At 63.1% G+C, this 55,722-nt stretch carries 56 protein-coding genes and 6 tRNA genes (2 of these 62 running past the window's edge); 48 read left to right on the top strand and 14 right to left on the bottom strand.

The genetic code is table 11. The annotated features are described in order from the left end of the window. Positions 1-1,063: the 5' portion of a sigma-54-dependent Fis family transcriptional regulator gene (locus VE092_RS14300; protein WP_324877795.1), read on the bottom strand. 941 nt of this gene lie to the left of the window's left edge; the window shows 1,063 of its 2,004 coding nt (coding positions 1-1,063); its start codon is at positions 1,061-1,063; the stop codon falls past the left edge of the window. 208 nt (positions 1,064-1,271) lie between these two features. On the opposite strand from VE092_RS14300, the gene VE092_RS14305 reads away from it, so the two are divergent. Together VE092_RS14305 and VE092_RS14310 are read left to right on the top strand one after the other, a co-directional pair. Further along, positions 1,272-2,579 (top strand): PA0069 family radical SAM protein, encoded by a 1,308-nt coding sequence (locus VE092_RS14305; protein ID WP_324877797.1) that lies wholly within the window; start codon positions 1,272-1,274, stop codon positions 2,577-2,579. A gap of 65 nt (positions 2,580-2,644) precedes the next feature. Continuing rightward, positions 2,645-3,955 (top strand): leucine-rich repeat-containing protein kinase family protein, encoded by a 1,311-nt coding sequence (locus VE092_RS14310; RefSeq protein ID WP_324877799.1) that lies wholly within the window; start codon positions 2,645-2,647, stop codon positions 3,953-3,955. Here the strand turns inward: VE092_RS14310 and VE092_RS14315 are convergent. From VE092_RS14315 to trxB, 3 genes are all read right to left on the bottom strand, one after another. After that, a complete protein-coding gene (locus VE092_RS14315) occupies positions 3,952-4,605 on the bottom strand; it encodes a Smr/MutS family protein (protein WP_324877801.1) in 654 nt (217 codons plus the stop codon). The genes VE092_RS14310 and VE092_RS14315 overlap by 4 nt on opposite strands. 85 nt (positions 4,606-4,690) lie before the next feature. Then, the gene (locus VE092_RS14320) at positions 4,691-5,005 is read right to left on the bottom strand and encodes an I78 family peptidase inhibitor (RefSeq protein ID WP_324877804.1); all 315 of its coding nucleotides are present in this window, start codon (positions 5,003-5,005) and stop codon (positions 4,691-4,693) included. A 143-nt stretch (positions 5,006-5,148) separates the two neighbouring features. Then, positions 5,149-6,102 (bottom strand): thioredoxin-disulfide reductase, encoded by a 954-nt coding sequence (trxB, locus tag VE092_RS14325; protein WP_324877806.1) that lies wholly within the window; start codon positions 6,100-6,102, stop codon positions 5,149-5,151. Positions 6,103-6,481: 379 nt separating this feature from the next. Between trxB and VE092_RS14330 the strand changes: the two genes are divergently transcribed. Beyond that, positions 6,482-8,821, top strand: coding sequence for a DNA translocase FtsK (locus tag VE092_RS14330; RefSeq protein WP_324877808.1), 2,340 nt, complete (start codon positions 6,482-6,484; stop codon positions 8,819-8,821). 110 nt (positions 8,822-8,931) lie between these two features. Next, positions 8,932-9,651, top strand: coding sequence for an outer membrane lipoprotein chaperone LolA (gene lolA / locus VE092_RS14335; RefSeq protein WP_324877810.1), 720 nt, complete (start codon positions 8,932-8,934; stop codon positions 9,649-9,651). A gap of 71 nt (positions 9,652-9,722) precedes the next feature. Here the strand turns inward: lolA and fdxA are convergent, their stop codons facing one another. Beyond that, the gene (gene fdxA, locus VE092_RS14340; protein WP_324877812.1) at positions 9,723-10,061 is read right to left on the bottom strand and encodes a ferredoxin FdxA; all 339 of its coding nucleotides are present in this window, start codon (positions 10,059-10,061) and stop codon (positions 9,723-9,725) included. Between the two features lie 231 nt (positions 10,062-10,292). Here fdxA and VE092_RS14345 point away from each other — a divergent pair, with 231 nt between their 5' ends. After that, positions 10,293-11,597 carry a replication-associated recombination protein A gene (locus VE092_RS14345; protein WP_324877814.1) on the top strand — a complete coding sequence of 435 codons (1,305 nt, stop codon included), beginning with the start codon at positions 10,293-10,295 and terminating at the stop codon, positions 11,595-11,597. Between the two features lie 21 nt (positions 11,598-11,618). Here VE092_RS14345 and VE092_RS14350 read toward each other — a convergent pair whose 3' ends face one another. After that, positions 11,619-12,257, bottom strand: coding sequence for an alanyl-tRNA editing protein (locus VE092_RS14350; protein ID WP_324877816.1), 639 nt, complete (start codon positions 12,255-12,257; stop codon positions 11,619-11,621). A gap of 95 nt (positions 12,258-12,352) precedes the next feature. Between VE092_RS14350 and VE092_RS14355 the strand changes: the two genes are divergently transcribed. Further along, positions 12,353-13,297, top strand: a complete 945-nt coding sequence (locus tag VE092_RS14355) for a LysR family transcriptional regulator (RefSeq protein WP_241813793.1) — start codon at positions 12,353-12,355, stop codon at positions 13,295-13,297. 38 nt (positions 13,298-13,335) lie between these two features. Here the strand turns inward: VE092_RS14355 and VE092_RS14360 are convergent, their stop codons facing one another. After that, on the bottom strand, positions 13,336-13,959 hold the full coding sequence (locus VE092_RS14360) for a hypothetical protein (protein WP_006463520.1): 624 nt from the start codon (positions 13,957-13,959) through the stop codon (positions 13,336-13,338). A 174-nt stretch (positions 13,960-14,133) separates the two neighbouring features. Between VE092_RS14360 and serS the strand changes: the two genes are divergently transcribed. Next, positions 14,134-15,435 (top strand): serine--tRNA ligase, encoded by a 1,302-nt coding sequence (serS, locus tag VE092_RS14365; protein ID WP_006463519.1) that lies wholly within the window; start codon positions 14,134-14,136, stop codon positions 15,433-15,435. 103 nt (positions 15,436-15,538) lie between these two features. On the opposite strand, the gene VE092_RS14370 is transcribed toward serS, so the two are convergent. Next, complete coding sequence (locus VE092_RS14370) at positions 15,539-17,419, bottom strand: GGDEF domain-containing protein (RefSeq protein WP_324877822.1); 1,881 nt, start codon at positions 17,417-17,419, stop codon at positions 15,539-15,541. A 262-nt stretch (positions 17,420-17,681) separates the two neighbouring features. On the opposite strand from VE092_RS14370, the gene VE092_RS14375 reads away from it, so the two are divergent. After that, positions 17,682-17,771, top strand: a tRNA-Ser gene (locus VE092_RS14375). Between the two features lie 356 nt (positions 17,772-18,127). Beyond that, on the top strand, positions 18,128-19,873 hold the full coding sequence (locus VE092_RS14380) for a GGDEF domain-containing protein (protein ID WP_324877824.1): 1,746 nt from the start codon (positions 18,128-18,130) through the stop codon (positions 19,871-19,873). A gap of 8 nt (positions 19,874-19,881) precedes the next feature. Here the strand turns inward: VE092_RS14380 and VE092_RS14385 are convergent, their stop codons facing one another. Both VE092_RS14385 and VE092_RS14390 read right to left on the bottom strand, forming a co-directional pair. After that, the gene (locus VE092_RS14385) at positions 19,882-20,904 is read right to left on the bottom strand and encodes a LacI family DNA-binding transcriptional regulator (RefSeq protein ID WP_324877826.1); all 1,023 of its coding nucleotides are present in this window, start codon (positions 20,902-20,904) and stop codon (positions 19,882-19,884) included. 113 nt (positions 20,905-21,017) lie between these two features. Continuing rightward, a complete protein-coding gene (locus tag VE092_RS14390) occupies positions 21,018-21,443 on the bottom strand; it encodes a MarR family winged helix-turn-helix transcriptional regulator (RefSeq protein WP_324877828.1) in 426 nt (141 codons plus the stop codon). 168 nt (positions 21,444-21,611) lie between these two features. Between VE092_RS14390 and VE092_RS14395 the strand changes: the two genes are divergently transcribed. The 3 genes from VE092_RS14395 (at position 21,612) to VE092_RS14405 (ending at position 23,596) form a co-directional block, all read left to right on the top strand. Further along, the gene (locus VE092_RS14395; RefSeq protein ID WP_324877831.1) at positions 21,612-22,808 is read left to right on the top strand and encodes an HPP family protein; all 1,197 of its coding nucleotides are present in this window, start codon (positions 21,612-21,614) and stop codon (positions 22,806-22,808) included. Positions 22,809-22,885: 77 nt separating this feature from the next. Then, a complete protein-coding gene (locus VE092_RS14400) occupies positions 22,886-23,011 on the top strand; it encodes a hypothetical protein (protein ID WP_324877833.1) in 126 nt (41 codons plus the stop codon). A 366-nt stretch (positions 23,012-23,377) separates the two neighbouring features. After that, complete coding sequence (locus VE092_RS14405) at positions 23,378-23,596, top strand: DUF1289 domain-containing protein (protein ID WP_324877835.1); 219 nt, start codon at positions 23,378-23,380, stop codon at positions 23,594-23,596. Here the strand turns inward: VE092_RS14405 and VE092_RS14410 are convergent. Then, on the bottom strand, positions 23,590-24,231 hold the full coding sequence (locus tag VE092_RS14410) for a Maf family nucleotide pyrophosphatase (RefSeq protein ID WP_324877837.1): 642 nt from the start codon (positions 24,229-24,231) through the stop codon (positions 23,590-23,592). The genes VE092_RS14405 and VE092_RS14410 overlap by 7 nt on opposite strands. A gap of 159 nt (positions 24,232-24,390) precedes the next feature. On the opposite strand from VE092_RS14410, the gene VE092_RS14415 reads away from it, so the two are divergent. Then, a complete protein-coding gene (locus VE092_RS14415; protein ID WP_324877840.1) occupies positions 24,391-24,921 on the top strand; it encodes a YceD family protein in 531 nt (176 codons plus the stop codon). A 113-nt stretch (positions 24,922-25,034) separates the two neighbouring features. Beyond that, positions 25,035-25,217 (top strand): 50S ribosomal protein L32, encoded by a 183-nt coding sequence (rpmF, locus tag VE092_RS14420; RefSeq protein WP_006463510.1) that lies wholly within the window; start codon positions 25,035-25,037, stop codon positions 25,215-25,217. 6 nt (positions 25,218-25,223) lie between these two features. Here the strand turns inward: rpmF and VE092_RS14425 are convergent, their stop codons facing one another. Continuing rightward, positions 25,224-25,475, bottom strand: coding sequence for a hypothetical protein (locus VE092_RS14425; protein ID WP_324877842.1), 252 nt, complete (start codon positions 25,473-25,475; stop codon positions 25,224-25,226). On the opposite strand from VE092_RS14425, the gene plsX reads away from it, so the two are divergent. The 31 genes from plsX to VE092_RS14580 all read left to right on the top strand — a co-directional run bounded on the left by plsX (position 25,447) and on the right by VE092_RS14580 (position 51,529). Then, positions 25,447-26,547, top strand: a complete 1,101-nt coding sequence (gene plsX / locus VE092_RS14430) for a phosphate acyltransferase PlsX (protein WP_324877844.1) — start codon at positions 25,447-25,449, stop codon at positions 26,545-26,547. The two genes, VE092_RS14425 and plsX, sit on opposite strands and share 29 nt — an antisense overlap. A gap of 17 nt (positions 26,548-26,564) precedes the next feature. Continuing rightward, positions 26,565-27,551 (top strand): beta-ketoacyl-ACP synthase III, encoded by a 987-nt coding sequence (locus tag VE092_RS14435; RefSeq protein WP_324877846.1) that lies wholly within the window; start codon positions 26,565-26,567, stop codon positions 27,549-27,551. 73 nt (positions 27,552-27,624) lie between these two features. Further along, on the top strand, positions 27,625-28,557 hold the full coding sequence (gene fabD / locus VE092_RS14440; protein ID WP_324877848.1) for an ACP S-malonyltransferase: 933 nt from the start codon (positions 27,625-27,627) through the stop codon (positions 28,555-28,557). Further along, on the top strand, positions 28,554-29,309 hold the full coding sequence (fabG, locus tag VE092_RS14445; protein ID WP_324877850.1) for a 3-oxoacyl-ACP reductase FabG: 756 nt from the start codon (positions 28,554-28,556) through the stop codon (positions 29,307-29,309). The genes fabD and fabG overlap by 4 nt, the downstream gene beginning before the upstream one ends. A 163-nt stretch (positions 29,310-29,472) precedes the next feature. Continuing rightward, complete coding sequence (gene acpP, locus VE092_RS14450) at positions 29,473-29,712, top strand: acyl carrier protein (protein WP_006463505.1); 240 nt, start codon at positions 29,473-29,475, stop codon at positions 29,710-29,712. Between the two features lie 33 nt (positions 29,713-29,745). Continuing rightward, positions 29,746-30,987, top strand: coding sequence for a beta-ketoacyl-ACP synthase II (fabF, locus tag VE092_RS14455; protein ID WP_324877853.1), 1,242 nt, complete (start codon positions 29,746-29,748; stop codon positions 30,985-30,987). Positions 30,988-31,056: 69 nt separating this feature from the next. After that, positions 31,057-31,554, top strand: a complete 498-nt coding sequence (locus VE092_RS14460) for a protein YgfX (RefSeq protein ID WP_324877855.1) — start codon at positions 31,057-31,059, stop codon at positions 31,552-31,554. A 91-nt stretch (positions 31,555-31,645) separates the two neighbouring features. After that, complete coding sequence (gene rpoE, locus VE092_RS14465) at positions 31,646-32,248, top strand: RNA polymerase sigma factor RpoE (RefSeq protein WP_006463502.1); 603 nt, start codon at positions 31,646-31,648, stop codon at positions 32,246-32,248. 77 nt (positions 32,249-32,325) lie between these two features. Beyond that, positions 32,326-33,015 carry a sigma-E factor negative regulatory protein gene (locus tag VE092_RS14470; RefSeq protein ID WP_324877858.1) on the top strand — a complete coding sequence of 230 codons (690 nt, stop codon included), beginning with the start codon at positions 32,326-32,328 and terminating at the stop codon, positions 33,013-33,015. A 1-nt stretch (position 33,016) separates the two neighbouring features. Further along, a complete protein-coding gene (locus VE092_RS14475; protein ID WP_414653495.1) occupies positions 33,017-34,051 on the top strand; it encodes a MucB/RseB C-terminal domain-containing protein in 1,035 nt (344 codons plus the stop codon). A gap of 16 nt (positions 34,052-34,067) precedes the next feature. After that, positions 34,068-35,546 (top strand): DegQ family serine endoprotease, encoded by a 1,479-nt coding sequence (locus VE092_RS14480; protein ID WP_324877862.1) that lies wholly within the window; start codon positions 34,068-34,070, stop codon positions 35,544-35,546. A 109-nt stretch (positions 35,547-35,655) separates the two neighbouring features. Beyond that, positions 35,656-35,946 carry a glutaredoxin family protein gene (locus VE092_RS14485; protein ID WP_324877864.1) on the top strand — a complete coding sequence of 97 codons (291 nt, stop codon included), beginning with the start codon at positions 35,656-35,658 and terminating at the stop codon, positions 35,944-35,946. Between the two features lie 246 nt (positions 35,947-36,192). Next, positions 36,193-37,986, top strand: a complete 1,794-nt coding sequence (lepA, locus tag VE092_RS14490; protein ID WP_324877866.1) for a translation elongation factor 4 — start codon at positions 36,193-36,195, stop codon at positions 37,984-37,986. 1 nt (position 37,987) lies between these two features. Then, positions 37,988-38,902, top strand: coding sequence for a signal peptidase I (gene lepB, locus VE092_RS14495; protein ID WP_324877868.1), 915 nt, complete (start codon positions 37,988-37,990; stop codon positions 38,900-38,902). Between the two features lie 201 nt (positions 38,903-39,103). Further along, positions 39,104-40,066, top strand: coding sequence for a ribonuclease III (gene rnc, locus VE092_RS14500; RefSeq protein ID WP_324877870.1), 963 nt, complete (start codon positions 39,104-39,106; stop codon positions 40,064-40,066). Further along, positions 40,063-40,992, top strand: a complete 930-nt coding sequence (gene era, locus VE092_RS14505) for a GTPase Era (protein ID WP_324877872.1) — start codon at positions 40,063-40,065, stop codon at positions 40,990-40,992. Before rnc ends, era begins: the two co-directional genes overlap by 4 nt. 103 nt (positions 40,993-41,095) lie before the next feature. Beyond that, on the top strand, positions 41,096-41,956 hold the full coding sequence (gene recO / locus VE092_RS14510; protein ID WP_324877874.1) for a DNA repair protein RecO: 861 nt from the start codon (positions 41,096-41,098) through the stop codon (positions 41,954-41,956). A gap of 135 nt (positions 41,957-42,091) precedes the next feature. Further along, the gene (gene pdxJ, locus VE092_RS14515; protein ID WP_324877876.1) at positions 42,092-42,865 is read left to right on the top strand and encodes a pyridoxine 5'-phosphate synthase; all 774 of its coding nucleotides are present in this window, start codon (positions 42,092-42,094) and stop codon (positions 42,863-42,865) included. A gap of 10 nt (positions 42,866-42,875) precedes the next feature. Continuing rightward, complete coding sequence (acpS, locus tag VE092_RS14520) at positions 42,876-43,268, top strand: holo-ACP synthase (protein WP_324877878.1); 393 nt, start codon at positions 42,876-42,878, stop codon at positions 43,266-43,268. Then, positions 43,265-44,293 carry a beta-N-acetylhexosaminidase gene (gene nagZ, locus VE092_RS14525; protein WP_324877880.1) on the top strand — a complete coding sequence of 343 codons (1,029 nt, stop codon included), beginning with the start codon at positions 43,265-43,267 and terminating at the stop codon, positions 44,291-44,293. Before acpS ends, nagZ begins: the two co-directional genes overlap by 4 nt. 15 nt (positions 44,294-44,308) lie before the next feature. Then, on the top strand, positions 44,309-46,174 hold the full coding sequence (uvrC, locus tag VE092_RS14530) for an excinuclease ABC subunit UvrC (protein ID WP_324877882.1): 1,866 nt from the start codon (positions 44,309-44,311) through the stop codon (positions 46,172-46,174). Positions 46,175-46,298: 124 nt separating this feature from the next. Then, positions 46,299-46,898, top strand: coding sequence for a CDP-diacylglycerol--glycerol-3-phosphate 3-phosphatidyltransferase (gene pgsA / locus VE092_RS14535; RefSeq protein WP_324877884.1), 600 nt, complete (start codon positions 46,299-46,301; stop codon positions 46,896-46,898). 70 nt (positions 46,899-46,968) lie between these two features. Continuing rightward, positions 46,969-47,044 (top strand) — tRNA-Gly (locus VE092_RS14540). Positions 47,045-47,195: 151 nt separating this feature from the next. Then, positions 47,196-47,269 (top strand) — tRNA-Cys (locus VE092_RS14545). Between the two features lie 11 nt (positions 47,270-47,280). Beyond that, positions 47,281-47,356 (top strand) — tRNA-Gly (locus VE092_RS14550). Positions 47,357-47,408: 52 nt separating this feature from the next. Next, a tRNA-Gly gene (locus tag VE092_RS14555) sits at positions 47,409-47,484 on the top strand. 52 nt (positions 47,485-47,536) lie between these two features. Continuing rightward, a tRNA-Gly gene (locus VE092_RS14560) sits at positions 47,537-47,612 on the top strand. A gap of 302 nt (positions 47,613-47,914) precedes the next feature. Next, a complete protein-coding gene (locus tag VE092_RS14565) occupies positions 47,915-48,889 on the top strand; it encodes a chemotaxis protein (protein WP_324877886.1) in 975 nt (324 codons plus the stop codon). Positions 48,890-49,048: 159 nt separating this feature from the next. Further along, positions 49,049-50,083: a nicotinate-nucleotide--dimethylbenzimidazole phosphoribosyltransferase gene (cobT, locus tag VE092_RS14570; RefSeq protein WP_324877888.1), complete on the top strand. Its 1,035-nt coding sequence runs from the start codon at positions 49,049-49,051 to the stop codon at positions 50,081-50,083. Beyond that, the gene (locus tag VE092_RS14575) at positions 50,076-50,909 is read left to right on the top strand and encodes an adenosylcobinamide-GDP ribazoletransferase (RefSeq protein ID WP_324877892.1); all 834 of its coding nucleotides are present in this window, start codon (positions 50,076-50,078) and stop codon (positions 50,907-50,909) included. The genes cobT and VE092_RS14575 overlap by 8 nt, the downstream gene beginning before the upstream one ends. 2 nt (positions 50,910-50,911) lie before the next feature. After that, a complete protein-coding gene (locus tag VE092_RS14580) occupies positions 50,912-51,529 on the top strand; it encodes a histidine phosphatase family protein (protein WP_324877894.1) in 618 nt (205 codons plus the stop codon). A 46-nt stretch (positions 51,530-51,575) separates the two neighbouring features. Here the strand turns inward: VE092_RS14580 and VE092_RS14585 are convergent, their stop codons facing one another. Together VE092_RS14585 and VE092_RS14590 are read right to left on the bottom strand one after the other, a co-directional pair. Continuing rightward, complete coding sequence (locus VE092_RS14585; protein ID WP_324877896.1) at positions 51,576-52,229, bottom strand: response regulator transcription factor; 654 nt, start codon at positions 52,227-52,229, stop codon at positions 51,576-51,578. Next, entirely contained in the window at positions 52,222-53,622 is a 1,401-nt protein-coding gene (locus tag VE092_RS14590; RefSeq protein WP_324877898.1) for a cache domain-containing protein, read from the bottom strand. The genes VE092_RS14585 and VE092_RS14590 overlap by 8 nt, the downstream gene beginning before the upstream one ends. A gap of 285 nt (positions 53,623-53,907) precedes the next feature. Between VE092_RS14590 and VE092_RS14595 the strand changes: the two genes are divergently transcribed. The 3 genes in view from VE092_RS14595 to VE092_RS14605 are tightly spaced (each overlapping or abutting the next) and all read left to right on the top strand, a layout consistent with a single transcriptional unit that may run on beyond the window. After that, positions 53,908-54,291, top strand: coding sequence for a response regulator transcription factor (locus VE092_RS14595; protein WP_324877901.1), 384 nt, complete (start codon positions 53,908-53,910; stop codon positions 54,289-54,291). Further along, positions 54,288-54,911: a chemotaxis protein CheX gene (locus VE092_RS14600; RefSeq protein ID WP_324877903.1), complete on the top strand. Its 624-nt coding sequence runs from the start codon at positions 54,288-54,290 to the stop codon at positions 54,909-54,911. The genes VE092_RS14595 and VE092_RS14600 overlap by 4 nt, the downstream gene beginning before the upstream one ends. Then, positions 54,908-55,722, top strand: partial view of a GGDEF domain-containing protein gene (locus VE092_RS14605; protein ID WP_324877905.1) — the 5' portion only. 148 nt of this gene lie beyond the right edge of the window; the window shows 815 of its 963 coding nt (coding positions 1-815); its start codon is at positions 54,908-54,910; its stop codon lies beyond the right edge, outside the window. The genes VE092_RS14600 and VE092_RS14605 overlap by 4 nt, the downstream gene beginning before the upstream one ends.

The raw sequence follows: 55,722 nt of genomic DNA on the forward strand, positions 1-55,722 counted from the left end.
CGGTATCGAGCGCGTCCAGTCCGGGATGCGCCTGGCCGCTGCGGGCGTGGCGCTCCGGCGCGGTGGGAATGGCGGCCGGTGATGGTAGCCGTCCGGGAAGATCGATCACCGCCTCGCGGGCGGCCTGGAAATGCTGGTCGTGCAGCCGCAACTCGGCGCGACCGTGGATGCGGATGCCATTGTGCAGGCATAGCTCCAGCAGGCCGGGCGCAGCCTTGCGGTGATGCTCGAACAGCCGCGACAAGGGTTCCCCGAAGAGCGACGCGAACGTATGTGATTGCAGCGCCGCCAGCGTCAGCCCGAGCTGGAACTGCGCGCTGCGGTTAGCCGCCAGGAAGCGTCCGCCTGGCGTGAAGCTGACGATGCCCTCGACCAGCGTCCCGACGAATTCGGCGCGGCTGTGAAAGTGCAGGGTGATGCAATCCGGGAAGCTGCCGGCCAGCAGGTGGTTTTCTATCATCTGCGCCGACATGCGTACCAGGGCCATGGTGTGCTTGTGGAAGCTGCCGCATTCGCCCGAGACGTCCAGCACCCCCAGGACCTTGCCGCGATGGTCGAAGATGGGGGCCGCCGAACAGGTCAGGAAGCGATTGGCGTCCAGATAATGCTGCTGGGCGTGCACCGTAGTCGGCTTTTGCTCATGCAGGGCGGTGCCGATGGCATTGGTACCGCGCAACTGCTCCGACCAGCGCCCGCCGGGCCCCAGCGCCACGCGGTCGGCCTTGGCCAGGAAATCGCGGTCGCCCAACGTGTGAATGATGGTGCCTTCGGCGTCCGACAGGATCACCATGCTGTGGGTATTGCGGATCTGGTCGTATAAGGTTTCCATGACCGGGCGCGCGTGGCCGGTGAGGGCCTGGCTGGCTTCCAGCGTCTGGGCCAGCTCGGCGCGCGAGAGCTGCGCCAGATCGGGCTGCTGGCTGCGGCTGATGCCGTAGGACGAACTGCGCTGGTGCGAGCGCGCGATGGCCTGCAGGTCCAGTCCGCCTTCACCGCTGGCCTGCACCAGCGAAGTCGCGCCCAGCAGTGTGCCGGCGCCGGGCCGGTTTGCCTGGTATTGCATGCTTGTCTCCTTGGATCTCGGCGATCCTCATGCCCCTGTTCTTCTGCCTTTCCCGGTTGTATTTCTTATGTTTCGGGAAGCCTGGGGTGAACAAGCATACCCGATTAATGCGCCAGCGGGATAAATTGAAACAGGGTTTGCAGCCGGCCGGAAGTGTGGGCAGAATACTGTTTATATATACAGTATTGTTCAGCTAAAGCAGCTAGATATGGCTTCCTTCCCCAAATTCCCCCAGGGCATCGCCCGGCCGTTTCCTGATCAGCCAGCGCCTTCGCCCTCGGCCGACGACGATGCGACCATCACACCGGCTACTTTCATCCATCGCCAACAGCTGGCCCAAAAGGGTCGGGGTGCGGTCACCAACCTGCGCGGGCGCTACGAATCGGTGAACCGCGAGGAGTTCGATGATGGCTGGCAGCCTCTGCAATTTGCCGGTGGCGGTCCAACGACCGGTGAAGAGGTCGTTGGCACAGAACAGGCCAATACCACCGATCCTGGCGATCAGGACGCCGAACCGCCGCGCCTGAAGACCATCGTCACGGAAGAGACGGCCAAGTCCATCATCAGCCGTAATGCCTCGCCCGACCTGCCGTTCTCGCTATCCCTGAATCCTTATCGGGGCTGCGAGCACGGCTGCATCTACTGTTTTGCCCGACCCTCGCACAGCTACCTGGGCCTCTCGCCGGGGCTGGATTTCGAAAGCCGGCTGGTGGCCAAGACCAATGCCCCGGAGCTATTGCTGCGCGAGCTGGTCCGGCCGTCCTACCAGCCTGACACCATCACGGTGGGCATCAATACCGACGCCTACCAGCCCATCGAGCGCGAGCGCCAGTTGACCCGCCGCATCCTGCAGATCCTGCACGATTGCGAAAACCCGGTGGCCCTGATCACCAAGTCGTCCCTGATCGAGCGTGACATCGACCTGCTGGCGGCGATGGCAGCCAAGCGCCAGGCCATTGCCGCCGTCACCATCACCACGCTGGATCCGGCCATCGCCCGCACCCTGGAACCCCGGGCGGCCAGTCCGGCGCGGCGCCTGCGGGTGATCCGTACGCTCGCCGAGGCGGGTATTCCAGTGAGCGTATCGATTGCGCCGGTGATTCCCTTCGTCACCGAGCCGGACCTGGAGCGGGTCATGGAAGCGGCCGTGGAAGCCGGTGCCGGCCAGGCCGGCTATATCGTGCTGCGCCTGCCATGGGAAGTCAGCCCCTTGTTCAGGCAGTGGCTGCAGGCGCACTTCCCGGACCGGGCGGCGCGGGTGATGAACCGCATCCAGGACATGCGGGGCGGCAAGGATTACGACGCCGATTTCGCCACCCGCATGCGCGGCACCGGTGTCTGGGCCGAGCTCCTGCAACAGCGCTTCGACAAGGCCAGCCGCCGACTGGGCATCGACCATCGCAACCGCGCCTTCGCCACGCTGGATGCCAGCCGTTTCCGGCGGCCGCTGCTGGTGCCGGCGGCCCGGGGCGGGCGGGGCAAGCAGGGCGAGGATGATCAGCTTGATCTGTTCTGAACTGAAGTCTTGGGAAGGGGCTTGGCTGGTACACTGCGCGCTTTGATCGAATCAGGCCTTTTTGCATGCATACCCTGGAACAATTGCGCAGTGGCGCGCTGACTGGTGTGACAAGACTTTCGCTGTCTTGCGGCCTGCGTGAATTCCCGCCGGAGATTTTCACCCTGGCCGATACGCTGGAAATCCTCGATCTGAGCGGTAACCAGCTCAGCGCCTTGCCGCACGACCTGCCACGCCTGACGCGGCTGCGCATCGTCTTCTGTTCCGACAATCTGTTCACCGAATTGCCGGCTGTCCTTGGCCGTTGCCCGTCGCTGGAGATGATCGGTTTCAAGGCCAACCAGATTGCGGAGGTGCCGGCCGACTCCCTGCCGCCCTCGTTGCGCTGGCTGGTGCTGACCGACAATCGCATCGAAGCACTGCCGGCCAGCATCGGCCGTTGCCGGCCCCTGCAAAAGCTGATGCTGGCCGGTAACCGCCTGCGCGCCTTGCCGCCGGAACTGGCGGCCTGCCGCAATCTGGAACTGCTGCGCCTGGCCGCCAATGCGCTGGAAGAATTCCCGCACTGGCTGTTGACCTTGCCGCGACTGAGCTGGCTGGCCATGGCCGGTAACCCCTGGTGCGCGCCGGTGGAAGAATGGGCCGATGGCCTGGCGCAGGTGGCGGACATCGCCTGGGACGATCTGCAGCTGCAGGACAAGCTGGGCGAGGGCGCCTCCGGGGTGATCCATGCCGCCCGCTGGCACGTGGCCGGTACGGCACAGCCGGTGGCGGTCAAGCTCTTCAAGGGTGCCGTCACCAGCGATGGCCTGCCGGAACGCGAAATGGCCGCCTGCATCATGGCAGGCCGGCATCGCGGGCTGATCCCGGTGCTGGGCCGCCTGCAGGGCCATCCACAGGCCATGGCAGGGCTGGTGATGCCGCTGATCGATCCGGACTATGCCAACCTGGCCGGGCCGCCCAGCCTGCAGTCCTGCACCCGCGATGTGTATCCCGAAGCGATGACGTTGCCGTGGTCGCAGGCGCTGGCGATTGCGCGCGATATCGCTTCGGCGGCGGCGCACCTGCATGCCCAGGGCATCGTCCATGGCGACCTGTATGCCCACAACATCCTGCATCGCTCCGGTGCGGCACTGCTGGGCGACTTCGGTGCGGCCTGGTTCTACGATACCGCCCAGCCCCACGCCTGGGGTGTGCAGGCCATGGAGGTGCGGGCTTACGGTTGTCTGCTGGAAGAGTTGCTGGCGCACAGCCAGCCGGCCGATGAAAGCGGACGGGCGGTGCTGGCCGGATTGCGGCAGGCCTGCCTGTCGGCGGATGTGGCTTCGCGGCCGCATTTTGAGGCCATCGTGGCCATGCTCGACGAACTTGCCTAGCTGCGCTCGCTGGACTTGAGCAGCACCACCAGCGCACCGGCCCCGCCATCGGCGGCGCGGGCCTGGCAGAAGGCCATCACTTCATCTTTTTGCGCGAGCCAGTTGCGTACCTTGTGCTTGAGCACGGGCTCCTTGTTGACCGAACCCAGTCCCTTGCCGTGGATGACGCGCACGCAGCGCAGGCCGCGCCGGCGTGACTGGCGCAGGAATTCGCCCAGCGCTTCACGCGCCTGGTCGCGGCGATAACCGTGCAGGTCGAGCTGGGCCTGGATCACCCAGTTGCCGCGCCGCAGCTTGCCGAGCACATCGGCGCCCACGCCAGGGCGGGCGAAACTGAGGTTCTCGTCGCTGTCCATCAGGGTTTCGATGGTGAATTCGTCGGAGAGCGACTCCAGCAGCGCCGCCTGTTCATCGGCGATGTGCTGGCGTGGAATGGGCAAGGGGGGATCGGGCAGGTGAAGGGTCTTGTCGACCACCCGCTGATGCAGCGGCGCCACCTGGCCGATGCTGTGGCGGAACAGATTGGCCTCCTCGCGGGCGGCCGCTTCCTGACGCTGGCGCTCGGCCAAGGCCAGCGCGCGCGCTTTTTCCTGTTCCTGCAGATCGCGGCGCAATCCCTTGAGCGCCGAGAAGTCCTTCATTGTCGCCATGACAGCACCCAACCCTGTAGCCTACGTTTCCCTGAGTTGGCAACTTTAGCAGAAGTGCAGTCGCCCTTCAGCGCGATCGCAGGCCTCAGCCGCAGGCGACCTTGATGATGACCTTGCCGGGATCGATGTAGAGGTTGAGGCGGCGCGGATTGAAGTCCATGGTGGCCGCGTCGTCCGGCTTGAGCACGCGCACCTCGGTGGCGCCCGATTCAGCCTGCGCCTGGCGTTCCAGGTAGCCGCTCAGGTTCTCGCCGATGAGGTGATCGGCGCGCGAGGCATCGCACTGGCCGGGGCCGGCAGCGGCATCGGCGCTTTCGCGCGAGGCACTGCAGGCAGCCAGTACGGCGCCCAGAGTCAGCGAGGCAAACACGGTAGTGACGGCAGCAGAAGAGCGTGGCACGGTGCTTTCCTTGTTAGAGAGAGGGAAGGGTGCTTTGTTGTAATTAGATTAACGTTAATGTAAACAAAAAACGCCGGGACGAATACTCGTCACCGGCGTTTTGATGCCTCGTCGCGCTACGAGTTCTCGCAGCGCAGCATTTTTTATTCCAGCCCTTCCAGGTAGCGCTGGGCATCCAGTGCCGCCATGCAACCCGTTCCCGCGCTGGTGATGGCCTGGCGGTAGATGTGGTCCTGCACGTCGCCGGCGGCGAACACGCCTTCGATGCTGGTTGCCGTGGCGAAACCCTCGGTCCCGGTGCGGGTCTTGAGGTAGCCGTTCTGCATCTCGAGCTGGCCCTCGAAGATGCCGGTATTGGGTTTGTGGCCGATGGCGATGAACAGGCCGTGGACCGGGATCTCGGTGATGGTACCGTCCTGGGTGGACTTGATCTTGATACCGGTCACTCCGCTGTCATCGCCGACCACTTCGTCCAGGGTGGAATGCCACTGGATGGCGATCTTGCCCTCGGTGACCTTGTGCAGCAGGCGGTCGATCAGGATGGGCTCGGCGCGGAACTTGTCGCGACGGTGGATGATGGTGACCTTGCTGGCGATGTTGGAGAGGTACAGCGCCTCTTCCACGGCTGTATTGCCACCGCCGACCACGGCCACTTCACGGCCACGGTAGAAGAAGCCGTCGCAGGTGGCGCAGGCCGACACACCACGGCCCATGAAGGCTTGTTCCGAGGGCAGGCCGAGATACTGGGCCGAGGCGCCGGTGGCGATGATCAGGGCGTCCGCGGTGTATTCACCGTTGTCGCCGATCAGGCGGAAAGGGCGTTCGGACAGCTTGGTGGTATGGATGTGATCGAAAATGATCTCGGTATTGAAGCGTTCGGCGTGCTGCAGCAGGCGCTGCATCAGTTCTGGACCCTGCACACCCAGCGGATCACCAGGCCAGTTCTCGACATCGGTGGTGGTCATCAACTGGCCGCCCTGTTCCACGCCGGTGATCAGCACCGGGTTCAGGTTGGCGCGCGCGGCATAGACGGCGGCGCTGTAACCGGCAGGGCCGGAGCCGAGAATCAGGACCTTGGCATGTTTGGGCGTGCTCATAAGCTACTCATCAAATGTTGTGGGATCGCCTCTACAGCTTGCGGCGACTCCCGGGATTTCAATTCCCGGCCTGCCGGGGCGGGCGGGGTAGGCAAGGGGATCAGGTTGCCGACGCGGAAGTTTGCGGATTGCCGCGCTGCAAAACGGGTAAGATTATAGTCCAAGCCCTCGTCCGGGCTCATGGAATTACGCTATGCAGGCGATAGGTCCTCCCGGTGCAGTTCCGTGAGCGGAACAAAAAGAAGTGCAGCAGTGCAACACCAGAACGATAGCGGCAAATGCCGGTCAGTGCAGCGTCAGCGGCGCTGCCCCGCGCAAATCCGCGAAGCGCCAATTCAATGCCGTTACAATGACGGCTGGTTTTTTTTGCACGGAAGTTATGTCGAAGACGAGTCAAGCCCACATCCGCAATACCAAGGCGCCGGCGCCCCCCATGCCCAGTCGCCTGGTGCGGTTGCTATCGGAGGCACGCTGGCTGGCGCTGGCAGCCTTGCTGGTCTACCTGGTACTGATCCTGCTGACCTATTCCAAGACCGACCCCGGCTGGTCGGTGGCCAGCTCGGTGCCGCGCGTGGGCAACTGGGGCGGCCGGGTGGGCGCCTGGATGGCCGACCTGATGCTCTACATCTTCGGCCTGTCGGCCTGGTGGTGGTGCGTACTGGTAGCCCGTTCGGTATGGACCGGCTATCGCCGCCTGTCCAACCGCTTCCTGGTGGCCCAGCCGGTGGAGCCGGAACACCAGCAGGAACCGCTGATCCGCGCCGTCGGCTTCGTCTTCATGCTCACCGGCAGCATGGGCATCGAATTCACCCGCATGCACCGCTTCGCGCCCAAGCTGCCGCATTCTTCCGGAGGCGTGCTGGGCGAGATGATCGGCGCCGGCATGCAGCCGACCTTCGGCTTCACCGGTTCGACACTGCTGCTGTTGCTGCTGTTCGGGCTGGGGTTCTCGCTGCTGTTCCAGGTGTCCTGGCTGGCGGCGGTAGAGCGCATCGGTGGCCTGATTGAGGACGGCCTGTTCTGGGTGCGCGATTTCTTCGCCGCCCGCGCCGATCGTCGCGCTGGTCAGGAAGCCGCCGTCAAGCGCGAGGAAACAGTGGTCCAGGAACGCGCCAAGATCGTCGAGGCACCGCCGATCCGCATCGAACCGCAGATCGTGGAAGTGCAGAAGTCGGACCGCGTGCAGAAGGAAAAACAGACCAGCCTGTTCGACGACCTCAACAGCGAACTGCCGCCGCTGTCGCTGCTGGATGAAGCGCCGCCATCGCAGCAGACGGTGTCGGTAGAGACCCTGGAATTCACCAGCCGGCTGATCGAGAAGAAGCTTTCCGACTTTGGCGTCGAGGTCAAGGTGGTGGCTGCCTATCCCGGCCCGGTGATCACCCGCTACGAGATCGAACCGGCCACCGGCGTCAAGGGCAGCCAGATCGTCAACCTGGCGCGCGACCTGGCGCGCTCGCTGTCGCTGACCTCGATCCGCGTGGTGGAAGTCATCCAGGGCAAGAATTACATGGGCCTGGAGTTGCCCAACCCCAAGCGCCAGATCGTGCGCCTGACCGAAATCCTCGGCTCCAAGGTCTATAACGACAGTTCTTCCAGCCTCACCGTGGCACTGGGCAAGGACATCGCCGGCAACCCGGTGGTGGCCGACCTGGCCAAGATGCCCCACCTGCTGGTGGCCGGTACCACCGGTTCGGGCAAGTCGGTGGGCATCAACGCCACCATCCTGTCGCTGCTATACAAGTCCTCGCCGCGCCAGGTGCGCCTGATCCTGATCGATCCCAAGATGCTGGAATTGTCGATCTACGAAGGCATCCCGCACCTCTTGGCGCCCGTGGTGACCGACATGCGCCAGGCCGGCCACGCCCTGAACTGGGCGGTGGAAGAGATGGAGCGCCGCTACAAGAAGATGTCCAAGCTGGGCGTGCGCAACCTGGCTGGCTACAACCAGAAGATCGCGGACGCCGACAAGCGCGGCGAGAAGATCCCCAACCCCTTCAGCCTCACCCCGGATGCACCGGAACCGCTGGAGCAGCTGGAAACCATCGTCATCATCATCGACGAACTGGCCGACCTGATGATGGTGGTGGGCAAGAAGGTGGAAGAACTGATCGCCCGCATCGCCCAGAAGGCGCGCGCGGCCGGCATCCACCTGATTCTGGCGACCCAGCGGCCGTCGGTGGATGTGATCACCGGCCTGATCAAGGCCAACGTGCCGACCCGCATCGCCTTCCAGGTGTCGTCCAAGATCGATTCCCGCACCATCCTCGACCAGATGGGCGCCGAGACCCTGCTGGGCATGGGTGACATGCTCTACAACCCGCCTGGCACCGGCCTGCCGGTGCGGGTGCACGGCGCCTTTGTCTCTGATGATGAAGTGCACCGGGTGGTGGAACACCTGAAATCCCAGGGGGAACCGAATTACATCGAGGGCATCCTAGAGGGAGGCGTGCTGGAAGACGCCGACGGCGGTGGCAGCGGTGCTGCAGCCGGCGCCGGTGGCGGCGAAGGCGACGAGATGTACGACCAGGCCGTGGCCGTGGTCCTCAAGCATCGCCGGGCCTCGATCTCGCTGGTGCAGCGTCATCTGCGCATCGGCTACAACCGCGCCGCGCGCCTGTTGGAGCAGATGGAGCAGAGCGGACTGGTCTCCACCATGCAATCCAACGGCAACCGTGAAATCCTGGTGCCGGCGGGTGCCGCCGATGCAGCCGAATAGGAAGCCCGCATCGGCATCGTCGCGGACGTCTCCCACCACGCCCTGAAGGCCGCCCACTTTCGCGCCGGCCGCCACCTCCGGGTGGATCAATCAAGAAGGAATCGAACAACATGGACAATTCCAGAACCGCTTTGCGCTCGCGTCCCGCGCAAGCCCGCACCCTCAACCTCAAGCTGCGCCGCATGGTCATGGCTGCCGGCCTCTCGGCACTGGCCGTGGCCGGTGCCATCGCCATCACCGCGCTCACGCCGGGCCGTGCTTCGGCCGCCGCGCTGGACCAGTTCAAGCAATTCGTCAGCAGCACGCAATCGGCCAAGGGCAGCTTCACCCAGCGCATGGTGCGCAACGAGAATGGCACCTCCAAGGTGGTCAACACCTCCAGCGGCAGCTTCGTGTTTTCGCGCCCGGGCAGGTTCATCTGGACCTACCAGAAACCCTATGAGCAGGTGATCCAGGCCGATGGAGAAAAACTCTTCATCTACGACAAGGACCTGAACCAGGTCACCACCAAGAAGCTGGGCAATGCGCTGGGTTCTTCCCCGGCCGCGATCCTCTTCGGCAGCAACGACCTGGAAAAGAACTTCACCTTGAAGGAGGCCGGCAACAAGGATGGCCTGGAATGGCTGCAGGCCACCCCCAAGAGCCGTGACACCACCTTCGACAACATCGGTATCGGCCTGAAGAACGGCACCCCGGTGGCGATGGAATTGCATGATTCCTTCGGCCAGGTGTCGGTGCTGACTTTCGACAGCTTCGAGAAGAACCCCTCGCTGAAGGGCAACAGCTTCAATTTCGTCGTCCCCAAGGGCGCGGACGTGTTCGACAACTGATCCCGCCCCGCTCCAAAGCAACAGCCCCGCAAGCGCGCGCCTGCGGGGCTGTTTGATTTGAAGAGGGCAGATCAGGCCGGCGGCATCTGCAGCAGCGGCAGCTTGTCGGCCCGGTCCTTCCATTGCGCATGATCCGGCAGGGGCGCCTTGGCCTGGGTGATGGGCTTCCAGCCGGCTTGCCTGGACAGCTTGGCGTTGAGGTCCTCGAAGTGCGCCAGCGCCGCCGGCAGGTCAGTGGCGTTGTAGATGGCCCCGACCGGGCATTCCGGTACGCACATGGAACAATCGATGCAGCCGTCCGGATCGATGACCAGGAAGTTTGGCCCCTCCATGAAACAGTCCATGGGGCAGACGCTGACGCAATCGGTGTACTTGCACTGGATACAGGAATCGGTGACGACGAAGGGCATGGTGGGGCGGGCAGGGCGTTGAATGAGCAGGCGGCATTGTAACGTCTGCGCCGATTGCCTGCTGCCGCCCTCATCGGGCGGTGCTGCGTTAGACTACGGCCTTTGGCGAATGCGCCTTGCAATCCGGCGCCACGCCCGCATCCTGAAAGAACATGAAACCGATTTTCGAGACCGCCCCGATGCGCTCGCCATCGCCGGACCATGCAACCAGTCTGGCCGGGGAGCACCCCCATGGCTGACCTGTTTGCACAAGAACCCGCTGCGCCGCTGGCCGAAGCCCTGCGTCCCAGGACGCTGGACGAGGTCATCGGCCAATCGCACCTGCTGGGCGAAGGCAAGCCCCTGCGCCTGGCCTTCCAGTCGGGCAAGCCGCATTCCATGATCTTCTGGGGGCCGCCGGGGGTGGGCAAGACCACGCTGGCGCGCCTGACGGCAACCGCCTTCCAGTGCGAATTCATCGCCTTGTCGGCGGTGTTCTCGGGGGTCAAGGATATCCGCGCGGCGATGGAACAGGCCGAGCAGAACCTGGCCATGGGCAAGCACACCATCCTGTTCGTGGATGAAATCCATCGCTTCAACAAGTCGCAGCAGGATGCGCTGCTACCCTACGCCGAGAGCGGTCTGGTGACCTTCATCGGCGCCACCACCGAGAATCCCTCCTTCGAGGTCAACTCAGCGCTGCTGTCGCGGGCGCAGGTGTATGTGCTCAAGTCCCTGAGTGACGACGAACTGCGGCTCCTGCTCAAGCGCGCCCAGGAAAAGGCGCTGGGAGAACTGCACTTCGACGAGCAGGCCACCGACACCATCATCGGCTACGCCGACGGCGATGCACGTCGCTTCCTGAACCTGTTGGAGCAGACGGAAACCGCTGCCCGCACCACCGGCACGGTGCTGGTGACGGCCGATTTCCTGCAAAATGCGCTGACCCTGAACAGCCGCCGTTTCGACAAGGGCGGCGACAATTTCTATGACCAGATTTCAGCCCTGCACAAGTCGGTGCGCGGTTCCCACCCGGACGCGGCGCTGTACTGGCTGACCCGCATGCTGGACGGCGGCGCTGATCCACGCTACCTGTCACGGCGCATCGTGCGCATGGCCTGGGAGGATATCGGCCTGGCCGACCCCCGTGCCATGCAGATCGCCAACGACGCCGCGCTGACCTATGAGCGGCTGGGGAGTCCCGAAGGCGAGCTGGCGCTGGGCCAGGCGGTGATCTACCTGGCCGTGGCGGCCAAGAGCAATGCCGGCTACAACGCCTACAACGCCGCCCGCGCCTTTGTGAAGCAGGACAAGAGCCGCGAGGTGCCGGTGCACCTGCGCAATGCGCCGACCAAGCTGATGAAGGAACTGGGCTACGGACATGAATACCGTTATGCCCATGACGAACCCAATGCCTATGCGGCGGGGGAGACCTATCTGCCGGATGGCATCGATGAGCCGGGCTGGTATCAGCCGGTGCCGCGTGGGCTGGAGATCAAGATCGGCGAGAAGCTGGCGACCCTGCGCAAGTGGGATGAGGAAGCCGGTAACGACTGAGTGCGGCAGTAGAAGACGGCCTTAGATCACCACATCGTAGCGGATCGAGGCCTCCCCCTTTTTCACTCGTACCGACTGGATGGCGATCCTGCCGATCTCGCCCAGTGACGCCACATGCGTGCCGCCGCAGGGATAGGCGGGCAGGGCCCCGAAACCGACCTGGCGGCGTCCACCTTCGCTGGCGAGCGCGCAGGCCAGGTCGTCGGCAATGAGGGCATTGCAGCGGCGTTCGATGTCTGCCGCTTCCAGTTCCTGCACGCCGGCGTCGGGGGCGCTGACGCCGACGACACGACCTTCCCCTGGCCAGTGGTGAGCCTTGGTGGCGCGCCATCCCAGTTGTGCCATCACATAGCCGATCACATGCCCACCGGAATGCAGGCGCGCATGCAGCTGCCGTGGCTGGGGATCTACCTTGGCGCGGATCGGGCCGGCTGCAACGGCCGCGCTGGTGTAATGGATGATCTCGTCGCCTTCGCTCACGACCTTCGTTACCTCGACTGCGCCCAGCCAGCCGACATCGCTGGGCTGGCCGCCACCTTGCGGATGAAACGGCGTGGCCGCCAGATGGACCGCGTAGCGACCATCTTCCAGGGGAGTGCAGCTCAACACTTCGGTATCGGCTTCCAGCGCTGGCTGGGTCAGGTAGAGGCGGTCGGTCACAGCTGGCCTTTCGGTCGATCAGGGAGAGGGATGGGAATTGTATCGTCCGGATGAAGTTGCGATAATCCATTACCTAAGCAAATAATCTTTGCTCCATGAGCACAAATCAGAGCATCGCCCTGCTCAACGAAATGGCCGTCTTTGCCAAGGTGGTGGAGACGGGCAGTTTCTCGGAAGCGGCGCGCCAGCTGGGCGCGACGCCCTCGGCTGTCAGCCGGGCCATTGCACGCCTGGAAAAGGCACTCGGCACGCAGTTGCTGCAACGAACCACCCGCAAGCTGCGGCTGAGCGAGAGCGGGCGTGACATCCACCAGCGTTGCCGGGAAATGCTGGACGCCGCGCAATCGGTGCTGGCCGCCTCCGGTGGCTTTGATGCCGCGCCGCAGGGGCAGGTCCGGGTGAGCGTGCCCAAGGCGGTCGGGCATTACCTGGTGCATCCGCATGTGCCGGATTTCCTTGCCGCCCATCCCAGGGTGGACGTCCTGTTGAGGCTGGAAGACCGCTACATGGATCTGATCGATGAGGAGGTGGATCTGGCCATCCGCATCACAGACCAGCCGCCGCCGGGCCTGATGGGGCGCAGGTTGACGCGCATCGAGCACCTGCTGTGCGCCACGCCGGAGTATCTGGCGCAGCACGGCACGCCTCAGCATCCACAAGGACTCAAGACACATTCCTGCATCTACCTCGGTGAGGCGCCCGGGGACGCGCGCTGGCGCTTCCGCCGGCAGGGCGAACGGGTCACGGTCGAGGTGCGGGGGCGCTATGCGGCCAACCATACCGGCGTGCGACTGGATGCAGTGCTGCGCCATCTTGGTATCGGCAGCCTGCCGTATTTCGTCGCCCGGGAGGCGCTGGCGCAGGGGCGTATCGTCCAGGTCCTGCCGCAATGGAGTTTCAGGACGCACTATTGCGGCGATCTGTGGGCGCTCTATCCGGCGACCCGCCATCTGCCGCCCCGGCTGGGGGCTTTCGTCAACTTCCTGGCAGAACGGCTGGCCCGGGAGCCAACCATGGCCGATACCGGCGGACCAGGCTGATCCGTGCCGGCCAGGCCTGATGTCTCAGGCTTCAGCGATCAGGCCGCCGCCCGGTGCCAGACATGGAAGCTGCCTTCCATGGCGGACATGGCGGCGATCACGGTTTCGTAGTTCTTGTCGTTGTCATAGCCGGGCAGGCGTTGCTTCATCGCTTCCATCAGCTCTTCCAGGCCATCGGCGTCGTTGGGGACCAGCACGCCCTTGATACCCTCGGCGGTCTGGCCGGCGATGATCCATTGCGGCTGGGGCAGGCTGTCGTCGCTGATGCGGATGGTGACGTCGTCGATAGCGCTCCAGGCGATGCCTTCGCGCTTGGCGCCACGCACCATGGTACGGATTTCCTGATCGTCGAATTCCACGCTGATCTTGCGCGCCTGCTGTGCCGCCAGGCGGCCGCTGGACAATTCGGCCGCGCCCGGGGCCTGCACCTTCCAGTCGGTCTTGCGCACCTTGGGCGGGATGAAGCGGTTCTTGATCTGCTGCCCGAAGGCGAAGGCGGCGCCGAAGGAAAGGCCGGCGATCAGTCCGTAGAACAGGCTGGCGTCATTGGACATGTAGTGGATGCCGGCCCACAGCCCCACGGCGAAGGCGGCCACCAGGCCCAGCAGGGAAAACAGGACGGGAACATCGCGCTGCGGGCGCGGGTCGGGCTGGTCGGACATGGGCGGGGGGCTCTCTGGATGACGGGAATGGGCCGAATGGTAACCCGCAAGGCCGGTGGCCGCTACCACGGCCGCAGCATTTTCTTGAGAGGGAAGGGGGCTGGAACCCCGTGACGGGCGCGCGACTTGGTACAATCGCGGTTTCCTGCTTCAAACCTATCGTATTTTCTCCCCATGATCGACATCCAACTCCTCCGTAAAGACATCGAGAACGTTGCGGCCCGCCTGGCAGCCCGCAAGTTCGTCCTGGACGTGGCCGGCTTCAACGCGCTGGAAGCTGAACGCAAGCAGATCCAGACCCGCACCGAAGAACTGCAGGGCAAGCGCAACACCCTGTCCAAGCAGATCGGCATGCTCAAGGGCCGTGGCGAGGATGCCTCCGCGGTGATGGCTGAGGTCAATGGCATCGGCGACGAGCTCAAGTCGTCGGCGGCGCGGCTGGAAGAAGTGCAGCACCAGATGAACCTGTTCCTGCAGGCGGTTCCCAACCTGCCGCACGAGTCGGTGCCGGCTGGCAATGACGAAAGCGGCAATGTGGAATTGCGCAAGGTCGGCACGCCGCGCCAGTTCGACTTCGAGATCAAGGATCACGTCGATGTCGGCGCCCCGCTGGGCCTGGATTTCGATACCGCCACCAAGCTCACCGGTTCGCGCTTTGCCGTGCTCAAGGGTGGCATTGCCCGCCTGCACCGCGCGCTGGCGCAGTTCATGCTCAACACCCATACCATGGAGCACGGCTATACCGAGTGCTATACCCCCTACATCGTCAATGCCGACAGCCTGCGCGGCACCGGCCAGTTGCCCAAGTTCGAGGCCGACCTGTTCGCCGCCAAGAAGGGGGGCCAGGAAGGCGAGGCCGAGAATGCCGCGCTGTACCTGATCCCCACGGCCGAAGTGCCGTTGACCAACTTCGTACGCGACGAGATCGTGGCCGGCGATGCGCTGCCGATGAAGTTCACGGCGCACTCGCCTTGCTTCCGTTCGGAAGCCGGCTCCTATGGCCGCGACACCCGCGGCATGATCCGCCAGCACCAGTTCGACAAGGTGGAAATGGTGCAGATCGTCCACCCCGAGAAGTCCTACGAAGCCCTGGACGAGATGCTGGGGCACGCCGAGACCATCCTCAAGAAGCTCGGCCTGCCGTACCGCGTCATCACCCTGTGTACCGGTGACATGGGCTTTGGCGCGGCCAAGACCTATGACATCGAGGTCTGGCTGCCGGCGCAGAACACCTATCGCGAAATCTCGTCGGTCTCCAACTGCGAAGCCTTCCAGGCGCGTCGCATGCAGGCGCGCTTCCGCAATGCCCAGGGCAAGCCGGAACTGCTGCATACCTTGAACGGTTCCGGCCTGGCCGTGGGACGTACCCTGGTGGCCGTGCTGGAAAACTACCAGCAGGCCGATGGCAGCGTGGATATCCCGGAGGTCTTGCAGCCTTACATGGGCGGCGTGAGCAAGCTGGTGCCGGGCGCCTGATCCGCCTTACCACTGCAGGACGCACGAACGGCCGCCTCGTTTGATGAGGCGGCCGTTTTTTTATCGGTGCGGGGACGAGAAAACGTTTTCCTGAGCGTGCCGGCTAGCCGTCCTTCATGGCCCAGGAGAAGGTGGCCGGGATGCGGCGCTCGATGAAGAGACTGTTGCCCTGGATCTTCTTGGCCTGTTTCTTGGCGCGGGTGGCGGCCGAGGCGATCTGGTGGGGTGACGAGTATTGCGAAGGCTCGATCTTCACCGCGCCCAGCGATAGCGAGACCAGCGGGTGGAACACCCGGTTGCCCTGGCGATCTTCGGTATAGTAGCCGCCACGTGCCACGTCTTCGTCGTAGTAGAAGGCGCGGGTCTCGGCTTCGTAGTTGTCGAGGATGACGCGGCAGCGCTTTTCCCAGTCTTCGCTCTGGAACATGATCAGGAAATCGTCGCCGCCGATGTGGCCGATGAAGTCCAGGGCAGGATCGCAGGCCTGCTGCAGTACGCGGCCGGTAGCCTGGATCATGTCGTCGCCCTTGCGATAGCCATAGACATCGTTGAAGGGCTTGAACTGGTCCAGGTCACAGTAGCAGATGCAGAATTCGACGCCGCTTTGCAGCAGGTATTCGATGTGGTCGTTGATGGGGACGTTGCCCGGCAACTGCGTGAGCGGATTGGCGTGACGGGCGGCGTCGATCTGCATCTGCGTGATTTCGCGCAGCAGGTCGTGGCCGGTGCCCAGGCCCACATACTGGCCACGGTCGGTGATGATGAAGCCATTGGAGAGGTGGTGCGTCTCGGCCTGCACCAGCAGGTTGGAGAGATCTTGCAGACTGGTGTCCTGCTCGGTCAGCAGGGGATTGGGGTCCATGAAGAAGGCGCAGGACTTCTTGCCGTACAGCTCGCGCCCGTACAGGCGGGCGAAGCGTTCCACCATGCTGTAGCGGTTGATCAGGCCGATCGGCAAGCCGTTGCTGACCACCGGCAGGGCCTGCAGCTGCGGGTCGTTGACGAACATGTCGTAGGCCGCATCGTTGGTGACTTCCGGGCTGACGTATTGCGTCTCGCGCAGCAGCTTGGCGACGGTGGCGCTGCGCTTGCCGGGGCCGTACTTGTTGGCATGGAGCGGTACCTTGTCGCGGCGCAGGGTCTTGCTCACATCATCCGAGATCGAGACCGGCGGCTCCGGCAGCGGGCGCGAGATGTGGTAGCCCTGGCCGCAGGCGATGCCCAGATCGCGGATGGTCAGCAGCTCGGCCTGCGATTCGATGCCTTCGGCGATGACGATGGAGCCGGATTTCTCGGCGATCTCCTGGATCGAGCGCACGAACTGCAGCTTCATCGGATCATGGTTGATGCCCTGCACGAAGTGCATGTCGATTTTGACGTATTCCGGCTGCAGTTCCGACCACAGGCGCAGGCTGGAGAAGCCTTCGCCGAGGTCGTCGATGGCGATCTGGAAGCCCATGTCGCGGTAGTGCATGGCGGCATTGCGCAGCAGGGCGTAGTCGTAGGTAGGTTCGTTCTCGGTCAGTTCGATGATGATGCGCTGCGGATTCACGCCCAGCTTTTCCAGGTAGCGCAGGGTTTCGCCCTGGATCGCCTCGGGCTGCATCAGCGCCCCGGGGGAGACATTGAGGAACAGGTTGCCCGGCAGGCCGAGTTGCGCAAAGCGGGTCAGCACGATGTGCCGGCACAGGTATTCCATCTGCACCGACAGGTTGTGCGCGCGCGCCACCTTGAACAGTGCCAGGGGCGAGTGCAGGGGGGTGTTGGACGGCCCCCGGATCAGTCCTTCATAGCCCAGGATTTCGCCATTGCGCATGCGCACGATGGGCTGGAACAGGGCGGACAGCTTGCGCTGGGCGATGATCTCGTGCAGCAGCGAGAGCATCGGGTCCTCGGCGTCGCGCAGGGCGGCGCCGGAGGCGCGGGCAAGCAGATCGACGACTTCTGCGCCGAGCGGGAAGGTAGCGTTGGAGAGGGGCGCCATCTGGCTGATCCGGGTCTGAAAGTCGAAAGAACGGCAAATAGTTAACGGATGCTAGAAGTGATTTATGACAAGATGATGATAAGAAATACAGTCGTGGCGGTTTGCAGATGAAGAAAGCTTCTTTCACCACGTCGCGGTCGGCACAACGGAACGAAAGGCTAATTTTTTTAAGGTTTTTTTAAAAAAACATTCCACTATGAAAATAGTTCTGATATAGTCGCTGTCTTTGCTGCACCACGCAGTGAAACGACCGAAGTTAACCGGAGAGGTGGCAGAGTGGTCGAATGTACCTGACTCGAAATCAGGCGTACGGTTTCCCGTACCGTGGGTTCGAATCCCACCCTCTCCGCCAGTTGGCTTGATGTTGTAGAAGTTGTAGAGATAAGGCTCTGAATTTTTCAGGGCCTTATTTTTTTGTCTGTCGTGCGCGCTGCTTCCGGTGTTGCGACTGCACAGACCGGACGGTCCATCGTCGCCGGCTGCCTTGTCACGCCGTCGCTCCGTTCATCTCAGGCATCGGCTGCCATGCGCTCACGAGGGGGAAGCGCATGCCGCGCCGGCTTTCTCCCGGTGTATGGGAGGATGCATCCACTTCCGTGGCCATACTGTGGCTGCCAGCCGCTTTTTTTCATCCCTGCTCGCGATGTCGTCGTACCTTCACCAGGTCGGCCTTGTTATAGTCGTCAATGCCTTCGTAGCGAGCTCATCATGTCCTTGAATCGTCTGTTCCGGCTCATCTCCATTGCCTTGCTGATGCTGTTTCTGGCGTTTGCGGTCGCACTGGTCTGGACGGAGTGGAATACCTATCGCAGTGGTGCCAACAGCGTACCGGCCTTGCGCAATCTGCGGCTGGCGCTGCTGGCCATGGAAAAGGTCTCGGCGGAGCGTGGCCCGGCTAATGCCTTCATGGCGGCGTCGCCGCAACAGGCCGAGGCCACGATGCGGCAACTGGCCGTTGCCCGGCAGCAGAGCGATGCCGCCCTGACCAGCCTGCATGCTGCGCTGGAGGCCGACCCCCGGCTGCGCCAGTCATGGGCGCTGGACAAGGTGCGCACGGTCGAGCAGGGGCTGGGGCCGGCACGCGCCAACCTGGACCGGGTGGCGCGGCTGGATGCGGACCATCGCAGCGATGTGCTGGTGCTGGCGGCCGTCGCCGGCATGGTGGACCTGATGCCGCTGATGATCCGCGTGGTCAGCGAACTGAGCCTGGAGGTGGACCGCGCAGACCCTCGGCTGCGGGATGGTCTGTCGGCCGTGCGCGCCACCGCCAGCCTGCGCGAATACGCCGGGCAAGTCGGCTCGCGCTTCGTGGCTCCGCTGATCACCCACCGCCAGCTGGTTCAGGACGAGGTCATCGAGATCGGCCGGCTGTATGGTCGTATCGAGCTGCTGCGGGGTGTCATCGCGGCCCAGCTGGCCGGCTATGCGGGTCGGCCCGAGTTCGCTGCCGCCGTCGAGCGGGTGGACAAGGAGTATTTCGACAGCGGTTTCCAGTTCCTCGATTTCCTGCTGCAGATCGGGCTGCATTCCAGCAGTTATGGTGTCACCCCGGCCGACCTGTACAAGTTCTATGTGCCGCAGATGCAATCCATCACCGACCTGCGCGACCTGCTGCTGGCCGACCTGATGCGCCAGGCCGAGCAGAACAACACGCGGGCGCGCAGCCTGCTGGTGCTGGTGGTGGGCTTGACGCTGCTGGCCTGCCTGTTCTTCCAGTTGCTGGTAGTGCTGATCCGGCGGCGCGTGGTGCAGCCGCTGGTGCGGGCCACCGATCTGGTGGCAGGGCTGGTGGAGGGCAAGCTGGAGCAGGAGATCCCCGAGACCCGCCATCGTGACGAGATAGCCGGCATGATGCGCGCCCTGCGCGTGTTAAAGCAGCGCATGCGCGAGCGCACCAGCCTGGCCGCCGAGCGCGAGGCGCTGATCACGCAATTGCAGACTTCGTCCAATACCGACTTCCTGACTGGCATCCTGAACCGGCGCGCCTTCTTTGCCCAGGCCGCGCAGCAGATGGCGGTGGCCGAGCGTTACGGGCGTCCGCTGGCAGTGCTGCTGTTCGACATCGATCACTTCAAGCGCATCAACGATACCCATGGCCACCAGGCCGGCGATCTGGTCCTGCGCGGAGCGGCGCAGACGGCGGCTGCACTGCTGCGCAAGGTCGACGTGTTGGCCCGCTATGGCGGCGAAGAATTCATCATCCTGCTGCCGGAGTCGGGGCTGGAACAGGCCGGCAGCGTGGCTGAAAAGCTGCGCGCGGTGCTGGCGCTGACGGAGTTCGATAGCGAGCAGGGCCAGCGGATCAGGTTCACGGCCAGCTTCGGTGTGGCGGCGTTGCAGGGCGGCGAGGGGCTCGACGAGATGATCAGGCGCGCCGACCTGGCGCTGTACCGGGCCAAGCGCAGTGGTCGCAATCGGGTCGAGCTGGCCGGCATCGAGGAAAACGGCCAGTGACGCCGGATTCAGGTGCTGTCGCGTTCGAGGATGGCGTAGCCTAGGTCGCAGACGGGCTGCGACACCGCTTCGCCATCGAAACGGGTGAGCAGCATCTCGGCGGCCGTGACCCCGATCTGGTGGGCGCTGATCTGAACCGTGGTCAGGGCCGGCAGCACTTCCGGTGCGATTTCCAGATTGGCGAAGCCGGCCAGCGCGATGCGTTGCGGCACGGCGATGGCGCGGCGCGCGCATTCCAGGGCGGCGCCGGCAGCCATCACGTCATTGCTGAAGAAGGCCGCCTCGATGGCGGGTTGTTGCGCCAGCAGGCGGCAGATGGCTTCGCGTCCGGCCTGCAGGAAGGCGCCCATCGGCACCACCAGGTGCAGCGGTTCCGGCGCCGCCTGCGCCAGCAGCGCCTGGCGCAGACCGGCAAAGCGCGCCAGTCCGCGCGGATCTTCGCCGCCGACGAAGGCCATGCGCCGATAGCCCTTGCGGTACAGGTATTGCCCCATGGCGTGGCCGGCAGCGTGGTTGTCGAAGCCCACCAGCATGTCGATGGGCTGCGCGCTCAGATCCCATGTTTCCACCACCGGGATGCCGGCGGCCTTGAGGCGCTGGCGGGTGCGCGCGGAGTGCTGCACGCCGGTGAGCACCAGGCCATCCACGCGGCGACCGATGAAGGCTTCCACCAGTGCGGTCTCGGCCGCTTCCGAATAATTGGTCTGCCCCAGCAGCAGCTGGTAGCCCTGCAGGCTCAGCTGTTCCGACAGGCCGCGTACGCTTTCGGCGAAGATCGAATGGCTGATGGTGGGCACGATGGCGGCCACGATCCGGGTGCGGCGCGAGGCCAGGCCACCGGCCAGCATATTGGGGATGTAGCCCATGCTGCTGATGAAGGCCTCGACGCGCTCGCGGGTGGCCGGCGCGACCTTCTCCGGCGTATTGATGACCCGCGATACCGTGATGTGCGACACGCCGGCGGCGCGGGCCACGTCTTCCTTGGTGATGGCGCGGGCGGGCGCAGTGGCGGTGGCGGTTTTGCGGGTCATGGAATCGGGTGGTGACGGGTTGTCGCAAGCATAACAGCAGCTCGCCCCGGCGGGACCTGCGGACCTCCGCAGGCCGTCGGTGGGCGACGCGCGGCCGGCTTCATTCGCGCGATTCAGTCGCGGTCATTGAAGGCCGAGATGTGCGAGACCTGGAATACGCCCGACAGCGACTGCAGCTCATTGCGATGCAGCTGCGCCAGTCGATGCAGGTATTGCTCGCCCAGGTCGGTCAGGCGGACCTGCACCAGCCGCTTGTCGCGGTCGTCCGGGGTGCGGGTCACCAGGCCCGCCTTTACGCAGCGTGTCACCAGCGCCACCACGCCGTGGTGCTGGGCCTGCAGGCGTTCGGCCAGCTCGCTGATGCTGGCCCAGTCGCGTCCCGGAAATCCCTTGATATGCAACAGCAGCAGGTATTGCAGGGGCGTGAGCCCCTCGCTTTGCGCCGCCTCCTCGGAAAAGCGCAGGAAACGTCGCAACTGGTAGCGAAAATCCGACAGAGCCTCGAAATCTTCCTTTTGCAGGCGGCTGGCGCTTTTCATGAGTGCCGGCCTTGGCGCGCGAGGGCCTTGGTGGTCGGGGTAGTCCCCGAAAGAGGGGCGATGAGAAGGGGTAAGCGGGACATATATATCATCTTGTGATGTAATTGCGGTATTTGCCTGGAGCCTCGCGCCCGGGCTGTCGTCTGCCCAAGTCGTTACGGAACGGATATGCCCGATTCTATCTTGCTGTGGTTCAAAAGTTTTATTCCTGCCAAGACCAATGTCGATCGCTTCGAGCGCATGCGCTCCTGCGTGGGCAGCCTGTTCGGGATCCTGATGGTCGGCCTGATCAGTTATGCGCTGCTGCCGCACGATGCACGGACCATCTGGCTGATCGCCCCCATGGGCGCGTCGGCGGTGCTGCTGTTTGCAGTGCCATCCAGTCCGCTGGCCCAGCCCTGGTCCATCATCGGCGGCAATCTGTGCGCCGCCGTGATCGGCGTAACTTGCGCCAGGCTGGTCCAGGAGCCGGCCTTGGCGGCGGCGCTGGCAATTTCGCTGGCCATCGGCGCGATGTTTCTGTTGCGTTGCATCCACCCGCCCAGCGGTGCGGTGGCGTTGACCGCCGTACTGGGCGGGCCGGTGGTGCATGAGATGGGCTATGCCTTCGTGCTGTCGCCGGTCCTGCTCAATTCGGCGCTGTTGTTGCTCGCCGCACTGTTTTTCAACAATGCCACCGGACGTCGGTATCCGCATGCTCAGCACAGTGGCGCAGCACATCCGCACCAGACCCGTGATGAACTGCCGATCACGCGGCTGGGGTTTTCGCATGAAGACCTGGATCAGGTGTTGAAGAATTTCAACCAGGTGCTCGACATCGGGCGCGACGATCTGGAAGAGATCTTTCTGCAAACCGAGATGCGTGCCTATCACCGCCGGTTCGGCCAGACCCTGTGTGCGGCGGTCATGTCACGCGATGTGGTAGCGGTAGAGTTCGCCACCGGGCTGGACGAGGCCTGGCGGCTGTTGCAGCAGCATCGGCTGCGCGCCATGCCGGTACTGGACCGCGGGCGGCATGTGATTGGCATCATCAGTCGCAGCGATTTTCTGGAGCATGCCGGGATCGAGGTGCATACCGGCCTGGCGGCACAATTGCGTCGGCTGTTGCACCGTGTGCCGTTGAGTCACTCGGACAAGCCGGAGGTGGTGGGGCAGATCATGAGCCGTCCGGTAATTACGGCGCAGGTGGATACGCCTGTGCTGGAGCTGGTGCCGCGCATGGCCGATGGCCTGCATCAGATTCCGGTGGTGCAGGCCGATGGCAAGCTGGCCGGGATGCTCACGCAATCGGACATGATCGCCGCGCTCTATGAAAAGAACCTGGCCGCGGCCCGCACTGCACCGGGACTGCGCAGTGCGGCTTGACAGTCGGGGCGGCAAGGCGGATGGTGAATGCCCGGGGCCGCGCCTGGCGGCCTGCTACTTCACATAGGGAGCTGATCATGAGAACAGGTGCGATGGTTCTGGCGCTCTGCGGGGTCTTGCTGCTGCAGGCATGTGGTCGCAAGGGTGGTAATCCGCCACGGCCGGTGACCTCGGGACTGATGCCGATGGTTCAGGTGGCGTGAGGCAGACGACGCAAGCGCGGCTGGGTGAAACGGGATGAGGGAGAATGAGGCCGTGCCGCAACAGTTATTAGACTGGTGAATATCTGCTATTGCCACAATAAAGCAGACTCCGCAATGGGGCATCGCTATAGTTGCACCTGTCTCCTCCAATCTCCTCCTTAAGAAATTGGATTCAAGCCCGCACCGTATGGTCGCGGGCTTTTTTTTGCTCGTTCGTTCGGTCTTGCGCAGTGTGGGGTGATTATCCCTTCCGGTGGTAGGGAGGAAGGCCCACTGGTTCTTGGTAAGATGCGGGGATACGGCGCGCACGGCAATGTTCGATGCCCTCGCCATGCCGCTTCATGTTTTTTGCCCAGATTCTGTTCAATGTCTTCCACTCCCTTGTCCCCGTCGTCCCTGTCACCCCTGCCTGAGCGGCCCGATACGCCCTGCGTGGCGGTCTGCTCGACCACCTTCGATGATGTCTGCCGCGGGTGCGGTCGCACCGTCGACGAGGTGGCGCAGTGGGTCTTCATGAACGTGGAGCAGCGTGAGGTGGTGTGGCAGCGCATCCTGGCCGAAGGCTACCCGCGCCGCAACTACTGAGGGTCGGCGTTCCCGCTCCCGAAGAACCGGACGCCGGCCTGGCGCAGCATGCCCGTCAGCGCGATCAGCGGCAGACCGGTCAGCGCCGTCGGGTCGTCGCTGCGGATGCTTTCCAGGATGGCGATGCCCAGCCCCTCGTTCTTGGCGCTACCGGCGCAATCGTAGGGTTGTTCGATGCGCAGGTAGGCGTCCAGCTCGGCATCCTCCAGGTCGCGAAAGCGCACCAGCGTCTGCACATTGCACAGCTGCGCCGCAGTGGCCGCGTCCGGCCGACGGCCATCCCACAGGCACAGGGCGGTGTGGAAGACCACTTCGCGCCCGCGCATCATCTGCAATTGTTGCAGCGCATTGGTATGGTTGCCCGGCTTGCCGATCTGTCGGCCATCCAGTGTGGCCACCTGATCCGAGCCGATCACCAGCGCCGGGCCGCTGCGGGCGGCGATGGCAGCGGCCTTCTCGCGCGCCAGGCGCAGCGCGGTGGTTTCCGGGGCTTCGCCGGCCAGCGGGGTTTCATCGATGTCCGGAATCATGGTCTCGAACTGCAGGCCGAGCCGGCTCAGCAATTGCTTGCGATAGACCGAGCTGGAGCCGAGGATCAGGCGGGCGGGGGAGGGATCGGGGTGGGGGCGCGACATGATGATGGAGAGGACGATGATGCGACTCTGGCAAGTAAAACCCGGATTTTGGCGGAAAATCGTGGCGAAAGCGGTTTTGTTGTGACAAGTCGTGCATTTTTTTATCGGCAAGACGCAATTGGCCCGCTAAGGCTTTGACTGGTAAGGAAATTTTCTGTTATGATCGCAGGTTTTCCGGATTCTGCTTTAGCTATGAATGCATTTGTCATTGACGCGTTCGAATTCTGCAGGCTGAAACAGCAGGCGCAGGGTGAGATTCCGGTTGCTGAATTAGGTCGTCTGGCGCAAGAGACGGTTGACCGTTCCGGCGCGATTCGTTGGGCCTTGTCCGGCGATATCGACAAGCTGGGGCACGCTCAACTCAGTCTGGCAGTGTCGGGTGCGGTTAATCTGATCTGTCAGCGTTGCCTGACGGCATTGAATTTCGAGATTGATTCGAAGTCGCTGCTGGTATTGGCAAAAGATGAGGCGCAAGCCGACGCCATCGAAGAACTGCTGGATGATGACGGGATCGATGTCATCGTCGGATCGGCAGCCTTCGATGTGAACTACCTGATCGAGGACGATGCGTTGCTGGCCCTGCCGGTGGCGCCCAAGCATGACGTCTGTCCTGAGGGTGGTGTGGCGGCCGAGGCCAAAGGTGCTGAACGGGCTTCCCCGTTTGAGGTACTGAAGAAGTTGAAGCAGTAACAAGTATTGTTGGGGAATGTCTGGTAGATGCCGGGCAGCGGCACAGCGGGTTTGCGGAAACCTGAACCCGGTGTGTTAAAATTTTCAATCTTAAGTAAGGTTTAGGAGTAATCATGGCCGTTCAACAGAACAAAAAGACCCCGTCCAAGCGCGGTATGCATCGTGCACACGACTTTCTGACTGCACCCCCGCTGGCTGTCGAGCCGACGACTGGTGAAACCCACCTGCGTCATCACATCAGCCCGAACGGTTTCTACCGTGGTCGCAAGGTGCTGAAGACCAAGAACGACGAGTAATCTCATTCATTGAGCTTGCTGTTTTTGGAGAAAAGCGGCGCAATGAGCTTCTGATTCAGGAGGTTCATTTTGCGCCGCTTTTTTATGTCCGTAGCATCCGTGTAATCCGTGTGCGGACGTGCCTGCCTGCTTGCGTGAACCTTCACTTTCCGCGCTGTACAAGCGTGCTATTTTGAACGGTCTCCAATCTGCCTCATAATGTGGGCTGGCAAGGCTCTGAATCAAATCGATGACCATCAAAATTTCAATCGACTGCATGGGTGGCGATCATGGCCCGTCAGTCACTCTTCCGGCCGCCGCCTCCTTCCTGAAGCGCCAATCCGATGCCGAGCTGATCCTGGTGGGCCAGGAAAGCGTGCTGCAGCCGCTGCTCAAGAAATACCGGCTGGCCGGCGAGCCGCGGGTGCAGATCCGCAACGCCACCGAGGTGGTGACCATGGAAGACCCCATCGAGGTCGCCCTGCGCCGCAAGAAGGATTCGTCCATGCGCGTGGCCGTGAACCTGGTCAAGGATGGTGTGGTCCAGGCGGCCGTGTCGGCCGGCAACACCGGGGCCCTGATGGCAGTGTCGCGCTATGTGCTCAAGACCCTGCCGGGCGTGGATCGCCCGGCCATTTGCACCATCCTGCCCAACCAGAAGGATGGTCCTACCTACATGCTCGACCTCGGTGCCAACGTCGACTGCGAGCCTCAGCATTTACATCAATTTGCACTGATGGGCTCGGCCCTGGTGGCGGTCATGGAGGGCAAGCCCAAGCCGACCGTGGGCCTGTTGAACGTGGGTGAGGAAGACATGAAGGGCAACGAACTGGTCAAGGCAACCGCCGGGCTGCTGCGTGCCGATCATGAGAAGGGTATCCTCAATTTCTACGGCAACGTGGAAGGCAATGACATCTTCGAAGGCACGACCGACCTGGTGGTGTGCGACGGTTTCGTCGGCAATGTGACCCTGAAGGCCTCCGAGGGGCTGGGTCGCTTCGTCAAGAGCGTGCTCACCAGCGAGTTCAAGAAGGGCTTCGTCAACAAGCTGGGCGCCTTGATCGCCTATGGCGCCATCAAGGCGCTGTCGCGCCGCCTCAATCCTTCCCGTTACAATGGCGCCAGCCTGCTGGGCCTCAAAGGCCTGGTCTTCAAGAGCCACGGCGGCGCCGATGTGTATGCGTTCGAATGGGCCATCCGCCGTGCCTATGATGCGGCCAAGTATGATGTGCTCGCCCGTATTGCCGCCAGCATGGCGGAGCTGATGCCCCAGGGACAGGGGCGCACGGTCGAGCCGGCCGTCGCGGCGATGGAGCCTGCGGCACCGGTCTCGCTGGATCAACCGAACTAACAGAGCAAGAAGACGGCATGACCACTTACAGCAAAATCGTCGGCACCGGCAGCTACCTGCCGACCAAGCGCGTGACCAATCACGAACTGGCTGCACAACTGGCAGAGCAGGGTATCGAGACCTCGGATGAGTGGATCGTCACGCGCAGCGGCATCTCCGCGCGTCACTATGCCGAGCCGACCCAGCTCTCCAGCGATCTGGCCCTGGCCGCGGCGCAGCGCGCGCTGGAGGCGGCCAACATGCAGCCCAATGATATCGACCTGATCATCATGGCGACCTCCACTCCGGATCACCTGGGTGGCTTTCCCAGCACCGCCTGTGTGGTCCAGCGCAAGCTGGGCATCACCAACGGCGCGCCGGCCATGGATGTGCAGGCAGTGTGCAGCGGCTTCGTCTATGCCATGTCGGTGGCTGACAGCTTCATCAAGTCGGGCGCCCACAAGAACGTGCTGGTGATCGGCGCGGAAGTCTTCTCGCGCATCCTCGACTTCAAGGATCGCACTACCTGCGTGCTCTTCGGCGACGGGGCCGGCGCCATCATCATGAGCGCATCGACCGAGCCGGGTGTGCTGGCCACCAGGCTGCACGCCGATGGCAGTCATGGTCATATCCTGTGCGTGCCAGGCAGCGTCGACAATGGTGCGGTGGCCGGCTCGGCCTATCTGTACATGGACGGCCCTGCGGTATTCAAGCTGGCCGTCTCGGTGCTGGACAAGGTGGCGCGTGAGGCGCTGGAGGCGGCCAGCATGCAGTCCAGCGAAGTGGACTGGCTGGTGCCGCACCAGGCCAATATCCGCATCATGCAGGGCACCGCCAAGAAACTCGGCCTGCCGCTGGAAAAGATGGTGGTCACCGTGGCCGAGCATGGCAATACCTCGGCCGCCTCGATTCCGCTGGCGCTGGACCAGGCAGTGCGCGACGGCCGCATCCGGCCCGGCCATACCGTCATGATGGAAGGCGTGGGCGGCGGCTTCACCTGGGGTGCTGTGCTGGTACGCATGTAAGCAGGGCAGGGAGCTTGTTGCCGCTGCATGCGGCGTGGCGCCCGCATTTTTATCCACTCAATCACATCCAAGCATGACAACATTTGCTTTCGTTTTCCCGGGCCAGGGTTCTCAGGCGATCGGGATGCTCAATGGTTTCGCCGACAACGAAGTCGTCCGCCAGACCGTCGCCGAAGCCTCCGACGCCCTGCAGTTCGACCTCGGCAAGCTCATTGCTGAAGGCCCCAAGGAAGACCTGGACCTGACCACCAATACCCAGCCGGTCATGCTGACGGCCGCCGTAGCTTTCTACCGCGCCTGGCTGGCCGCCGGTGGCAAGGCGCCTGCGCTGGTCGCTGGCCACAGCCTGGGTGAATACTCGGCGCTGGTCGCCGCCGGCGTGATCCAGTTCAAGGATGCCGTGCCGCTGGTGCGCTTCCGCGCCCAGGCCATGCAGGAAGCCGTGCCGGTCGGGCAGGGTGGCATGGCCGCCATTCTCGGTCTGTCGGACGACGACGTGCGCGCCGCCTGTGTCGAAGCCGCACAGGGCGAAGTGGTCGAGGCCGTCAACTTCAACGCGCCGGCGCAAGTCGTGATCGCCGGCCACAAGGCCGCAGTCGGTCGCGCCTGCGACATCGCCAAGGCCAAGGGCGCCAAGCGCGCATTGCCGCTGCCGGTGTCGGCGCCGTTCCACTCGTCGCTGCTCAAGCCGGCGTCGGATCGCCTGCAAGCCTATCTGGCCAACGTGGCATTTGCCGCACCGCAGATTGCGCTGATCAATAACGTCGATGTGGCCGTGGTCAGCGAGCCGGCTGCTATCAAGGATGCGCTGGTGCGCCAGGCTGCAGCGCCCGTGCGCTGGGTCGAGACCGTGCAGAAGATGGCCGCCGATGGTGTGACCCATCTGATCGAATGTGGTCCCGGCAAGGTGCTGACCGGCCTGACCAAGCGTATCAATGGCGAACTGGTGGGCGAGGCCATCGTCGACCAGGAATCCCTGAACAAAGTATTGGAGCTGCTGAAATGAGTGCACAGAATCTGCAGGGCCAGGTTGCTCTGGTGACCGGTGCGTCGCGTGGTATCGGTCGTGCCATCGCCACCGAGCTGGCGCGCCAGGGTGCCAAGGTGGTCGGTACCGCCACCTCCGAGGCCGGCGCGGCCGCCATCAGTGAATACCTGGCGGTGCTGGGGCCGGAAGCTGGTCGTGGCGTGGTGTTGAACGTCAACGATGCCGAGGCCAGCGTGGCCGTGGTGGAGCAGGTGCAGAAGGAATTTGGTTCGCTGTCCATCCTGGTCAACAATGCCGGTATCACCCAGGACCAACTGGCCATGCGTATGAAGGACGAGGAGTGGGACAGCGTCATCGCCACCAACCTCACGGCCGTGGGCCGTCTCTCCCGCGCCGTACTGCGCGGCATGATGAAGGCCCGCAGCGGCCGCATCATCAACATCACTTCGGTGGTGGGCGAGGCCGGCAATCCCGGCCAGATGAACTACGCCGCCGCCAAGGCCGGCGTGGCCGGCATGAGCCGTGCGCTGGCGCGCGAGATCGGCAGCCGCAATATCACCGTCAATTGCGTGGCGCCCGGCTTCATCGATACCGACATGACCAAGGCCTTGAACGAGCAGCAGTCCGCCGCCATCTTGCAGCAGATCCCGTTGGGCCGTCTCGGAGCGGCCGAGGAGATCGCCTATGCGGTGGCCTTCCTGGCCTCGCCGCAAGCCGCCTACATCACCGGTACCACCCTCAATGTGAACGGTGGCATGTACATGGGTTGAGTCGGTCCTCTGGGCTTGATTCAAGTCCTTTTGTCGACTTTTGTTTGAAGTTAAGCTGCACTTGGCGCAATCTTGCCAGGAATAGTTAAAAGTAAATTTTCCCCGCGCAAACCTGCTAAAATGCGCGCACTTTTGTAACCTATCATCCCTCTGGAGGAACACTATGTCCGATATCGAACAACGCGTTAAGAAGATCGTCGCTGAGCAACTGGGCGTCGCCGAAGCCGACATCAAGAACGAATCGTCGTTCGTGGACGACCTGGGCGCCGACTCGCTGGACACCGTCGAGCTGGTCATGGCACTGGAAGATGAGTTCGAAATGGAAATCCCCGACGAACAAGCCGAGAAGATCACCACCGTGCAACAGGCGATCGACTACGCCAAGTCGCAAGTCAAGGCCTGATAAGGGCTTTGGTCAAAGTTTCAGGAGAATTGCTTGAGCCGCACTCGTGAACGTCGTGTAGTCATTACCGGCCTGGGATGCATCTCGCCTGTCGGCAACAACGTCGCCGATACGTGGAGTGCCATCAAGGAAGGCAAGTCCGGCATCGCTACCGTCACCAAATTCGACGCTACCCCCTTCACCACGCACTTCGCCGGTGAAGTCAAGGGCTTCAATATCGAGGATTACATCCCCGCCAAGGAAGCGCGTCATATGGACACCTTCATCCACTTCGGCATGGCCGCCGGTATCCAGGCCATCCAGGACAGTGGCTTGACGGTGACCGACGAGAATGCCGAGCGCATCGGCGTCATGATCGGTTCGGGCATCGGCGGCTTGCCGCTGATCGAAGATACCCACGCCGAACTGACCAACCGTGGTCCGCGCCGCATCAGTCCCTTCTTCATCCCGGCTTCGATCATCAACATGATCTCCGGCAACTTGTCCATCAAGTTCGGTCTGAAGGGCCCTAACCTGGCGATTGTCACCGCCTGCACCACCGGTTTGCACTGCATCGGTTCGGCCGCGCGCATGATCATGTACGGTGATGCGGATGTAATGGTTGCTGGCGGCGCTGAATCCAGCGTCTCGCCGCTCGGCATCGGTGGTTTCGCTTCGGCGCGCGCGCTGTCGACCCGCAACGATGATCCGGCGACCGCGTCCCGTCCGTGGGACAAGGATCGCGACGGCTTCGTGCTGGGCGAGGGTGCCGGCGTGATGGTGCTGGAAGAGTACGAACACGCCAAGGCACGTGGCGCCAAGATCTATGCAGAACTGCTGGGCTTTGGCATGAGCGGCGACGCTTACCACATGACCGCGCCGAATCTGGATGGTCCGCGTCGCTGTGTGCTCAATGCGTTGCGCGACGCCGGCGTCAATGCCGACGAAGTGCAGTATCTGAACGCGCACGGTACCTCGACCCCGCTGGGCGACAAGAACGAATCGGATGCGATCAAGGCCGCTTTTGGTGATCATGCTTACAAGATGGTTGTCAATTCGACCAAATCCATGACCGGTCACCTGCTGGGTGGCGCCGGTGGTCTGGAGACCGTGCTGACCGTCCTAGCCGTGCACAATCAGGTGTCGCCGCCGACCATGAACATCTTCAACCAGGATCCGGAGTGCGATCTGGATTACTGCGCCAACCAGGCGCGGGATATGAAGATCGATATTGCCGTCAAGAACTCCTTCGGGTTCGGTGGCACCAACGGTACCCTGGTCATCGGCAAGATGTAAAATGCAAGGCCCGGCTTCCCAGGAAGCCGGGTTTGTCGTTTTGATGGCGCCATCGCTCCCGGGCATCTTATGTCGATCGCAGTCTCTGCCGATATCAAACCTTCCCGCCTGCTGCTGCTGGTCACCGGTTTCGCCTGCCTGTGCGTGGCGCTGACCGGGATACTGGTTTCGCTGCTGCTGCCGGGTACGCTGTCCTGGCCGGCGCGCATTGGTCTGGCCGGGCTCTGCATCCTGGCCGCTGCGCTCGCCCTGGTCCTGGTGTTGCGGGATCGCAAGGTCATCTGGCTGCATATTTCCGGTACCGGGCAGATCCGCGTCGTGGAGCATCTGGTGCAATCGGCGCGCGCCAAGCCGCAGGTCATGAAGGCCGGTTTGGCCCAGTTGCTGGGCGGCAGTACCATCTGGCCGGGCATGCTGTTCCTGCGATTGCGCCTGGAAAACGGCAAGACCCGTACCATTCCCATCCTTCCGGACTCGGTTTCCGAAGATACCTTCCGCGCACTTTCCGTGGCGTGTCGTTGGCTGATCAGTCACAATACGGCCAAGGCGAGGATGCTGGAAAAATAAGGTCGGCAGGCTTGAAAATTGCCGGGCTGGAAGCATCTGCCACAGGCAATGACGATAGAACAACACGGCCATAAAAAACAAGGAACCCGGTTTGACGACAGAACGCGAAATAGATCAGCAGCTTGTTGAGCGCGTGCAGCGTGGCGACAAGAAGGCGTTCGAGCTATTGGTAGTCAAGTATCAACGCAAGCTGATGCGCCTGGTCTCGCGCCTGGTGCGCGACCAGGCCGAAGCCGAAGACGTTGTGCAGGAAGCCTTCATCAAGGCTTACCGCGCGCTGCCGCAATTCCGCGGCGATTCGGCCTTCTATACCTGGCTTTACCGCATCGGCATCAACACTGCCAAGAACTATCTGGTCACCATGGGCCGCAGGGCGCCCACTTCCACAGAAGCAGATGCAGAAGAAGCTGAAACTTTTGACGATGCGGACCATCTGAGGGACATCAACACTCCAGAGTCGATGCTGGCCACCAAGCAGATTGCTCAGACGGTCAACGTAGCGATGGAGGCATTGCCGGAAGAATTACGTACTGCTATCACGTTGCGCGAGATCGAGGGGTTGAGCTACGACGAGATTGCAGATGCGATGAATTGTCCGATCGGCACCGTGCGCAGCCGTATTTTCCGTGCGCGGGAAGCAATTGCCGAGAAGTTGCGTCCACTGCTGGATACGGCGGCGGACAAGCGCTGGTGATGAGGCCGCAGGCCTGTTGTTAAAAAAGAAAATAATAAAGCGGGTATGGAACTAAGATTTTTGCCGGGTGACTGCTTATGGATACCAAAGTAACGACCAGAGAACAGATCTCAGCCCTTGCCGATGGCGAGTTGAGCTCTGACGAAATGACCCTTGCCTTCGCGGCCCTGCGTTCTTCCGAGGACGCCCAGGACGCGTGGGAGGATTACCACCGCATCGGCGAGGTGCTGCGATCGGAGGAGATGGGTGTCTCCCTGAGCGCCGGCTTCTCTGCACGCATGGCGGCCTTGCTGGATGCCGAGCCGGCCATTGTCGCGCCGCAGCCGGCTGCGGCAACGGTGCCGGCGGCCCAGCCTGTGGCGGCAGTCAAGGCGGCCAATGGCGATCATCGCGCTGCCCGTCCGGGTCGCTTGGTGCGTCTGCTCATGCCTAGTGCCGCAGCGGCGGCCGCTGCCGTGGCCGCGGTGTTCGTGGCCATGCCGCAGCAGGCCGTGGTGACGGCGGACGCCCGGTTGGCCGCGCCGGTCGCCCAGGTGGCCTCGGCCCCGCTGGCCTCGCCGTCGGTGCCGTCGGCGATTGCCACGGTGGCTGACACCACCGGCAGCCCCCAGAACGTCAACCAGTTGAGTTCGCTGGCCCAGCAGGGTGAGGTCAAGCGCGATCCGCGCATCGACCAGTACCTGTTCGCCCACCAGCGTTTCTCGCCTTCCTACAGTTCGGCGCAATACGCACGTTCCGCAGCCTTCTCCTCTGACGCCGATAAATAAGATGCGTCAAACGGGGCGTCTGTACGGCGTACTCTGCTTCCTGCCCGTGTTGTTTTCACCATCCGCCCGTGCGGCGGATGGTGTGTCTGCACCGCCGGCCAGCGAAGCCTCCATTTCCTCCCCCCTGTCAGTGCAATTGCTGAAAATGCAATCCGCTGCCCAGCGCTTGAATTATTCCGGCAGTTTCGTCTATCAGCAGGGCTCCGTGATACGCAGCTCGCGCGTCACGCACGTGATGACAGCCAAGGGCGAAGAGGAAAAGCTGGAGCTGCTGGACGGCAAGCCGCGTGAGTTTATCCGTCATCACGATGATGTGGTGAGCTACCTGCCGGACTTGCGCATCATGCGCAAGGAAAAACGCGTCACCCGCGATGTGTTCCCCGCGATCCTGGATGCGCGCCCCGAAGACCTGGCCGAGCACTACCGCTTTGCGGCCGGTGCCGAGGAGCGCGTGGCCGGTCGCATTTGTCGAGCCATCGTGCTGGAACCGCTGGACCAGTTGCGATACGGCTATCGCTTCTGCGGCGACAAGTCCACCGGCCTGTTGTTACGGGCCCAGACACTGGGCGCGAAAGGGGAGGTGATCGAGCAGATTTCCTTTACCCAGATCGAGATCGGGGGGATTGATCGCAGCCGCGTCAGCCCCACTTACAAGGATACGCGCGGCTGGCAGCTCGAGCAGGCGTCGATGAGCCCGGCCGACCTGTCGGTATGGCGGGTCACACCGCCACCGGGATTCCGCAAGGTGCAGCAGGTGCGCCGCCTGATCCCGGACCGTGCGCCGGATGGGGCGGCACCCGCCCAGAACCGGCCGGCCGGGCGTGAAGTATCGCAGATCGTGTTTTCCGATGGCCTGGCCGCCATCTCGGTCTTCATTGAGCCGGGCAGCCAGGGCAGGGAAGAAGGTACGATCCAGGAGGGGGCCATGAACATCCTTGGCCGCCGCCAGGGAGACTACTGGCTGACCGTGGTGGGGGAAGTGCCGCCCGCCGCGATCCGGCAGGTCTCCAATTCCATCGAACTGACATCCAAATAGAAGAGAGACTGTTGCAATGACTCCCCTGAAGAAGACCTTCGCCGGCGCCTTGCTGGCCGCTTCCGTTTTCGCTGTCCTGCCTGACGTGCTGGCGGCGCCTCCAGTGGCATCCCCGGCCGTCGCGGCCTTGCCCGATTTTGCTGACATCGTCGAGCGTACCGGCCCGGCGGTGGTGAACATCCGTACCACCGAGCGTGTGCGCCAGAATGCTCAGGGGCAGGGCGGGATGGATGACCCGGAAATGCAGGAATTCTTCCGTCGCTTCTTCGGCATCCCCATTCCGCGCCAGCAGCAGCCGGGGACCCCGCGCGGCAATGGCAAGCAGGGTGGTCAGGGTCAGCAGGAAGAAGTGCCGCGCGGCGTGGGTTCGGGCTTCATCATTTCGGCGGACGGTTTCATCATGACCAATGCCCACGTGGTCGATGGTGCCAGCGAGGTCTATGTGACCCTGACCGACAAGCGCGAATTCAAGGCCAAGATCGTCGGCTCCGATACCCGTACCGATGTGGCCGTGCTCAAGATCGATGGCAGCAACCTGCCGCGCCTGAACATGGGTGATTCCGACAAGATCCGCGTGGGCGAATGGGTGCTGGCCATAGGTTCGCCCTTTGGCCTGGAAAACACCGTGACCGCCGGCATTGTCTCGGCCAAGGCGCGTGACACCGGCGACTACCTGCCGCTGATCCAGACCGACGTGGCCGTCAATCCCGGTAACTCGGGTGGCCCGCTGATCAACCTCAAGGGCGAGGTGGTCGGGATCAACTCGCAGATCTACAGCCGTTCCGGCGGCTTCATGGGCATCTCCTTTGCGGTGCCCATCGATGAAGCGCTGCGCGTGGCCGACCAGTTGAAGGCCAGCGGACGCGTCACGCGTGGCCGCATCGGCGTGCAGATCGGCGAAGTTACCAAGGACGTGGCCGAATCGCTGGGCCTGGCTCGTGCCCAGGGCGCGCTGGTGCAGCGCGTGGAAGCCGGCGGTCCGGCCGAGAAGGCCGGCCTGGAGGCGGGCGACATCATCCTGAAGTACAACGGCACTGCCATCGAACGTCCGAGCGACCTGCCGCGCATGGTCGGCGCCACCAAGCCGGGTGCCAAGGCCACCGTCAACATCTGGCGCAAGGGCAGTGCGCGTGACCTCACCGTGACCGTGGTCGAGCTGGAAGCCGACAAGCCTAAACAGCCAGAAGAGAAGAAGGCCAAGCCCGACAACACTCCCAATGCCCTGGGCCTGGTGGTCAGCGACCTGTCCGATGCCCAGAAGAAGGAGTTGAAGGTCGATAACGGCGTGCTGGTGGAGAATGTCAGCGGTGCCGCCGCGGCGGCCGGCATCCGCCCGGGCGACGTGATCCAGCGTCTCAACGAGGTCGATGTCAAGGATGCCAAGCAGTTCGCGCAACTGGTCGCCAAGCTGGATGCCAAGAAGCGCGCCGCGGTACTGGTGCGCCGTGGCGACTCCTCGCAATTCGTGCCGCTGCGCCCGAACGGCGGTAACTGAGCAAATCGAGGTAGTGGCCGACGCCTGTGGGCGTTACGCCATCGAGGCTGCGATTCCCGGGGATCGCAGCCTTTTTCCATCCATCGCCCGGCATTGATCGCCATTGCCCATGTCCGTATTCGCAGCGCCGCCGGCGCCGTCCGCCGCATTGCAGTTCATCATCTATTCGCGCAGTTACTGTCATCTGTGCGATGACTTGCGCGATGCCTTGCGCGTGGCGCTGGGTGAGCGGCCGGCCGCGATCGAGATGGTCGATGTGGATGCCGATCCGGCCCTGCTCGCGCACTATGACGAACTGGTGCCGGTGTTGATGGGACGGACGGCGGATGGCCGCTGGCTGCAACTGTGCCATTACCATCTCGATCAGACGCGCCTGCAGGATTTTCTTGCTGCGTGGTGACGACGTCCCCCGCTGTGGTGAGGCACAGTTCAGGCATGAAATGTTGCCTGAAAGTCATGTCTGCACGCCCCGTGTGACGTGCTTGCGCGAGGTTTTTTCGCCTCCCGGCCAGCGGCCCGGCACCCGAAAGTCGGGCTTGTCACTCTGAAATCCGGTAAAATGCCGGGTCGAATAAGCTGTTGCAAAGGCGCTCGGCTGGGCAATGCCCGCTTCAGAGCGCCTTTTTTCATCGTTTCCAGTCTGTTAATGAACAATATCCGTAATTTCTCGATCATCGCCCACATCGATCACGGCAAGTCCACGCTCGCCGACCGCATCATCCAGTTGTGCGGGGGGCTGTCCAACCGCGAGATGGAAGCCCAGGTGCTGGATTCGATGGATATCGAGCGCGAGCGCGGCATCACTATCAAGGCCCAGACCGCAGCCCTGTCCTACAAGGCCAAGGATGGCCAGATCTACAATCTGAACCTCATCGATACCCCGGGCCACGTCGACTTCAGCTATGAAGTCTCGCGTTCGCTGTCGGCTTGCGAGGGTGCACTGCTGGTGGTCGATGCCTCGCAAGGCGTGGAAGCGCAGACCGTGGCCAATTGCTACACCGCCCTGGATCTGGGCGTGGAGGTGGTGCCCGTACTGAACAAGATCGACTTGCCCTCGGCCGACCCCGACAACGCCAAGAGCGAGATCGAGGACGTGATCGGCATCGATGCCTCCGACGCCACTCCGTGCTCGGCCAAGACCGGCCTGGGCGTGGAAGACGTGCTGGAAGCCATCGTGGCCAAGGTGCCGGCGCCCAAGGGCGATCCGGATGCACCGCTGCAGGCATTGATTATCGATTCCTGGTTCGACAACTACGTCGGCGTGGTCATGCTGGTGCGTATCGTCAACGGCACCCTGCGCCCCAAGGACAAGATCCTGCTGATGGCCACCGAGACCCAGTACCTGACCGAAAGCATCGGCGTGTTCACGCCCAAGTCGCAATCGCGTGATGCGCTCACGGCAGGGCAGGTGGGCTTCGTCATCGCCGGCATCAAGGAACTGAAATCGGCCCGCGTGGGCGACACCATCACCCTGGCCGGCAAGCCGGCGCCTTCGCCGCTGCCGGGTTTCAAGGAAGTGCAGCCCCAGGTGTTCGCGGGCCTGTTCCCGGTCGAGGCCAACCAGTATGACGCCCTGCGCGACTCGCTGGAAAAGCTGAAGCTCAACGACGCCGCCCTGATGTACGAACCCGAAGTCTCGCAGGCGCTGGGCTTCGGCTTCCGCTGCGGCTTCCTGGGCCTGCTGCACATGGAAATCGTGCAGGAGCGCCTGGAGCGCGAGTTCGACATGGACCTCATCACCACTGCGCCGACGGTGGTGTATGAAGTGCAGCAGCGCGACGGCACCCTGCTGATGGTGGACAACCCGTCGAAGATGCCGGAAGTCTCCAAGATCGAGGAAATCCGCGAACCCATCGTCACCGTGAACCTGTACATGCCGCAGGAGTACGTCGGCTCGGTCATCACCCTGTGCACGCAGAAACGCGGCATCCAGATGAACATGAGCTACCACGGCAAGCAGGTGCAGCTGACCTATGAAATGCCGATGGCCGAGATCGTGCTGGACTTCTTCGATCGCCTGAAGTCGACCTCGCGCGGCTATGCCTCGATGGATTACGAGTTCAAGGAATACCGGGCCGCCGATGTGGTCAAGGTGGACATGCTGATCAACAGCGAGAAGGTCGATGCACTGGCCATCATCGTGCACCGTGCCGCCGCCCAGATCCGCGGTCGCCAGGTGGCGGCCAAGATGCGCGAGCTGATCCCGCGCCAGATGTTCGACGTCGCCATCCAGGCTGCCATCGGTGCCACCATCATCTCGCGCGAGAACGTCAAGGCCATGCGCAAGAACGTGCTGGCCAAGTGCTACGGTGGCGACATCTCGCGCAAGCGCAAGCTGCTGGAAAAGCAGAAGGCCGGCAAGAAGCGCATGAAGCAGGTGGGCTCGGTCGAAATCCCGCAGGAAGCATTCCTGGCAATCTTACAAGTGGAAGATAAATAACATGCAGGCTTTGTTGGGCAACTTCGCACTCATTCTGTTCGTGCTGATGGTGGTGACCGGTGTGATCTGGTTCGCCGATACCTTCTTCCTGTCCAAGCAGCGTCGCGCCCGCGCCGATGCCGCCCTGGCCGAGTTCGATGCCCGCGTGGCGCGCGACGAGGCCCAGGGCATCCCGCGTGACGGTGCCGTGGCCACCGGCCGCGCCGAACTCCAGGCCAGCCTGCTGAAGCAGCCGGCCTGGATCGAATATTCGGGCAGCTTCTTTCCGGTCATCGCACTGGTGTTCTGCCTGCGCTCCTTCCTTTACGAGCCGTTCAAGATCCCGTCAAGTTCGATGGTGCCGACTCTGCTGGTAGGCGACCTTATCCTGGTGAACAAATTCACCTACGGCATCCGGCTGCCCATCATCAACAAGAAGATCATCGAAGTGAACCAGCCGCAGCGTGGCGACGTTATGGTCTTCAAGTATCCCAAGGATACGTCGGTGGACTACATCAAGCGCGTGGTGGGTGTGCCTGGTGATAAAATAGTCTATAAAAACAAGCGCTTAACGGTTAATGGTGAACAAATTTCTTACAAAGCGCTGCCAGATTATCTGGACGAGGAAAATCTGACGTACTATAAGCAATGGCAGGAAAACCTGACCGGCGTGGAACACAAGATCCTGACCGATGAGCGTGCTCCCAACTTCGTGCCCAATCCCGATGCCTTCCCGCATCATGAGCTGTGCACCTACAACGCCGAGGGCTTTGCCTGCACGGTGCCGCCGGGCGAGTATTTCATGATGGGTGACAACCGGGACAACAGCCTCGACAGTCGTTACTGGGGCTTCGTGCCGGACCAGAACATCGTCGGCAAGGCCTTCTTTGTCTGGATGAACCTGGGCGATATCAAGCGGATCGGCAGCTTCCACTAAGGGCTGCCTCCCCTGATCGAGCAGCTTTCGCAGTTTCTGCAGTTTCCGAAATTTCCATTTGGCAATTTTGCGTTGTGGAGGCAGACCCGGAGCAGTTTTCAGCTGTGCTTTGCACCGATCCCGCTGACTGGTCAGGCTGGTAATCCCCGATCCTCGCGCCACTGCGCGAACGGGGCGGCAGACTGAATGACGGATGAAAAAATGGATCCTCAACTCTTGCAACAACGGCTAGGCCACACTTTCAAGGACGCGTCGCTCCTGCAGCAGGCCTTGACCCACCGTAGCCATAGCGCCTTGCATAACGAGCGGCTGGAATTCCTCGGCGATTCGGTACTGAACTGCGTGGTGGCCTCCCTGCTGTTCGAACGCTACGACAAGATCGATGAAGGCGACCTCTCGCGCCTGCGTGCCAACCTGGTCAAGCAGCAGTCCCTGTATGAAATCGCCCAGCGGCTGGAGTTGTCGCAATTCCTGCGCCTGGGCGAGGGTGAACTGAAATCGGGCGGCTTCCGCCGTCCGTCCATCCTGGCCGATACTCTGGAGGCGCTGTTCGGCGCCATCTTCCTCGATTCCGGCTTCGAGGCGGCGCGCGCGGTGATCCGCTCGCTCTACGTCCCGGTACTGGAACACGTCGATCCCCGTACGCTGGGCAAGGATGCCAAGACGCTGCTGCAGGAGTTCCTGCAGGGCAAGAAGATTCCGCTGCCGCAATACAACGTCATCGCCACCCATGGTGCCGCGCATAGCCAGGAATTCGAGATCGAATGCCTGGTGCCCAAGCTGGACATCCAGGTCTTCGGCACCGGCGGTAGCCGCCGCGCGGGCGAGCAGGCCGCAGCCAAGCTGGCGCTGGAAGCGGTGCAACTGGCCTTGGCCAAGACCCCCACAGCCGGCCGCAAGCCGCGCACCCGGACCACCCAGCTGAAGCTGGCCGGCATCGCTACCATCCAGCCCGATGCACCGGACCAGGAAAGCGGCAAGGGCAACCGCCCGGAGGGGGTGTCCTCGGCGGCCCGTGCCAATGGCAGCAAGCCGGCCAAGGCTCCCAAGGAACAGAAGAACCCGGCCAGCGGTGACAGCAGGCAACCCGGCGACCGCCCTGAAACGGCCGCAGCAGAACCCATTTCGGCGGCTTCATCCGCCACGCAATCCAGAACAGCATGACAGATTCCCCCATGGCCGGCGACGCGTCGGCACAGACCCCCGGTGACGATTACCGTTGCGGTTACATCGCCATCGTCGGTCGTCCCAACGTCGGCAAGTCCACCCTGATGAACGTGCTGGTCGGTGCCAAGGTGAGCATCACCTCGCGCAAGGCGCAGACCACGCGCCATCGCATCACTGGTATCCAGACCATCGAGAATACCCAGTACGTCTACGTCGACACGCCCGGTTTCCAGACCCGCCACAGCAATGCGCTCAACAAGACCCTGAACCGCACCGTCACCAATACGCTGACGGCGGCCGACGTGATCCTGTTCGTCATCGAGGCCGGCACCTTCGGCCCGGCCGACAAGCAGGTGCTGGACCTGCTGCCGGCCAACGTGCCCTGCATTCTGGTATTGAACAAGGCTGACCGTAACAAGGACAAGACCACGCTGATGCCTTTCGCCGCCGAAGTGGCCTCGCATCATGACTTTGCTGCGGTGGTCCCGGTCTCGGCCAAGCAGCGCTTCCAGCTTGATCGCCTGCAGGAAGAAGTGCGCCAGCTGCTGCCGCAGAATCCGCCGATGTTCGACGAAGACGACATCACCGACCGCAGCGAGAAATTCCTCGCCTCTGAAATCGTGCGGGAAAAGGTGTTCCGCTTTGTCGGCGAAGAACTGCCCTATACCAGCACGGTGCTGATCGAGAAGTTCGAGCAGGAAGGCAACCTGCGCCGCATCTTCGCCGCCATTCTGGTCGAACGCGACACCCACAAGGCCATGGTGATCGGTCAGAAGGGCGCACGCCTGAAGGAAATTTCCACCCAGTCGCGGCTGGACATGGAGCGTCTGTTCGGCGGTCCGGTCTACCTGGAGATCTGGGTCAAGGTCAAATCGGGCTGGGCCGACAACGAAGCCGGCCTGCGCGCCTACGGTTACGAATGATCCCGACTGCGGCCCGTCCTGCGGGCTGCGCGAAATTCCTGCATCATCATGGCATTACGCCGCGCCCTAACGACGTGGCTTCACGCATTCAGGACGGATATCCATGACTACCATGCTCACCGAATCCCAGCTCGACAGCCAGGCTGATCCGGCAAATGCCGCAGCGTCGGCGGTCGTGCCGCAGGTGCCTGTCAAGGCCCCGGCGCGCAAGCCGGCCGCACCTCGTGCGCGCAGCCGCGCCGTGCCGGAGAAGGAGCACAAGATACTGGCACAGCCGGGCTTCGTGCTGCACAGCTATCCGTACAAGGAAACCAGTCTCATCATCGACGTCTTCTCGCGTGACCATGGTCGCGTGGCGCTGGTGGCCAAGGGCGCCAAGCGCCCGCATTCCAAGTTGCGTGGCGCCTTGCAGACCTTCCAGCCGCTCTCGCTGTCGTGGAGCGGCAAGTCCGAGGTGCGTACCCTGACCGATGCCGAATGGGTCGGTGGCCTGCTGCCACTGGAGAAGTCGGCGCTGCTGTGCGGTTTCTATCTCAACGAATTGCTGGTCAAGCTGCTGGCCCGCGAAGACGCACACCCGGCGCTGTTCGATCATTACGTGGCGACCCTGAACAAGCTGGCCCATGGCGAGAATGCACCGATCGTGCTACGCCAGTTCGAACGGGTCCTGCTCAGGCAGACCGGCGTGGCCGGCAACTGGAGTCATTGCGTGGTCAGCGGCAAGACTGTGCAGGCCGATGGCATCTATGTCGTCGATCCGGAGCAGGGGACGCGTCCCGAGCGCATTTCCGACCGTGCGCCCAAGGTCAGTGGCAAGACCCTGCTGGACATGGAGCGCGAGGATTACAGCGATCCCACCACGCAATTGCAGAGCAAGTTCCTGATGCGCTACCTGCTCTCGCACCACCTGGGCGGGGCGCAGTTGAACACACGCCAGATCCTGATCGACCTCATGCAACTGTGATCAGCCGGCGGCCCGTCCGCCGGCGCGCGTCCCATGCTCGTCCCCAAGCCGCTACAATCACTGCCTGGCCGCAACGTCCCCGATGTGCGGCCAGAGGCACATCCGAACATCATCCACACGAACCATCCTGACGCCATGAGTTTCCTGCAGCCCGCCGGCCCGTCCATCGAACTGGGCATCAACATCGACCACGTCGCCACCCTGCGCAATGCGCGCGGAACGCGCTATCCCGATCCGGTGCGCGCCGCGCTGGAAGCCGAGGAAGCTGGCGCCGACGCCATCACCCTGCACCTGCGCGAAGACCGGCGCCACATCCGCGATGACGACGTCAAGGCCATCCGCCCGCTGCTGCAGACGCGCATGAATCTGGAAGCGGCGGTGACGAAGGAGATGATCGATTTCGCCTGCCTCATCCAGCCGCAGGATGTCTGCCTGGTACCGGAAAAGCGCACCGAAGTCACCACCGAAGGCGGCCTCGACGTGCGCGGTCACTTCGCCGATGTGCAGGCCGCGATCGTCCAGTTGCAGCAGGAGCGCATTCGTGTTTCCTTGTTCATCGATCCCGATGTCGAACAGATCCAGGCCGCCGCAGAATCGGGCGCGCCCGTCATTGAACTTCATACCGGCCGTTATGCCGATGCCACCAGCGAGCGCGAGCAGCAGGAAGAGCTGGAGCGCATCCGCGGCGCCGTGCAGGCTGGTATCAAGCTCGGCCTGAAGGTCAACGCCGGTCATGGCCTGCACTACACCAATGTCCAGGCGATTGCGGCCATTCCCGAGATCGCCGAACTGAACATCGGCCATGCCGTGGTGGCGCATGCGGTCTTCGTCGGCTGGCGCAATGCGGTCTCCGAAATGAAGGCCATCATGGTCAAGGCGCGCGTGGACGCCCTCAAGGCCCCCCGTTGAGGCCGCCGGCATGATCTACGGCATCGGTACCGACATCCTCAAGATCCCGCGCCTGGAGGCGGCCCTGCAGCGTCACGGCGACCGCTTCGCCGGCAAGATCCTGGGACCGCAGGAAATGGAAAAATACCTGCGCCGCAAGGCCAAGGTGGAAGCCCGTGGCATCCGCTTCCTGGCCACCCGTTTCGCGGCCAAGGAAGCCTTTTCCAAGGCCATTGGCATGGGCATGCGCATGCCCATGACCTGGCGCGCCATGCAGGTTCTCAACGCCCCTAGCGGCAAGCCGGTGGTGGTCTGCAGCGGCGCCTTGCAACAATGGATGCAAGAGCAGGGACTCAGCGCCCAGGTCACCATCACCGACGAAGCGGAATATGCCGTCGCCTTTGTCATCGTGGAGAAGACATGAATCAAGTCGCCCAGCCCCTCGGTCCGGTGATGCTGGACGTGGTCGGCACTCGGCTGGAGGCCGCCGATATTGCCCGCCTGCAGCATCCGCTGACCGGTGGCGTCATCCTGTTCGCCCGCAACTACGAGAACCGTACGCAGTTGATCGCGCTGACCAATGCGATCCGCCAGGCCCGCCCCGGCATCCTGATTGCCGTCGATCATGAAGGCGGCCGCGTGCAGCGCTTCCGCAGCGATGGTTTCACCCGCCTGCCGGCCATGGGGCAGCTCGGCCAGCTGTGGGACCGCGATGTGCTGCAGGCCACCAAGCTGGCGACCGCCACCGGTTTCGTGCTGGCCGCCGAGCTGCGCGCCTGTGGCATCGACCTGTCCTTCACGCCGGTGCTGGATCTCGACTACGGCGTCTCCACCGTGATCGGCGACCGTTCCTTCCATCGCGATCCGCGCGTGGTGACCTTGCTGGCCAAGAGTCTCAATCACGGTCTGGCGCTGGCTGGCATGGCCAATTGCGGCAAGCATTTCCCCGGCCATGGTTTCGTCACGGCCGATTCACATGTGGCCATCCCGGTCGATGAACGGGAGCTGGATGCCATTCTGGGCGTGGATGCCACGCCTTATGACTGGCTGGGTATGAGCTTGGCGGCGGTGATGCCGGCCCACGTCATCTATCCCAAGGTGGATGCCCAGCCGGCCGGTTTTTCCAAGGTATGGCTGTCGCTGCTGCGCGAGCGTTTCGGCTTCCAGGGCGTGATCTTCAGCGACGACCTCAGCATGCACGGCGCCAGTGTCGCCGGTGGCCCGCTGGAGGCAGCGCAGGCTGCGCTGGATGCGGGTTGCGACGTGGCGCTGATCTGCAATTCGCCGGACAAGGCGGATGTCATCCTGGCCGGCCTCAAAGGGGGCACCGATGCAGCTTCCGCTGCACGTCGCGCCAGCCTGCTGCCGCTGGGCCAGGCTCCCGGCTGGGAGGCGCTGCAAGCCGATGCGCGTTATCTCGCCGCCCGCGCATTGCTGCAATCCTTGTAAGTCGCCGTCAGATCCATGTCCGATATTCCTGCATCTCCGCTGCCCGATCCCCGCGAGATCGTGCTTGAAACGGTCGCCCGTCTGCCCCACCTGCCTGGCGTCTATCGCTACTTCGATGTCGACGACAATGTGCTCTACGTGGGCAAGGCGCGCGACCTCAAGAAGCGGGTCTCCAGCTATTTCCAGAAGACCCTGACCAGCCCGCGCATCGCCATGATGGTCGAGCGCATCGCCCGCCTGGAAACCACGGTGACCCGCAGCGAAGCCGAAGCCCTGCTGCTGGAAAACAACCTGATCAAGACGCTGCGCCCGCGCTTCAACATCCTCTTCCGTGACGACAAGTCCTATCCCTACCTGAAGATCACCGGCCACGCCTTCCCCCGCATGGCCTACTATCGCGGCGCGGTGGACAAGCGCAACCAGTATTTCGGGCCTTTCCCCAATGCCGGGGCGGTCAAGGAATCGATCCAGATCCTGCAGAAGGTGTTCCTGCTGCGGACCTGCGAAGACACCGTCTTCAGCAATCGCACCCGGCCCTGCCTGCTGCATCAGATCCATCGCTGCAGCGGCCCCTGCGTGAACCTGGTGAGCCGTGAAGACTACGCCATCGATGTCGAGAATGCCTCCAAATTCCTGCGTGGCCGCCAGAGTGAAGTGATGGAAGCGCTGGAGCAGAAGATGCATGCCTTCGCCGCCGACCTCAAGTTCGAGCAGGCTGCCGCCGTGCGCGACCAGATCGGCTCGCTCTCCAGCGTGTTGCACCAGCAGAGCATGGAAACGGTCAGCGATGCCGACATCGACATCATCGCCGTGGTCGTGCAGGGCGGACGCGCCTGCGTGAACCTGGCCATGGTCCGCGGTGGCCGTCACCTGGGGGACCGCGCCTATTTCCCCACGCATGTGGACGATGCCATGGATGCCGCAGAGGACAGCATCGAGGTGGAAGTCCTGAAGGCCTTCCTGGCTCAGCACTACATCGAAAAGTTCATCCCCGGTTCGCTCATCGTCGGCACCGAATTCGATGACCCCGCGCTGATGATGGCGCTGATGGAACAATGCGGACATCGCATTACGCTGACCTTCCAGCCCCAGGGCCAGCGCCGTCAGTGGCTGGAGATGGCGGGCAAGGGCGCCGAGATCGCGCTGGCGCGACTGCTGTCCGAACAGGGTTCGCAGCAGGCTCGTACGCGTGCCCTGGTCGAGGTGCTGGAACTGGAACGCGACGACCTGGACGAACTGCGCGCCGAATGCTTCGACATCAGCCACACCCAGGGTGAGGCGACGCAGGCGTCCTGCGTGGTGTTCCATCACCATGCGATGCAGAACGGCGAGTACCGCCGCTACAACATCAACGACATCACCCCGGGTGACGATTACGCCGCCATGCGCCAGGTGCTCACGCGCCGTTATGAAAAGGTCGCCAACGGCGAAGGCGTCATGCCCGACATCGTCCTGATCGACGGCGGCAAGGGGCAGGTGGAAATGGCACGCCAGGTGCTCACCGAACTGGGCCTGGACATCAGCCTCATCGTCGGCGTGGCCAAGGGAGAAGGGCGCAAGGTCGGCCTGGAAACCCTGGTCTTCGCCGATGGCCGTGCGCCCAAGGAACTGGGCAAGGAATCCGCCGCACTGATGCTGATCGCCCAGATCCGCGACGAGGCGCACCGCTTCGCCATCACCGGCATGCGCGCCAAGCGTGCCAAGGCGCGCCAGAGTTCGCGCCTGGAAGAGATCGAAGGCATCGGTGCCAAGCGCCGTCAGCGCCTGCTGGTACGCTTTGGGGGCCTGCGCGGCGTGGCCGATGCCAGCGTGGACGACCTGGCTTCGGTGGAGGGCATTTCGCGCCAGCTGGCCGAGGAAATCTACCGGCAACTGCACTGACCGCCGCCGCCGCCGCCGACCTCCTGCTGTACCCGCTGACGTAAAGGAGGGCGCAGCAGGGGATGACTCTGCTACTATTCGGTAAATTTTTTTTCGTGTACGCCGCTCCAACCCTTCAAGACGTATGCCTTTCAATATTCCGATTCTGCTGACCTGGTTGCGGGTGGCCCTCATTCCCCTGGTCGTCGGTGTCTACTATCTGCCCGAGATCGGCCTGAACCGCTATGAGCAGGGTATTGCCGCGACCGCCATCTTCATCGTCGCCGCCGCCACCGACTGGTTCGATGGCTTCCTGGCCCGTCGCTGGAACCAGACTTCGGCCTTCGGCGCTTTCCTCGATCCGGTCGCCGACAAGCTCATGGTCACCGGCGCCTTGCTGGTGCTGGTGCACCTGGGTCGGGTCCACCCCGTGATCGCCTTCGTCATCATCGGCCGCGAGATCGCCATCTCGGCCCTGCGCGAGTGGATGGCCCAGATCGGCGCATCCAAATCGGTGGCCGTCAGTTCACTGGGCAAGATCAAGACTACGGCGCAGATGATCGCCATTCCCATGCTGCTGTACTACGACCAGTTGTTCGGCGTCATCGACACTCGCCTTTGGGGCAGCCTGCTGCTGCTGGTGGCGGCGGTGCTGACGGTGTGGTCGATGCTGTATTACCTGCGTCGCGCGATGCCGATGATCAAGGAAGCCGATGCCGAAAACCGGAAGAAGATAATTAAATAAATAATTAAAAAACCAAGCTTGATAGTTGACAAAGGCCAACGGCAGCTTATAATAGCGTTCTGTTTTCGATGCGGGAGTAGCTCAGTTGGTAGAGCGATACCTTGCCAAGGTATAGGTCGAGAGTTCGAGACTCTTCTCCCGCTCCAGGTTACTTGGAAAAAAGGAAGCCTAACAAAGCTTCCTTTTTTTATTGTGATAGGTGAGCATGCATTGAAAGTTTGGCTTGGAAAGTTGTCGAAAAAGTCAAAAAAGATGTTTGCAAACAACACGTGTTTTAGGTAGTATGCGTGTCCCCAAGGCGGGGTAGCAAAGTGGTTATGCAGCGGCCTGCAAAGCCGTCTACGCCGGTTCGATCCCGACCCCCGCCTCCAAAATGCTCCATGCGGGAGTAGCTCAGTTGGTAGAGCGATACCTTGCCAAGGTATAGGTCGAGAGTTCGAGACTCTTCTCCCGCTCCAGATTCAAGGCAGGCAGCTTCGGCTTCCTGTTGCAGTAGATGCAGGTTCCCATGCGGGAGTAGCTCAGTTGGTAGAGCGATACCTTGCCAAGGTATAGGTCGAGAGTTCGAGACTCTTCTCCCGCTCCAGTTTCAAGGCAGGCGGCTTCGGTGTCCTGTTGCAGTCGATGTAAGTTCCCATGCGGGAGTAGCTCAGTTGGTAGAGCGATACCTTGCCAAGGTATAGGTCGAGAGTTCGAGACTCTTCTCCCGCTCCAAGTTGAAAGAGGAAGCCTTCGGGCTTCCTCTTTTCATTTCCGCCTTCCGCTTTCCTTTCTGCGCCTCCATCGTGCCGATCCTGCCGCTCGCCTGAAGGCTGCGCGCACAGGCCGGTGTCATGCATACTCACCGATTCTCCCGTACACGCCGCACGCAGGGCGTCGCATTTCAGGTTCCTCCATTTTATCGAAGTCAAAAAAATCGAATATCGGCGATTGCCTGATTGCCACGGGCTTGTTTCCCCACTACATTGCTGGAGCAGGTCCTTACCTGTCACATCCATTCGAATCGGGGGGAAGATATGGATAGTTTCCAGAAAGAGATTGACGAAAGAACCAATCTCACCGCATCTAACAAATTCGAGCTGCTGCTGTTCCGTCTGGGGGCGGATCCGCATGGGGAGCGCTCCGAGCTGTTCGGCATCAACGTCTTCAAAATCCGTGAAATCGTGCCCATGCCGCCGGTCACCAAGGCCGCCGGTACGCAGTCGCCCATGCTGGGCATGGTCAACATCCGGGGCCAGATCATTTCGGTGATCGATCTGCCGGCGGTGGTCGGCTGTGTGCCCAAGACCGGCCTGAACATCCTGCTGGTCACCGAATACGCACGTAGCACCCAGGCCTTTGCAGTGGAGTCGGTGGACGAGATCGTGCGCCTGGAGTGGAGTCAGGTGCTGTCGGCCGAATCCAGCACGGGCGGCGCCTTCGTCACCAGCATCGCGCGCCTGGACAATGACAAGGACACCAGCCGCCTGGCCCAGGTGCTGGACGTCGAGCAGATCCTGCACGAGATCATGCCCAGCGACCGTCACCTGAAGATGGAAAGCCTGGAAAAGAGCGCCAGCCATGGCATCCGTCCCGGGACGGTGGCCATTGCCGCCGATGACTCCAAGGTCGCGCGCTCGCTCATCGAGCAGGGCCTGCGGGCCATGGAGATCCCGTTCGAAATGCATGTCACCGGCAAGGAAGCCTGGGAAAAGATCCAGGCCCTGGCCAAGCAGGCCCGGGCCGAGGGCAAGCCGATTTCCGAGAAGATATCCTTCGTACTGACCGACCTGGAAATGCCGGAGATGGACGGCTTCACGTTGACCCGCAACATCAAGCGCGAGGATTTCCTCAAGAGCATTCCGGTGATCATCCACTCCTCGCTGTCCGGCTCGGCCAACGAGGATCACGTCCGCAGCGTGGGGGGCGACGCCTATGTCGCCAAGTTCGAGGCCAACGAACTGGCCTCGACCATCTATGGCGTTCTGGACAAGGCCACCGCCAAGGCCTGAACGCCGCACGGGTGGCCCGCCGCCATGCCGCCCCGGGGAGTCGCAGGACTCCCTTCTTTTTTTGCCGGTGCCGCCATCGTCGTTTCCGCCGGCGCCGGCGATCTCTTATACTGTCGCTCCCTTGATCCTGCCGCGCTACGCGGCACCGAGCACGACGCCATGCTGATTCCCACCCTCGTTTCCACCGACGATGCCGCGCTGGCCGCGCGCCTGGATGCCCGCATCAATGACAAGACCAAGCCGCCGGGCAGTCTGGGTACGCTGGAGCGCCTGGCGCGCCAGATCGGGCTGATCCAGGGCAGCGACCGGCCCAGCGTCGAGCGTACGGCCATCGTCGTCTGCGCTGGTGACCATGGCGTGACTGCCGAGGGCGTCTCGGCCTATCCGCAAAGCGTGACCTGGCAGATGGTGGAGAATTTCCTGGCGGGTGGGGCGGCGATCAATGTCTTCGCGCGCCAGAATGGCTGTGCGCTGAGCATCGTCGATGCCGGTGTCAATCATGACTTCGGCCCGCGCCCCGGCCTGCTGGACCGCAAGATCGCTTACGGTACCGCCAATTTCTGCCATGGTCCGGCCATGACCGTGCCGCAGTGCGAGGCCGCGCTGCTGGCTGGCCTGCAATGGGCCGCAACGGTGCAGGCCGATGTGCTGGGCTTTGGCGAGATGGGGATCGGAAACACCACCGCCGCAGCGGCCCTGATGGCGGCGCTGACCGGCATGCCGGTGGCCGACTGTATCGGCGCCGGCACCGGCCTGGACCAGCAGGGCATGGCGCGCAAGGCCGATGCCATCACGCGGGCGCTGCAATTGCATGCGGCAGCCAGGACGCCCCTGCAGCAACTGGCGGCGCTGGGCGGCCTGGAGATCGCCTTCATGACCGGCGCCATGCTGGGCGCGGCGCACCGGCGCATGGTCTTGCTCATCGATGGCTTCATCGTCACATCGGCCTTGCTGGTGGCGGCGGCCTTGCAACCGACGGTGCTGGATTACTGCGTGTTCTCGCATTGCTCTGACGAAGCCGGTCATGGCCGCATGCTGGACTATCTGCGGGCACGTCCCCTGATGCAACTGGACCTGCGCCTGGGCGAGGGAACCGGCGCCGCGCTGGCCTTGCCCCTGCTGCGGGCGGCTGTCAATTTCCTGGAGCAGATGGCGACCTTTTCATCGGCCAGCGTCAGCACCCGGCATGGCTGAACCGCACCAGCAAGCAACTCCGCCGGTAGGGCGTGGTACCGGCCTGGTGCACCAGCTGCGCCTGTTTTTCATCGCTCTGCAATTCTTCACGCGCCTGCCGATCCCGCGCTGGGTCGGCTTCGAGCCGGAATGGCTGCAGCGGTGTACGCGCTATTTTCCACTGGTGGGATGGGTGGTGGCCTGGGTCTGTGCGCTGGTGTACCTGCTGGCGGTCCAGTTCTGGCCACATGCGCTGGCCGTGGTGCTGTCCACGGCGGCGGGCATCTGGCTCACCGGGGCTTTCCATGAAGACGGCTTTGCCGATGTCTGCGATGGCCTGGGTGGGGCCGTGGGGCGCGAACGCGCCCTGGAGATCATGCGCGATTCGCGCCTGGGCAGTTATGGCGTGATCGGCATGATCCTGCTGCTGGCGACCAAGATGGTGGCGCTGCAGGCATTGCTGCCGTTCCAGGTGCTGGCCGCACTGGGCATGGCCCATCCGTTGTCGCGCTGGCTGGCCACCTGCCTGATCTGGCGCATGGACTACGTGCGCGAAGAAGGCAAGGCCAAGCCGCTGGCGCGGCACATGCATGGCGCCGAGTTCCTGCTGGCCTCGCTGCTGGCGGCCATGCCCTTGATCGGGGTGTGGGCCTTGGGCCTGATGTCCTGGCAACGCATCGTCATGGGCGCACTGCTGGCCGCTCTGGCCGCGGCCTGGCTGGCGCGACGTTTCCAGCGCCGCCTGGGCGGCTATACCGGCGATTGCCTGGGCGCCGTGCAGCAGCTGAGCGAAACCGCGTTCTATCTCGGCGCGCTGGTCACGTTGCCCGCGTGGTGGGGCCCCTGAGCATGCTGCTCTACCTGATTCGCCATCCGCAACCGGTGCTGGATCAGCACACCTGCTACGGCCGCAGCGATATCGCGGTGGCGCCGCACATGCTGCAACCATGCCTGGACTCACTGCTCCCGCTACTGCCGCGGGACGTGCCGATCTTCAGCAGTCCTTTGCAACGGTGTGCCGGGCTGGCGCGGGCCCTGGCCACGCGCCTGGGGCAAGCGCAGGTGGTGCTGGAGCACGATCTGCTGGAAATGGATTTCGGCCATTGGGAGCTGCGGCGCTGGGACGATATACCCTGGGACGAAGTCGAGGCCTGGAACCAGGATCTGCTGCACCATGCTCCCGGTGGCGGCGAGACACTGCCGGCGATGGCCCGACGCATCTGGCGGGCGCTGCAGAACCTGCGTACATGCGCCGCGCCGGCCGCCATCGTGGTCTGTCATGCCGGTTCGATACGCATGCTCCACGCCTGCGCCGCCTGGCGCGATGAACAGCTGGCGCAGCTGGCCACGGGCAGCACACCGCTGCCAGATGCGCGCGCCTGGGAAGACATTGCCCTGCGCGCCATGGCGCAACGGCGCCAGATCGGTTTCGGAGAAATGCTCAGGCTGACGCTGGCGCCGCCCTGAGGAGCCGCTGCAACGGACAGGGTGGGGGCCCGAGCGGATCAGGCGATCACGATACTCCGGCAGCGCCGCGCGACTCCACCGCGAACTTGATCAGTTCGGCCTGGCCATCGATGTTGAGCTTGCGCTTGATGTTGAGTCGATGCGTTTCCACCGTGCGTACGCTCAGGTCCAGCTCGCGGGCAATCTGCTTGTTCGATTCGCCGTTGGCGATGTGCTGCAGCACCTCCCGCTCGCGCTGCGTGAGCAGGTCGCGCAAGGGCAGCGGCTGGGTCAGCTGGCGTGCCAGCGCGGCACTGTAGTAGATGCCGCCCGAGCGCACGGTCTCGATGGCATGCACGATGTCCTGGCTGGGCGCGTCCTTGAGCACATAGCCGCGCGCACCGGCCTGGATCGACTGCATCACGTATTCCGCCTTGTCATGCATGCTCAGGATCAGCACGGCGATTTCCGGATGCAGGGCATGAAAACGCGCCGTCAGTTCGATCCCGTTGATGCCGCGCATATTGATGTCCATCAGGGTCAGGTCGATCTGCTGGGTCGCCGCCGCCGCCAACGCTTCCTCGGCATTGCCGGCCTCGGCCACCACCAGCAGGCCGGGCACCGTTTCCAGCCGGGCGCGCAGGCCGTCGCGCACCAGCGGATGATCGTCGATGAGCATGATGCGGGTCAGCGCAGGTGCGATGGGAATGAATTCAGCCATGGGGGGAAAGGAACAGGGAGGAACGGGGAATGATGGCGCTGATGCTGGTGCCGGTGGGCGACGAATCGATCGCCAGTTCACCACCCACCGCTTCCATGCGTTCGCGCATGTTGCGCAGGCCGATGCCGTGGCGCGAATGATCGTCCACCTGGCCGAGGTCGAAGCCACAGCCGTTGTCCTGCACCTGCAGCATCACCAGATTGTGGCCGCCATAGAGGCGCATCCTGATCTGGCTGGCATGGGCGTGGCGGGCGATATTGGTGAGCGCTTCCTGCGCCACCCGGAAGAGCACCGTATTGACTATGTCGGACAGCGGCGCACCCTCGCCGATATTACCCTCGCTGTCGAAGACGATGCGTATGTCGCTGCGGTCGCCGAGGGCATCGCGCCATTCGCCGCACAGATGTTCCAGGGCCGCCGCCAGGCCCAGATCGTCCAGGATCGCCGGACGCAGGTCATGCGAGATGCGGCGCACCTCGGCCAGCACGCCATTGATCTGGGTCGCGGTCTTTTCGAAGCCCAGGCGCGCCTGGGCGGCCTGCTCGGGCGTGCCGCGCAGGCGCTCCAGCGCGGCCTCGATCTGCAGCTTGATCGATACCAGCCACTGGCTGATGCCGTCATGCAGATCGCGCGACAGGCGCGCCCGCTCTTCTTCCTGCGAGCGCACCACGCGCTGGGCCAGCTGGCGCAGCTTGGCGTCGGCCACGCGGTGTTCGCTCAGATTGAGCAGGACACCGGCCATGCCCACCACCAGCGCGCTGGAAAGCGCAATGGCGGCGATCAGCAGCATGGTCCGGCGCAGGTGGCCGGAGTTCTGATGGTCCACCTGGGCCAGGGTCTTCTCGACGTCGTCCAGATAGATGCCGGTTCCGATGACCCAGCCCCAGCGCGGCAGGCCGATCACATAGCCCAGCTTGGGGGCCACCGAGTTGCTGGAGGGCTTGCGCCACAGGTAGTGCTCGAAGCCGCCGCCCTGATGGGCCAGCGTGATCAGATGCTGGATGGTCGGGCTGCCGGACTCGTCGCGCCAGTCCCACATGTCCAGCCCCACCAGCTCCGGCTGGCGCGGATGGACGATGTTGCGGCCATGGTCGTCATAGACGAAGAAGTAGCCATCGTCGCCGAATTCCATATCGGCCAGGATGCGGCGCGCCTCTTCCTTGATGGCGTCGTCGCTGCGTCCGGTGTCGTAGAGATGGGCCAGGGCATGCTGCGCAAGGTCGACGTAATGGCGCAATTCCGTGTTCTTGCCGGCCAGGTAGGCGGCTTCGATGGTGGCGCGCTGCTGGCGTGCCAGTTCCACCGCCTGGTAGCGCACTACCAGGGCGATGGCCGCAAAGGCCAGGCCCAGCGGGACGATGGCGAGGAAAATGATTTTCTGGCGCAGCTTCATGCCCGCGATTCTACCCAAGCGCCGCGCAGGCCGCCGAAATTCTCTCGGATCGCAGTTTCCAGTCTTATCGCCGGGCGGGAGCGCTACATGGGCCGGCGGCACCGACACCGAGGCCTTGGGGACGCGCAGGCGGCTGGCACACTTCTTTCATGTCGTATGTTTGATGAATGAAGGCATTATCAGGAATTCACCCATACGGTCGCGCTTGATTTTGCATTATCATTCTTAAATGTCTGACAACATGTCAGCAAGATCCAGCTTTACTGATAGTCAAAGTGATTCAAGATGGCAAATAACGCAACAGGCAAGACTCTTCTCATCGTCGATGACAGCAAGGTATCGCGCATGGTGATCAAGGCCCACGTGCTGGCGGTACACCCGGATTGGCAAGTCATGGAAGCGGCCAGTGGTGAAGAGGCGATCCGTATGGTGCGGCAGGACGCACCGGATTACTGCACCATGGATATCAATATGCCCGGCATGCTCGGCACCGATGCCGCCGAACAGATCCTGCAGTTGCAGCCCGGAGTGAGGGTGGCGATCTTCTCAGCCAATATCCAGGAAGCCGCGCAGACGCGTGCCCAGCAACTGGGCGCGGTATTCGTCGCCAAGCCGGTCACCGAAAAGTCGATCGCCCAGGCGCTGCTGCATTTCCGGGGCCCGGTGTGAGCATCCTCTCCGAGATCGAACGCGATGCCCTGACCGAGATCTTCAACGTCGGTGCCGGCCGTGCCGCGCAAAGCCTGTCGGAGATCGTAGGCGATGAAGTGCGGCTGACCGTGCCGTCGGTGGAGGTTCTGCGGACCGATGCCATCAACGAGCAGGTGCTGCCGCGCATCCCCGGCCGCTTTGCCACGGTGAGCCAGGATTTCCACGGCCCCTTCGATGCCGAGGCGGTGCTGCTGTTCACCGAGGAGCGGGCGTTGTCCATCGTGCGTGACATGATGGGCTCGCAGATGAGTCTGGACCAGTTGGCCGAGTTTGAACGCGAGGCCATGTGCGAACTGGGCAATATCATTCTCAATGCCTGCCTGTCGGCCATGGCCGATATGCTGGAGATCACCCTCAACAGCTCGCTGCCGCAATACGTGGTGTCGTCGCCCGAGGAGATTTCCGCGCGCCTGACCGATGTCCAGTCCGACGAGCGTTACGTGCTGGTGCTGCACATCGACCTGGTCATCGAAAAACACCAGACCGACGGTCACCTGATCTTCCTGCTCAGTTCTACCTCGCTGCATGCGCTGGTGGAACATGTGCAGGCTTATCTGAAGAAGATCGATCTGACATGAGCAGTTTTCTGGCAGGACGGTTTCGCCCGGAGGATGTCTATGACCAGCTCAATTGCGGCCTGGTCATGCTGGACAGGGACCTGAACATCCTGCTGTGGAATGCCTGGTTGGCGCGCCATAGCCGGGTGCCGGTCGCCACGGCCCTGAACGCCAACTTCGCCACCCTGTTCGCCGGACAGGTGACGTCCGCCTTGTTGCGCGCGCTGGACAATACGTTGGGTTATGGCTTGCCCTCGCTGCTGTCGAGCGCCTTGCACCGCTCTCCACTGCCGCTCTATCCAACCCACCCGGCGGGGCAGGGCGATGTCTCGCTGCGCATGGCGCAGTCGGTCGTGCTCACCCCCATCGACACTCCGGAGGGGCAGCGCCTGTGCCTGATGCAGATCAGCGATGCCAGTAATTCGCTCAAGCGCGAAAAGATGCTGCTCTCGCATTCGGAAGTACTGAAGCGCCAGGTCGGCACCGATGGCCTTACCGGTATCGCCAATCGCCGTTTCTTCGACGAACAGTATGCGCGCGCGTTGCAGCGCGTCCAGCAAGAGGGCGGATCGCTGTCGCTGTTCATGATCGATGTCGATTACTTCAAGCAATACAACGACCACTACGGCCATGGCGGCGGCGATCGCGTGCTCAAGCGGGTGGCGGAGACCCTGCGCGCGCAGCTGCAGGGCCCGGACGATGTGCTGGCGCGCTACGGGGGCGAGGAATTCATCCTGCTGACCCGCGATCTGCAGCCGGTGCAGGCCGCGCAGCTGGGGGAGACATTGCGCGAGGCGGTCTATGCCCTGGCCGAGCCGCACGACAAGTCGCT

This window comes from Herbaspirillum sp. (genome assembly GCF_035644555.1).
In the GTDB taxonomy this organism is placed as follows: domain Bacteria; phylum Pseudomonadota; class Gammaproteobacteria; order Burkholderiales; family Burkholderiaceae_D; genus Herbaspirillum.

Coding starts and splice junctions, on each gene's coding strand:
- VE092_RS14305 (WP_324877797.1), top strand. CDS start 1,272: ATGGCTTCCTTCCCCAAATTCCCCCAGGGCATCGCCCGGCCGTTTCCT.
- VE092_RS14310 (WP_324877799.1), top strand. CDS start 2,645: ATGCATACCCTGGAACAATTGCGCAGTGGCGCGCTGACTGGTGTGACA.
- VE092_RS14315 (WP_324877801.1), bottom strand. CDS start 4,605: ATGGCGACAATGAAGGACTTCTCGGCGCTCAAGGGATTGCGCCGCGAT.
- trxB (WP_324877806.1), bottom strand. CDS start 6,102: ATGAGCACGCCCAAACATGCCAAGGTCCTGATTCTCGGCTCCGGCCCT.
- VE092_RS14330 (WP_324877808.1), top strand. CDS start 6,482: ATGTCGAAGACGAGTCAAGCCCACATCCGCAATACCAAGGCGCCGGCG.
- lolA (WP_324877810.1), top strand. CDS start 8,932: ATGGACAATTCCAGAACCGCTTTGCGCTCGCGTCCCGCGCAAGCCCGC.
- fdxA (WP_324877812.1), bottom strand. CDS start 10,061: ATGCCCTTCGTCGTCACCGATTCCTGTATCCAGTGCAAGTACACCGAT.
- VE092_RS14345 (WP_324877814.1), top strand. CDS start 10,293: ATGGCTGACCTGTTTGCACAAGAACCCGCTGCGCCGCTGGCCGAAGCC.
- VE092_RS14355 (WP_241813793.1), top strand. CDS start 12,353: ATGAGCACAAATCAGAGCATCGCCCTGCTCAACGAAATGGCCGTCTTT.
- VE092_RS14360 (WP_006463520.1), bottom strand. CDS start 13,959: ATGTCCGACCAGCCCGACCCGCGCCCGCAGCGCGATGTTCCCGTCCTG.
- serS (WP_006463519.1), top strand. CDS start 14,134: ATGATCGACATCCAACTCCTCCGTAAAGACATCGAGAACGTTGCGGCC.
- VE092_RS14370 (WP_324877822.1), bottom strand. CDS start 17,419: ATGGCGCCCCTCTCCAACGCTACCTTCCCGCTCGGCGCAGAAGTCGTC.
- VE092_RS14380 (WP_324877824.1), top strand. CDS start 18,128: ATGTCCTTGAATCGTCTGTTCCGGCTCATCTCCATTGCCTTGCTGATG.
- VE092_RS14385 (WP_324877826.1), bottom strand. CDS start 20,904: ATGACCCGCAAAACCGCCACCGCCACTGCGCCCGCCCGCGCCATCACC.
- VE092_RS14390 (WP_324877828.1), bottom strand. CDS start 21,443: ATGAAAAGCGCCAGCCGCCTGCAAAAGGAAGATTTCGAGGCTCTGTCG.
- VE092_RS14395 (WP_324877831.1), top strand. CDS start 21,612: ATGCCCGATTCTATCTTGCTGTGGTTCAAAAGTTTTATTCCTGCCAAG.
- VE092_RS14400 (WP_324877833.1), top strand. CDS start 22,886: ATGAGAACAGGTGCGATGGTTCTGGCGCTCTGCGGGGTCTTGCTGCTG.
- VE092_RS14405 (WP_324877835.1), top strand. CDS start 23,378: ATGTCTTCCACTCCCTTGTCCCCGTCGTCCCTGTCACCCCTGCCTGAG.
- VE092_RS14410 (WP_324877837.1), bottom strand. CDS start 24,231: ATGTCGCGCCCCCACCCCGATCCCTCCCCCGCCCGCCTGATCCTCGGC.
- VE092_RS14415 (WP_324877840.1), top strand. CDS start 24,391: ATGATCGCAGGTTTTCCGGATTCTGCTTTAGCTATGAATGCATTTGTC.
- rpmF (WP_006463510.1), top strand. CDS start 25,035: ATGGCCGTTCAACAGAACAAAAAGACCCCGTCCAAGCGCGGTATGCAT.
- plsX (WP_324877844.1), top strand. CDS start 25,447: ATGACCATCAAAATTTCAATCGACTGCATGGGTGGCGATCATGGCCCG.
- VE092_RS14425 (WP_324877842.1), bottom strand. CDS start 25,475: ATGCAGTCGATTGAAATTTTGATGGTCATCGATTTGATTCAGAGCCTT.
- VE092_RS14435 (WP_324877846.1), top strand. CDS start 26,565: ATGACCACTTACAGCAAAATCGTCGGCACCGGCAGCTACCTGCCGACC.
- fabD (WP_324877848.1), top strand. CDS start 27,625: ATGACAACATTTGCTTTCGTTTTCCCGGGCCAGGGTTCTCAGGCGATC.
- fabG (WP_324877850.1), top strand. CDS start 28,554: ATGAGTGCACAGAATCTGCAGGGCCAGGTTGCTCTGGTGACCGGTGCG.
- acpP (WP_006463505.1), top strand. CDS start 29,473: ATGTCCGATATCGAACAACGCGTTAAGAAGATCGTCGCTGAGCAACTG.
- VE092_RS14460 (WP_324877855.1), top strand. CDS start 31,057: ATGTCGATCGCAGTCTCTGCCGATATCAAACCTTCCCGCCTGCTGCTG.
- VE092_RS14470 (WP_324877858.1), top strand. CDS start 32,326: ATGGATACCAAAGTAACGACCAGAGAACAGATCTCAGCCCTTGCCGAT.
- VE092_RS14475 (WP_414653495.1), top strand. CDS start 33,017: ATGCGTCAAACGGGGCGTCTGTACGGCGTACTCTGCTTCCTGCCCGTG.
- VE092_RS14480 (WP_324877862.1), top strand. CDS start 34,068: ATGACTCCCCTGAAGAAGACCTTCGCCGGCGCCTTGCTGGCCGCTTCC.
- VE092_RS14485 (WP_324877864.1), top strand. CDS start 35,656: ATGTCCGTATTCGCAGCGCCGCCGGCGCCGTCCGCCGCATTGCAGTTC.
- lepA (WP_324877866.1), top strand. CDS start 36,193: ATGAACAATATCCGTAATTTCTCGATCATCGCCCACATCGATCACGGC.
- lepB (WP_324877868.1), top strand. CDS start 37,988: ATGCAGGCTTTGTTGGGCAACTTCGCACTCATTCTGTTCGTGCTGATG.
- rnc (WP_324877870.1), top strand. CDS start 39,104: ATGGATCCTCAACTCTTGCAACAACGGCTAGGCCACACTTTCAAGGAC.
- era (WP_324877872.1), top strand. CDS start 40,063: ATGACAGATTCCCCCATGGCCGGCGACGCGTCGGCACAGACCCCCGGT.
- recO (WP_324877874.1), top strand. CDS start 41,096: ATGACTACCATGCTCACCGAATCCCAGCTCGACAGCCAGGCTGATCCG.
- pdxJ (WP_324877876.1), top strand. CDS start 42,092: ATGAGTTTCCTGCAGCCCGCCGGCCCGTCCATCGAACTGGGCATCAAC.
- acpS (WP_324877878.1), top strand. CDS start 42,876: ATGATCTACGGCATCGGTACCGACATCCTCAAGATCCCGCGCCTGGAG.
- nagZ (WP_324877880.1), top strand. CDS start 43,265: ATGAATCAAGTCGCCCAGCCCCTCGGTCCGGTGATGCTGGACGTGGTC.
- uvrC (WP_324877882.1), top strand. CDS start 44,309: ATGTCCGATATTCCTGCATCTCCGCTGCCCGATCCCCGCGAGATCGTG.
- pgsA (WP_324877884.1), top strand. CDS start 46,299: ATGCCTTTCAATATTCCGATTCTGCTGACCTGGTTGCGGGTGGCCCTC.
- VE092_RS14565 (WP_324877886.1), top strand. CDS start 47,915: ATGGATAGTTTCCAGAAAGAGATTGACGAAAGAACCAATCTCACCGCA.
- cobT (WP_324877888.1), top strand. CDS start 49,049: ATGCTGATTCCCACCCTCGTTTCCACCGACGATGCCGCGCTGGCCGCG.
- VE092_RS14575 (WP_324877892.1), top strand. CDS start 50,076: ATGGCTGAACCGCACCAGCAAGCAACTCCGCCGGTAGGGCGTGGTACC.
- VE092_RS14580 (WP_324877894.1), top strand. CDS start 50,912: ATGCTGCTCTACCTGATTCGCCATCCGCAACCGGTGCTGGATCAGCAC.
- VE092_RS14585 (WP_324877896.1), bottom strand. CDS start 52,229: ATGGCTGAATTCATTCCCATCGCACCTGCGCTGACCCGCATCATGCTC.
- VE092_RS14590 (WP_324877898.1), bottom strand. CDS start 53,622: ATGAAGCTGCGCCAGAAAATCATTTTCCTCGCCATCGTCCCGCTGGGC.
- VE092_RS14595 (WP_324877901.1), top strand. CDS start 53,908: ATGGCAAATAACGCAACAGGCAAGACTCTTCTCATCGTCGATGACAGC.